This window comes from Luteimonas galliterrae (assembly GCF_023374055.1).
Taxonomy (GTDB): domain Bacteria; phylum Pseudomonadota; class Gammaproteobacteria; order Xanthomonadales; family Xanthomonadaceae; genus Luteimonas_C; species Luteimonas_C galliterrae.
In genome coordinates this window covers 57672-114659 of the sequence record NZ_JAMBEP010000004.1, presented here as the reverse complement: position 1 = coordinate 114659, position 56988 = coordinate 57672, and the positions used below count along the sequence as shown (strand labels likewise).

Sequence of the window (56988 nt, the reverse complement as noted above, 5' to 3'; positions counted from 1 at the left end):
CTGTTCGACGGCGGCCTGCGCACGCGCGCGGCGCACGTACGCGGCAGCGTGAAGCCCGCGTTGTTGCTGGCCACGGTGGGCGTAGTCGCCACCGCCGCGCTGACCTCGTTCGCCGCGATGAAGCTGCTGGACCTGCCGCCGCTGGAAGCTTTCCTGCTCGGCACGATCCTGGCGTCGACCGATGCGGCGGCCGTGTTCTTCCTGTTGCGCGCGGGCGGCCTGCATCTGGAGCGCCGCACCGGCGCCACGCTGGAAGTCGAGTCGGGCGCCAACGATCCCGTCGCCGTATTCCTCACCATCGGCCTGACCCAATGGATCGCCGGCAAACACGACGGCGGCGTGGCGATGATCGCGCTCAGCATGGTCTGGGCGATGGCCGCGGGTTTGGCGATCGGCTATTTCGGCGGCCGTTGGCTGGTCGCCGCGCTCAACCGCTACAACCTGCCTTCGGGACTGCATCCGTGGCTGGCCCTGGCCGGCGCGGTGGCCTTGTTCTCCTTCGCCAACCTGATCGGCGGCAGCGGCTATCTGGCGGTGTACCTGGCCGGCATCGTCATGGCGAACCGGCCGGTGCGCGCGCGCGCGCAGGTGATGTCGGTGCAGGACGCCGCCACCTGGTTCGCGCAGCTGGCGATGTTCCTGTTGCTGGGCCTGCTGGCCGCGCCCAACAAGCTGTTCGATGTGCTGTGGCCGGCGCTGGGCGTCGCTGCCTTCCTGATGTTCGTGGCGCGGCCGATGACCGTCGCCGCCTGCCTGCTGCCGTTCCGCTACCGCATGGCCGAGATCGGCTTCATTTCCTGGGTGGGCCTGCGCGGCGCGGTCGGCATCTTCCTGGCGTCGATCCCGCTGCTGGCCGGCCTGCCCAATGCCTCGCTCTATTTCAACGTGGCCTTCGTGGTGGTGCTGGCCTCGCTGATCGTGCAGGGCTGGACGCTGGCGCGCGCCGCGCATCTGTTCGGCGTGGCGGTGCCGCGGCCGGATCCGAATACGCGGCGCATCCAGTTGGACCTGCCGGGCCAGTTGGACTACGACATGGTCGGCTACCGCATCGCCGACGGCAGCGCGATCCTGCGCGGCGCGCCTTTGCCCGGCCGCGTACGACTGGCCATGGTCGCGCGCGAGGGAAAATTGCTGTTGCCGGACGAAGCGGGCGAATTGATGGCTGCCGACTACGCTTATTACCTGGCGCCGAGCGGACGCGCATCGCGCCTGGACTGGCTGTTCGCCGAAGCCGCCGATGCGCGCATCGCCGAGGACGAAACCTTCGGCAGCTTCACCTTGCCCGGCGACGTGCCTCTCGGCGAACTCGCCAAGTTCTACGGTCTGGCGATCCCGCCGCGCTTCGCCGCCAGCACCGCCGCGCAATTGTTCGACGAACGTTTCGACGAACAGCCGCAAGTCGGCGACAGCGTCACGCTGGGCCGTGCCATGCTGGTGGTGCGCAGCCTGCGCGACGATCGCGTGGCCCAGGTCGGGCTGAAATTCACCGGCGTCGGCGAGCGCTTGCTCAGCGGCAAGTAGCCCTGCCTTCCGGCACTTCGTTTAACGCGTCACAAACGTTTGACTGGCCGCGTCCCTGTAAGTTCGCCGCTCCGCCACCCACCGCACCAAGGAGAGAACATGCAACGTCGCCTCATCCTGGCCTCGAGCCTGGCCTTGGCCCTGTCGGCCTGCACCGGCAAGGATCCATCCGCCGACGCCGCGGCGCCCGCCACCCCTGCGCCCGCTGCGCCAGCGGCCGAAGCCGAACTGATCTCCCGCGAAGCGCTGTTCGGCAACCCCGAGCGCGCGGCCGTGCAGATCAGCCCCGACGGCAAATACCTGAGCTGGGTGGCGCCGGTCGACGGCGTGATGAACATCTGGGTGGCGCCGGCCGACGATCCGGGCAAGGCCAAGTCGATCACCGACGACAAGGCCCGCGGCATCCGCCAGTATTTCTGGAGCTATCTGCCCGACACGCTGCTGTACTTGCGCGATACCGGCGGCGACGAGGACTTCCATCTCTACAGCGTCAACCTGACGTCCGGCGAAAAGCGCGACCTCACGCCGTTCCCCAAGACGCGCGCCATGGTCAGCGGCGTCAGCCATCTTCATCCGGAATCGATCCTGGTCGGCATGAACGACCGAGATCCGAAATGGCACGACCTGTACAGCGTCGACCTGGCCAGCGGCAAGCGCACCTTGGTCGAAAAGAACACACAGTCCTTCGCGGGCTACATGGCCGATGCCGATTACAAGGTGCGCATGGCGTTCAAGCCGCGTCCCGACGGCGGCCAGGACCTGCTCGCACCCGACGGCAAGGGCGGCTGGAAGAAGGTCGACGACATCCCGTTCGAGGATTCGCTGACCACCAGTCCCGCCGGCTACACCACCGACGGCAAGACGCTTTATTTCGTCGATTCGCGCGGCCGCAACACGGCGGCCTTGTTCGCCGTCGATACGGCTAGCGGCGAAAAGAAACTGGTGCTCGAAGACGCGCGCGCCGACGTCGGCGATACGCTCAGCGACCCCAAGACCGGCGTGGTGCAGGCGGTGGCGGTGGATTACCTGAAAGAAGAATGGAAGCCGCTCGATCAAAGCGTCGCCGCCGACCTGAAGAAACTCGAAGCCATCGGCCCCGGCGAAATCTCGATCAATGCGCGCACGCTCGACGACAAGACCTGGATCGTCGCCTACTCGGCCGCCGAAGCGTCCATCGTCTATTACCGTTACCCGCGCGGCGGCGAGCCGGTGAAGCTGTTCTCGGCGCGTCCGGCGCTGGACGGAAAACCGCTCGTGGCGATGTGGCCGCAGGAGATCGAATCGCGCGACGGCCGGAACCTGGTCAGCTACCTCACCCTTCCCAAAAACGCCGATGCCAACAACGACGGCAGGGCCGATAAACCGGTACCGATGGTGTTGCTGGTGCATGGCGGCCCGTGGGGCCGCGACGGTTACGGCTACAGCAGCATGACGCAGTGGCTCGCCAACCGCGGTTATGCGGTGCTGTCGGTGAACTTCCGCGGATCCACCGGCTTCGGCAAGGATTTCGTCACCGCCGGCGACCGCGAATGGGCCGCCAAGATGCACGACGACCTAATCGATGCCACCGAATGGGCGGTCAAGCAGAATGTCACGACCAAAGACCAGGTCGCGATCATGGGCGGCAGCTACGGCGGCTACGCCACGCTGGTCGGCATGACGTTCACGCCCGATGCGTTCAAGTGCGGCGTCGACATCGTCGGCCCGTCCAACCTCAACACCTTGCTCAGCACGATCCCGCCGTACTGGGCTTCGTTCTTCGAGCAGTTCGCCAAGCGAGTGGGCGATCCGCGCACCGAAGACGGCAAGAAGCTATTGGCCGAACGCTCGCCGCTGACCCATGTCGACAAGATCAGCAAGCCGCTGCTGATCGGCCAGGGCGCCAACGATCCGCGCGTCAAGCAGGACGAGAGCGACCAGATCGTCAAGGCGATGAAGGCCAAGAACATTCCCGTCACTTATGTGCTGTTCCCGGACGAAGGCCATGGTTTCGCGCGGCCGGAGAACAGCAAGGCCTTCAACGCGGTGACCGAGGGTTTCCTGAGCAAATGCCTGGGCGGCCGCGCCGAGCCGATCGGGCAGGACTTCGCCGGCTCCAGCATCACCGTGCCAGAAGGCGCCGATGGCGTGCCCGGATTGGCCGATGCGCTCAAGTCCCACAAGCAGGACATCCGCAAGTAGGTCGGGCCCACGCGCCCGACGCCTCGCGGACCCATGCGTCGGGGACGTGCCCCGACCTACGGCAGCTTGCGCAACGCCGCGCCCTTGTGCGCGGCGATGTGATCGGTCTTGTCGCTCTTGATCTCGTATTGCGGATCTTCGGCGCTGGCGTGGCGGGTGTGGCCCTTGTAGTCGAAATCGCGGGTATGGATCTTGACGATCCGCCCGCGCACGCGGCCGGCTTCCGAATTCCAGCTGACGTGATCGCCCACTTGATATCGGCGCATCGATCTCTCCTCCGCGAGGGCGGCCAGGGACGCAGTCTGCGATCGCGGCCGTCGAGGCGGCGTGGATGCGTCCGATGCGCCTGCCGTCCGGCATCAAACGGATTTGCGCGGCCAGACCTTGTTGTTGGGATCGAACTCGGATGTCGCCATGCGCTCGGCGCGCGCACCGAAGCCGCACACCGCCAGCGGGCCGTCGACGCAATTGATCAATCCGAAAGCCTGTTCGATATCGGTTTCGTTGATGGCTGCGGTGATGAAGGCGCCCAAGCCCAGTTCGGTGGCCGTGAGATACAAGGTCTGCGACAAATGGCCGACATCGAGAATGACCACGCGATAGGCCTTGGCATGGTTGCGGTACTTCCAGAAATTGCGCACGAAGCGCGGCGCCAGCACCACCAGCACCGGTGCATCGGAAAACCAGTGCTGTCCTGCTACCGCGAGGCGTGCGAATGCGGCCAGATCTTCGGGCGAAGGCAAGGCTTCCAGCGCATGATCGCCGGCGTGATAGTGGTACAGGCCCGGGGCGACGCCTTCGACGCGCTGCACGATCAGATAGGCCTCGGTCGGATGCAACGCGCCGCCGGATGGGCTGGTCTTCTTCAACACGTCGAAACTGTCGGCGGCGTGCACGTTGCCGCGCGCACCGAACGTGCGCGCCAGCACGGCTGCAAGCGCGGCTTGCGGCAGGAATGCCGAAGCATCGAAATTGCGGCAGGTGCTGCGCCGATCGAGCAGATCTTCCAGCGGGCTGGCATCGGGCGCAGGCAACGGCAGCCGTTGCGCGGCTTGCGCCCTGGCATGCAGCTCGCTTGGCGGCGCGCCGTAACGGGTACGCATGCCTTCGGCGGTATCCATGCCTTCTTCGGCGACTTCGCGCGCAGCGTCCAGACCGCACCAGCGCGAATCGGCGTGCAACAGCGCGGCCGGGCCGAACCAGTGCTGCTCGCGGAAACGCTCATCGGCCAGCCGCTGCGGATCCCAGGCTTTGCCGCGACCGATCACCAGGCCGGCTTTCATCAGATCGCGAAGGCGAGCGCCATGGCGTTCGCGCAACGGCGCGGCATCGACCCAATCGTTCGGGCTGAGCGAGCCGAGCAGTTCGACGTCGGCGGCTTCGATCGACAACGGCGCGTCCAGTTGCGGCGCATGCGCGAACCACCGCATGGCGCTGGCCACGCCGGTGCCGCCGGCCAGCAGGTTTTCGAGTTCGAAGCGCGCCGTTTCCTTCGGCTCCAGCCACAGGACCGCGCAACGCCTGACTCGCATGCCCCACTCCGGTCCTCGCTCGAGCCGATACGTTAGAGGCAGATCGACCGGCTTCCAAGAAAAAATATGTCCGCGGCCGTGCGAAACCAATAAAACGGCCTGACCGCTCTTCAAGGCTTCATGGCCCGACGGGAAACGTGCGGCGAGGCGCGGTAGCCGTCGCAACCGATCATCCATCGGCCCATCCGCGCCGAGAGCTTTCGCATCGATGGATCGGACCCCGCCCGCTTCGGGCTGGTTCGCGCCCTCGGAGTCGGCGGAAAAGCGGCTCGCCGCGCTTGCTACCGACGCACGACAAGGGTAGCGTCGCACCCTGTTGTGTGACTCATCACGAAGGGGAACGTGCATGGCAACGAAGAAAACGGGGAAGGGTCCGGGACCCGCGCCGCTGGATCCGAAGGTCGTCAAGAAGCTATTGGACCTGTTGTCCACCGACAACGAGTTCCGACGGCTGTTCAAGAAGGATGCGAATGCTGCATTGGTCCAGGCGGGCTACAAGCCGCCGGCGGCGACGAAGGCCCTGACCACAGGCCTCACGGCAACGGCCACGGCCGGCGCATGCCTGCAGATGGGTGCGGGCGACAGCATCGCCACCAAGGAAAGCATCGCCCGCGACCGCGCAAAACTCGAGGAAGCGATGTCGCTGCCCTTCAGCTTCCGCTGCCCGGCCGCGCTGCTCGCCAGCTAACCCTGCAATGCCGCCACCCGGGTACGCAGGTACCCGGGCAGGTTCGCCTCTTTCCATGCCGACAGGAACTTGTCCAGCGCCTGCTTGGATTCCTCGTCGCGGCCCAGCGCTTTCAGCAGCTCTGCCGCATCCAGGTCCGCTACGGTCGTGCTCGCCACGGCCAACGGATCGAGCAGGCTGCTCAGACCGCGTTCCACGAAGGCACGGCCGCGATGCGAAGCCACCCACCGCGCCTGCGCCAACGCGCCTTCGTTATCGCCGCTGTCCCGCAGCGCACGGCCGAACGCCGCATGCGCCAGCAGCAAGGCGTCGTCGCGTTTGACGATAGGCGCCAGCCGATCCGCGGCGGCGCGGGCGCGGCCGGACAACCGGTCCTTTTCCGCCAGCAGGACCTGATGCAACTGCGCGGTGGCCGGATGCTGCTCGACGATGCCCTCGTCGCCCGGCTTCGCAAGCGCCTGATCCAGCAGGGCGGCCTGGCCGCTCGCCGCCGCGAGATAGCCCAGCGACATCCGGTATTGGGCGCGGTAGATGGGATAGACCGCATCGAACTGCGCGGCGCGTTGATCGAACCAGCTCAGATGATCCCGCAGCACTGCGGGATCGGCGCGGCCGTCGCCGGCGGCGATCATCGCCGCCGCAGCCGACCAAACGCGCCAAGTAGGCTCCAGGAACATCGTGTCGTCCGCGCCGATCTTCGCCATGGCGCGATCGGCGCAGTCTTTCGAACGCGGCCAGTCCGACCTGTCGAGCGCGGTGATCAGGCAGTACTCGAAATCGTCGAACTCCTTGGGCACGAGTTGGCTGCCGCCGCGTTTGGAAAAAGCCCGGTCCGCTTCTTCGAACCGTCGCTGCGCCTCGTACGCGTACGCGTAGGCCAGGCCTCCGCCTTCGTAACCGCCGGTGCGGGAGGCTTCGAATGCCTTGATCGCCTGCGGATATTGCTCCATGCCCAGCAGCAGCATGCCTTCCAAGTATTGCGCGCTCGAGCGATCGACGAATTGCGCGGCATTCGCCGCGCGCGCATGCGGCAGCATGGGCGCGAACTGGTTGGCCAGCATCCATCCGTCCTGGGCCATGCCGAAGCGCGCGTTGTGCGCGTCGGGATAGGTTTCCACCAGTTGCTGCCATTTTCCGACCAGCGCGGGCACCGGACCGAATCGCGCCAACAAGGTTTCGAGCGTGAGCGCTTCGCGGGTGGACAAGTGGTCGCGCATTTCCGCTGCCGCTTCGAAATTCCGGCGGCCCTCGGCCATCTTGCCTTGCGCGGTGTAGACGCGGCCGATCGCCACCTTCGCCAAGGCGAACTGCGGATCCAGTTCGAAGGCGCGCGTGTAATAGCCCAGCGCGGCCACGGCATCCCCCGAGGCGTCCTTCTTCTCGCCCAGCGCGTAGGCTTTGAGCGCATCCAGGTTGGACGTGCTGACCTGCGGCAACGGCGCCGAATCGCGTTCGATGGATTTGATCGCTTCGCCCAGCTTGCTGCGCAGCTCGCCGGTCACCTTGTCGATGGATTGCAGGGCCGAAGCTGCGCCGGTGCCGTCGGCCGATTCGGCGTACACCGTGGTCTGCGTATGCGGGTCGACCACCTCCGCGCTGACCCGCACGCGGCCGCCGACTTCGGCGACGGTGGGCAGGATCACCGCGCGCGCGCCGTCGCGCAGCGCGACTTCCGATGCGGTGGCGCGATCCAGCGGTTCGCCCGGCTTGCGTTTCATCAGCGCCAGGGTGTCGCGTACTTTCAGGTCGCTCAGCACGTTGACGTAGCGCGACTGCTCCAGGCTGATGCGGAAGGCCTGTTCCAGCGATTCGTCCAGCACCGGCTGGCCAGTGAGGTTGCGCAGGTCGCCGACCACCACCCAGTCGCGTTCGTTGAAGGCGATCGCCGGCGGCGATCGGGTCAGGAACCAGCCGCCGACGCCGAGCACGGCCAGCAACGCCATTTCCGCCGCAAGCGCCACCGGCCGCCGCCACAACGGGATGTCGCGCCACGCCTTCGCCGTGTGCTTGGGCATGCGCAACGCCGCCAGGCCCGGCTCGCCGACTTCGAAAATCTCCTGGGCGTTCGGCACGCCCTTGAAGCGCCAGCGGCCGTAGGATTTCCACACCAGATGCTGGCCGCGCTCGCCCAGTTCGCTGGCGGCGCGGTGGCTCATCGGTTCGGCCACCGCCGACAGCAGGATCTGCCCGGGCCGCGCCAGCGACATCAATCTTCCCGCCAACGGCTTGGCCAGACCCTCGACCTCGAGCGACTTGGCGCCGGCGCGCACCGCTTCGTCGCTGTTCTGCCAGGTCAGCACCTCGCCCACGTGCAGGCCGGCGCGCGCCTGCAACCGCAGCTTGCGCGCCTGCCCCAGCTCGTGCAGCCCGCGCATGTAGTCCAGGGCGAAACCCAGGCCGTCGATCGGCCTTTCGAACAGCAGCAGCAGGCCGTCGGAACGATCGATCAGGCGTCCGCGCCAACGCTGCTGCAGCTCCAGCACCAGCCGGTCGTGCTCACGGAACAGCGCCGCGGCCAGCGCATCGCCCAGGCGCTCGACCAACGTGGTCGATTCGCACAGATCGGTCAGCAGCAACGTGCGGACTTGCGGCGTGGTGGTGGCGCCAGCCGCGGGCTGATCATTCATGGCTGGCTGCATCCTTGAGTCCGTCGCCCCCGGTCATCCTTGCGCGTCGCCGTCCTGCCATTCGACGCGATTGCCGCCCAGCCGTTTGGCGCGGTACAGGGCCGCATCGGCCTGGGCGTACCAGGCGTTCCAATCGCTGTCCGGATCGATCAGGCAGGCGCCGACGCTGACCGGGCAGACGTGCGGCGGCGATTGCGGCATCTGCAGCAGCCCTTGCGTGGTGCTGACGATGAAGTCGGCGTAGCGCATCACCTTCTCGGGATGCTCGGCGGTGATCAGCAGGCAGAACTCGTCGCCGCCGAGGCGGCACGGGATGTCGTCGGGTCCGGCCACCGAACGCAGGATGTTGGCTACGCTCTGCAGCACCCGGTCGCCGACCAGGTGGCCGTGCTCGTCGTTGACCTGCTTGAAGCGGTCGCAATCGACCAGCAGCAGACCCATGCTGCCCGGCATGCCGATGGCGCGGCTTTCCTGCAGGTGCAGGGTCAGGCCGCGGCGGTTGTACAGGCCGGTCAGGTCGTCGGTGCGGATCAGCTCTTCGGTCTGGTTGAGCTGGTGGGTGGTGGCATGCAGGTGGTCCAGCGCGTTCTGCAGTTCTTCGTTGCGCAGGCGCAGGCGGCGGATCAGGCTCTGCTCGTTGAGCACCACGCGCATGATCGTGCGACGCAGGAACTGCGCCAGCATGCGCGGATTGCGCTCGACCATCTTTTCGAATTCGGGTTGCTGCAACACCAACAGGACTCCTGCCTCGGCCATCACGGCGCCGGCGCTGCGGGCGTGGTCGCCGATCAGCAGGGCCAGTTCGCCGAAGAATTCGCCCGGACCGAGCGACTTGGCGGTCAGGTCGTCGCCGAAGTCCAACTCCACCCTGCCTTGCGCGACCACGAACATCGTGGACCCGTGATCGCCGCGGTGGAACAGGCGTTCCCCGGCCTTGACATGGCGCGGCGTGGCGAACTCGGCGAACAAGGCGTATTCGTCGGACGTAAGCGAAGCCGTACCCATCTCGCCCGGGTGCGCGGCTTCCAATGCGTTCGATGCGCGGGCCGACGACGGCGCCGCGGACTGACGATTCATCCTTGTCTCCCCCGGATTCGTCGCGGCCTTCAGGATACCACTCGTTCCGGTTATCTGAATGCGACGCAAGAAGCGGGAGAGACCGGCCATTGCGGGAAATGCCGGAGCCCTGAAAGGCCAGAATGGCGAAGATGCGCTTTTCGTAGGAGCGGCTTCAGCCGCGAGCTCTTCGAGATCGCGGCGGTCCGGCAAAGCTCGCGGCTGAAGCCGCTCCTACGAAATGCAGGGCTCGCGCCCTCCCATGTAGGGGCGCGCCCGGGCCGTTACGCGGCCTTCTCGGCCTGGAACTGCTCTTCCTCGGTGGAACCTTTAAGTGCCGTCGTCGAGGACTGCCCGCCCTGGATGGTCTGGGTGACGGTATCGAAATAGCCGGTGCCCACCTCGCGCTGGTGCTTGACCGCGGTGAAGCCGCGCTCGGCGGCGGCGAACTCGGCCTCCTGCAGTTCGACGAAGGCGCTCATCTGCCGGCGCGCGTAGCCGTGCGCCAGGTTGAACATCGAATAGTTCAGCGCATGGAAGCCGGCCAGGGTGATGAACTGGAACTTGTAGCCCATCGCCGACAGCTCTTTCTGGAACTTGGCGATGGTGGCGTCGTCCAGGTTCTTCTTCCAGTTGAACGACGGCGAGCAGTTGTAGGCCAACAGCTTGCCGGGGTATTTGGCGTGCACGGCCTCGGCGAACTTGCGGGCGAATTCCAGGTCCGGCTTGCCGGTCTCGCACCACACCAGGTCGGCATAGGGCGCATAAGCGACGCCGCGCGAGATCGCCTGGTCCAGGCCGTTGCGGGTCTTGTAGAAGCCTTCGACGGTGCGCTCGCCGGTCATGAACGGCTTGTCGTTGTCGTCGATGTCGCTGGTCAGCAGATCCGCGGCCTCGGCGTCGGTGCGCGCCACGATCAGCGTCGGCACGCCCATCACGTCGCTGGCCAGGCGCGCGGCGGTCAGCTTGTCGATCGCCTCGCGGGTGGGCACCAGCACCTTGCCGCCCATGTGGCCGCACTTCTTGACGCTGGCCAGCTGGTCTTCGAAATGCACGCCGGCCGCGCCCGCCTCGATCATCGCTTTCATCAGCTCGAAGGCGTTGAGCACGCCGCCGAAGCCGGCTTCGGCGTCGGCCACGATCGGTTGCAGGAAGTCGATGCTGTCGCCGCGGTCATCCTCATTTTTTTCGGCATGTTGCAGCTGATCCGCGCGCAGCAGCGTGTTGTTGATGCGCTTGACCACTTGCGGCACCGAGTTGGCGGGATACAGCGACTGGTCCGGATACATCTCGCCTGCGACGTTGGCGTCGGCCGCCACCTGCCAGCCGCTCAAGTAGATCGCCTTCAAGCCGGCCTTGACCTGCTGCATCGCCTGGTTGCCGGTCAGCGCGCCGAGCGCGTTGACGAAATCTTCGGTGTGCAGGTAGCGCCACAGTTTTTCGGCGCCGATCTTGGCCAGCGAATGCTCCACCGGCACGGTGCCGCGCAGCCGCACGACGTCTTCGGCCGCGTAAGCGCGCGTCACGCCCTTCCAGCGCGGGTTGTTGGTCCAGTCCAGCTTGATCTGTTCGGCGGTGGGGAGGGAGGTTTTCATGGTGGCGTCCTTGTTGGATCGAGAAATGGGCCGTACGGGTTTTCGTGTTGCGGCTCTCGTAGGTGCGAATTTATTCGCACGCTCTTGATGGCAAAAAAGCGTGCGAATAAATTCGCACCTACGAAAAGCGGCTACTGCAGACTTTCGTAGGCTGGCAAGGTGAGGAAATCCTCGAGCTCGTCGCGATGGGTCAGCTCGTCGAGCATGGCGATGGCTTCGGGCACTTTCTCGGCGCCGATCACTTTCTCGCCGGCCAGTTTCGACGGCAGGTTCAACAACGCGCGCTGCAGCAGCGCGAAATCGACCGGCGTGCCGTCGTCCAGATGCAAAGCGCCGTGGTGCAGCCACTGCCACAACTGCGCGCGCGCGATCTCGGCGGTGGCCGCATCCTCCATCAGCCAGTGGATCGGCACGCAGCCGTTGCCGGCCAGCCAGGCGGCGAGATAGCGCACGCAGACTTCGACGTTGCCGTCGAACCCGGCGCGGGTGATGCTGCCGATCGGCGCCGCGATCAGCGCGTCGCGCGAAGCGATCACGTCGTCGCGGCCCACGCTCTGCTGGTGCTTGCACGGCATGCCGTCGTTGAAGATGGCGCGCGCGATCGGGATCAGCGCCGGATGCGCGACCCAGGTGCCGTCGTGGCCGGCGCTTACTTCGCGCAGCTTGTCGGCGTGCACGCGCGACATCGCCGCGGCATTGGCTTCGACATCGTTGGCGATCGGGATCTGCGCCGCCATGCCGCCCATCGCATGCGCGCCGCGTCGGTGGCAGGTCTGGATCAGCAGCTCCGAATAGGCCTTCAGGAACGGCTGCGCCATCGTCACCTGGCCGCGCTCGGGCAGCACGCGGTCGCGGTGCGCGCGGAAAGTCTTGATATAGGAAAAGATGTAATCCCAGCGCCCGCAGTTGAGGCCGACGATGCGCTCGCGCAGCGCGTGCAGGATCTCGTGCATCTGGAATGCCGCAGGCAGCGTCTCGATCAGCACGGTGACTTTGATCCGTCCCTGCGGCAGGCCGAGCGCGTTCTCGATGTGCGACAGCGCGTCCTGCCATAGCGCGGCTTCCTCCATCGACTGCAGCTTGGGCAGGTAGAAGTAGGGCCCGCGATCCTTCGCGGCGAGCGCCTGCGCGTTATGGAAAGCGAACAGGCCCAGATCGAACAGGCTGGCGCCGATGCGTTCGCCGTCGATCAGCACGTGCTTCTCGTCCAGATGCCAGCCTCGCGGGCGCACGATCAGCACGGCTTGTTCTTCGAACGGCTTCAAGGCGTAACGTTTGCCGTTCTCGTTGACGAAATCGAGCGTATCCGCGACCGCATCGCGCAGCGCGCGCTGGCCGGCGATCAGGTTGTCCCAAACCGGCGCGGTCGAATCCTCGAAATCGGCCATATAGCAATTGGCGCCGGAGTTGAGCGCGTTGATCACCATCTTCGGGTCGACCGGGCCGGTGATCTCCACGCGGCGGTCGAGCAGCGCGGCCGGGATGTCGGCGACGCGCCAGTCGCCGTCGCGGATCGCGCGGGTGTCGGCGCGGAAATCCGGCAGCTCGCCGGCATCGAACTCGGCCTGCCGGCGGCGGCGGGCGGCGAGCCGGGCCTGGCGCTGAGGCTCGAAGCGCCGGTGCAGGTCGGTCAGGAAGTCGAGCGCGGCCGAGGTCAGGATCTCGGCCTGCCCCGGCGTTTGCGCCGTCACTTCGACGACGGCGGGATCCCTCGGTTTCATCACTGCCGACATGGGCGGCTCCGGTGTTCGTGTCCGAACCCACCGTGCGCCCGAGTACTGTATTTGACAATACAGTTTTTTCAATGCTAAGTATTAGCTGTACTTATACACGTTTGAGATCAATGGTTTCCCCAGGCTCAGACAGCCCCCGTTTTGCTTACAAAGGCGACCGCCTTAAGCCTTTACGGGCCTTCTGCCAGACCGCACGCCTGGGTTCGGTATCGCGGGCGGCCGAGGCGCTATACGTGAGCCAACCGGCCATCACCCTGCAATTGCAGGCACTGGAGCGGGACATGGGGGTGCGCCTGCTGGAGCGCTCGGGCCGGCGGCTGACCCCTACCCGGGAGGGCCAAATCCTTTACGAACTGGCCCGGCCGCTGGTGGAAGGCATCGACGGCCTGGACGCCGCGTTCCGCGACGAGGTCGGCGGCCTCGACGCCGGCGAACTGCACGTGGCGGCGGGCAGTTCGACCATCCTCTACCTGCTGCCCAAGATCGTGGCCGCCTTCCGCGAGCAGCACGCGGACGTGCGCTTGGCGCTGCACAACGTGACCGGCGCGGGCGGCCTGGACCTGCTGCGTTCGGATGCGGTCGACCTCGCCGTGGGATCCATGCTCGACGTCCCCAGCGACCTCAGCTACGCACCGGTCTACCGCTTCGACCCGATGCTGATCGTGCCGCGCGACCATCCGCTGGCGAAGAAGACCGACCTGAAACTGGAAGACCTGTCGCCCTACGGCCTGATCCTGCCGCCGAAACGGCTGACCACCTATCGCCTGGTCGATCTGATCTTCCAGCAGAACCGCGTGCCCTACACCGTGGCGTTGGAAGTGGGCGGCTGGGAAGTGATCAAGCAATACGTGGCCATGGGCCAGGGCATCAGCATCGTCACCTCGATCTGCCTGACCGATGCCGACCGCGAGCGCCTGGCCGCCCGGTCGTTGGCGAAATATTTCCCGGCGCGCAGCTACGGCGTGGTGATGCGCAAGGGCAAGTTCCTGTCGCCGCAGGCGCGCGCGTTCGTCGATCTGATCCAGCCGGATTTGTTCGTGCGGGGCGGTTACGACGAGACCGGGCATTCGGAGCGTTAGCGCTTTCGCCCCCTTTGAAAAAGGGGGCCATCGGCGAAGGCCGATGGGGGATTTGCTCTTGATCTTGCCTTGGCTTTTGTAGGAGCGGCTTCAGCCGCGAGCTCTTGATCTTGCTGGTGGGCTAGAAAAGCTCGCGCCTGAAGCCGTTCCTACAAAAGCAGGATCAAAAGCAAATCCCCCTTAACCCCCTTTTTCAAAGGGGGAAACAGCAGGGCTCATGCCGGAGCAGCAGGGCTCATGCCGAAGGCTGCACCACGTTGCGGTTTTTGCCCCGCCACGGCGCATACCAGCGCTGGATGCGCGCGATGTCGGCGGCCATGTTGTCGCCCAGTTCGAACGGCGGCCCGATGCCGATGATCTTTTCCGGGTAATGGAAATACGCCGGCAGCACCGGCACGTCGGCGGCCTTGGCGATCTTCCAGAAACCGGTCTTCCAACGCTCGACGTATTTGCGCGTGCCTTCCGGCGCCAGGCCGTACCAGAACTTGTCGCGGCTGTGGATCAGCGCCGCGGCCTGTTCCACCACGCCCTGCGGGGCGTTGCGGTCGACCGCGATCACGCCCATGCGGCGCAGGATCGGTCCGAGCGGCCACCAGAACAGCTGGTGCTTGCCGAGGATCTTGATGTCCAGCCCCAGCGCGAGTTTGGCCGCGAACCCCCAGATGCCGTCCCAGTTGGACGAATGCGGCGCGCCGATCAGCACTAGTTTAGGGATGTCCGGAAACGCACCGGCCATGCGCCAGCCGCCCAGGCGCAGGATGCTGCGGCCCAGCCAGCGCCCGAACGCGTTCGGCTTGACCCGCGGGGCGTTCGGCGGCAGCGGCAGTACCACGTCGGTGTCGGTCATCCGTCCCTTCTTCAATCCCAGTCGCGTTGCGAACGCCCCTTCTTGATCGTACTGCGTTCGCGCTTGGCGTCCAGCCGCCGCGCTTTCGCGGCGCGGCTGGGCTTGGTGGCGATGCGCGGCTTGGGGGCGGCGCGGCCGGACTCGACGAACGCGGCCAGGCGCTCGCGCGCGTCCTGTCGGTTGCGATCCTGGGTGCGGAAACGTTGCGCGTTGATGACCAGCACGCCCTCGGCGGTGACGCGCCGGTCGCGCTTGGCCAACAGGCGCGCGCGCACGGCTTCGGGGAGCGAGGGCGATTGAGCGATGTCGAACCGCAACTCCACCGCCGTGGCTACCTTGTTGACGTTTTGCCCGCCGGGCCCCGCCGCGCGCACGAAGCGCTCGCTGAGTTCCTGCTCGGGGATGTCGATGCGGCCGCTCATGGGCGGATTGTAGTGCGGTGCGGCCGCAACGAAGGCGGATTGACGGACGGCGCCGGCCTGCCCGACGATGGCGGCCTCGCTCAGGGGGTGCCTATGAAGAAGCTATCCGCCGCGCTGCTCGCCGCCGCGCTCTGCTTGGCCGCGCCGTTCGCGATGGCGGCCCAGCCCAGCGATGCCCAGGTCGACAAACTCCTGGAAGTCATGCGCGCCCGGCAGACCATCGACGCGATGATGCCCCAGGTGGCCGCATCGCAACGGCAGATGGTCGCGCAGATGACCGCCAACCAGAAGCTGTCGCCGGAGCAGCAGGCCAAGCTCGATCGCTTGCTGGACAAGTCGATGGCCAGCATCGCCCGCGCGATGAGCTGGGACAAGCTGGAACCGGTCTACCGCGACATCTATCGCCAGACTTTCACCGGCGAGGACATGGACGCGATGATCGGCTTCTACGGCAGCCCTGCCGGGCAGAAGCTGCTCGACAAGATGCCGCAGCTGATGCAGAACACGATGGCCGGCGTGCAGAAACTGCTGGTGCCGATGCTCGAAGAGATGCAGCGCGATATCGAAGCCGAGATCAAGGCCGCCGAGACCGACCGCGCGCCGTAACCGGCCGCGCCGAGGCATTCTGAACGGCGGCGTTGACGTTCATCACACCTCCGCACAGCGTTGTCGCCGTCGTCATATGGGCAGGCGTATGAAGACGGCAACCCCGCTCGCTGGAGGTGGTTATGCAAGCTGCCGCGATCCTGTTCGGCCTAGCCGCCGTGGGCGGCGTGATCATGGCTCTCATCCGCTGGAGCGGCGCGCCGCGGCCGCCGGACTGGCTGGCGATGGGCCACGGCTTGCTCGCTGCGGCCGGTTTGACGTTGTTGATCCACGCGGCCGTCACGATCGGCCTGCCGGTGCTGGCCCAGGCTTCGCTCGGGTTGTTCGTGCTCGCCGCATTGGGCGGCGCCTTCGTCAACCTGCGCTATCACGCGCGCCAGTTGCCGTTGCCCAAGGCGTGGATCGTGATCCACGCATCGCTTGCGGTGATCGCATTCGCGCTGCTGCTGGCTGCGCTGTTCGGTTACTGAGCGCTCATCGGCGCTTCGAACAATGCCAGGGCGCGCTCGAATTCCGCGTCGACAGGCGCGCTCGCCACGATGCGTTCGCCACTGATCGGATGCAAGAACGCAAGTCGTTGCGCATGCAGCAGCATGCGGTGGATGCCGAGCATGCGGAACACGCGGTTATGGCGGCCGTCGCCGTGGCTGGTGTCGCCGATCAAATGATGCGACATATGCTTCAGATGACGCCGAATCTGGCGGAAACGGCCCGTTTCCGGCGATGCGCGCAGCAACGCATAACGCGAGGTTTCGAATCCGGCCGACGGCATGTCCAGCTCGGCGGTCGCGAGCCGCACGAATCGCGTCACCGCGGGTTTCTTGAGCGGCTTGCCCGGACCGCCGTCCAGCGGATAATCGACCGTGAAGGCTTGTTCGGGCCAACCGCGGCAAACAGTCAGGTAATCCTTTTCGACTTCGCGCGACATCAGCGTCTTGCCCAGCGCCGAAGCGGTATCGCGGTCGAAGGCCAGCAGCAGGCAGCCGCTGGTGGCGCGGTCGAGGCGGTGCACGAGAAAGATCGGCTTGCCGAACTGCTCGCGCAGGCGGTCCGCGGCGAAGTCGGTCTCGCCGCGCGCCAGCTTGCTGTCGTGGACCATCAGGCCCGCGGGCTTGTCGACGACGGCGAGCCTGTCGTCGCGATACAAAACCGGAAATCCGACGAACCGCTGTTCCTCCCCCTTTGAAAAAGGGGGATCGAGGGGGATTTGCTTTTGCTCTTGAGGGTTCATCGGTAAAGCGCAAATCCCCCCTGCCCCCCCCTTTTTCAAAGGGGGGAACAGCGGTCGCGTCGTTTCCTGTCTTCACCGGGGGAACGGCATTCAGCGGCGCGGCCAGGCGGCGAGCAGGCCCCACAAGCCGCCAAGCCCGGCCACCCACACCGCGGCGGATACGCCGAACAGCTGCGGGCCGCCGGCTTCGAGCGCGAACAGCACCGCAGCGGCGATCAACAGGCCGGTGCCGAGGATCGCCGACACGATCCGGCGTTGCATGCCCTTCATCGTCTGCGCCAGATCGGTGAGGTCGCGCGAACGCAGCGCGAGCTGGTGCTTGCCTTCCACCTGCTGGGTCAGCCAGGCGTGCAGCAGGCGCGGCATGTCCGGTGCGTGCGTGATCATTTCCGGCAGCCGCTTGCGGAATTCGCCGGCCAGCCGCTGCGGGCTGTAGCGTTCCACCAGGATCCGCTCCAGCACCGGGCGCGCCACCGCCCAGATGTCCAGTTGCGGATCGAGCAGGCGGCCGACGCCTTCGATGTTGAGCAGGGTCTTCTGCAGCAGGATCAACTGCGGCTGCAAAGTCAGCTCGTAGCGCTGCGCGGTGCGGAACAGCTTGACCAGCACTTCGGCCAGCGATATCTCCGACAGCGGCCGGGTGAAATAGGGCTCGCACACCGAGCGCGCGGCGGCTTCGAGCTCGTCGATGCGGATGTGCGACGGCATCCAGCCGGCCTGCACGTGCAGCTCGGCGATGCGGCGGTAGTCGCGGTTGAAGATCGCCATGAAATTTTCGGCGAGGTAGTACTGGTCCTCGCTGGAGAGCTGGCCCATGATGCCGAAATCCAGCGCGATGAAACGCGGGTCGAGCTTGCGTTCCGGATCGCTGTCCACCCAGATGTTGCCGGCGTGCGCATCGGCGTGGAAGAAATTGTCGCGGAACACCTGGGTGTAGAACACGCGCACGCCCTTGGCCGCCAGCGCCTTGCGGTCGATGCCGGCAGCGTCGAGGCGGGCGATGTCGTCGCTGGGGATGCCGTGCACGCGCTCCATCGTCAGCACGCGCTCGGCGGTGTGCGACCAGATCGGTTCGGGCACGTACATGTCCGGCGAATCGGTCCAGAAGCGGCGCAGCACGCTGGCGTTGGCGCCTTCGCGCTGCAGGTCGAGCTCGGCGGCCAGCGTGCTTTCGATCTCGGCGACGATTTCGCGCGGCCGGATCTTGTCGGCGCTGGGATGGGTGCGGTCGACCAGGCCGGCGATGTTCTTCAGCAGCGCGATGTCGGCGGCGATCTGGCGCTCGATGTCCGGGCGCAGCACTTTGACGACCACTTCGCGGCCGCCGGCCAGGGTGGCGGCATGGACCTGGGCGATGGAGGCGGAGGCCAGCGGCTCGGTATCGAAACTTTCGAAGGCTTCGCGCACGTCGCGGCCCAGCGCCCGTTCGACGATCGCGCGCGCGGCCTCGCCGTCGAACGGCGCCACCCGGTCCTGCAGCAGCGACAGCTCCACCGCGACGTCCGGCGGCACCAGATCGCGGCGCGTGGACAGGATCTGGCCGAACTTGACGAAGATCGGCCCCAATTCCTGCAGCGCCATGCGCAGGCGCGCGCCGCGCGACATCGCCGCGATCTGCGCCGAGGCGCGCGGCACGAACGGGCGCATCAGGCGCAACCAGCGTTCGGCGGGCGTGTTGTCGAGCAGATCGTCCAGGCGGTAGCGCAGCAGCACCCGCCCGATCTTGATCGCGCGCAGCAGAGAAGAGCCCATCAGCGCGCCTTCGCCTGCAAGCGGGCGATGCGCGCGGCGATGCGTTCGGCGTCGTCGCGCAAACGGTCGACGTCGTCGTGGAAAGCGTTCAACTCGGGCTTGGGCACCACGTCGCGCGACTCCTCGGTGACGAATTCGGCGGCGTCCTCCGCGAGTTTCGTCGCCGCGTTGCGCGCCTGCTTCAAGGCGCCGGCGACGGCGTTGGCGATCTGCACGCCCAGCACGTCGCCGAACACGGCCGCGAAAGGTTGTTGCCAGTCGGGATCGAAGCGCTCGGCGAGCCGCTGCAGGCGCCGCGCCAGGTCGGCATCGCCGGAGACATGCAGCTTGCCCACCGGCGGCGCGTCGTCGCGCTTCAGGAACGGCAGCTGCGCCAGCAGCGCGCCCAGCGTGCTGCGCACGGCCAAATCGGGCTCGCTGTCGTCGTCGACCGGGCCCACGGTCAGGCGTTCGCCGTCGACGCCGATCTGCAGCGCCAGCGGCGGCGAGGCCAGGCTCACCGTCACGCGTTTACCGGCGAGCGGGGCCAGGCTGGCGCGCGTTTCCGGATCCAGCGCCAGGGCGCGGTTCAGGGCGGCTTCGAGCGTGCGGCCGGCGAGCGGCTTGAGCGCATCGAAGGGGTGCTGGGAAGCGGCATCGTCCATGCCCGCATTGTAGCGGCAGCGCGCTGGCCGAGCCCTGGGAAGAGAAGAGAGATTGGCGGGAGGAGCGGGCAAGGAGGAACGAGCGGATCGGCCGCTCGTTCCTCATGCCTGCGCGTTCGTCTCCTGCGCTAGACGCGCCGGCCGCGGAAGAACGCGACCGCAGCGAGCACCAGGAATACGACGAACAGGATCTTGGCGATGCCGGCAGCGGCGCCGGCGATGCCGCCGAAACCGAGCACGGCGGCGATGATCGCGATGACGAGGAAGACCACGGCGTAATGCAGCATGGGAATCTCCGATGAAAGGCGGGACTGCAACGTCCGCGCCCATCATCGCGAGCGGCGGATCATCATCCGGTGACGGCTGCGTCCTTGTTGTATGAATCCTTCAGCCGCATGATGCCGTCGTGAAAAGACACGCGCGGCACGTAGCCGAAATCGCGCGTGGCCGGCGCCATGTCGTACCAATGGGTGGTGCTGAGCTGCTCGGCCAGGAAACGCGTCATCGGAGGTTCGCCGCGCAAAGGCAAGGCCGACCATAGTTTTTCGCAGACCACGCCGGCCGCATAAGCGACGCGGAACGGTATGGCCTTGTCGACTTGCGGCGCGCCGGCCGCGCCCAGCAATGCGTTGACGACTTCGCGCACCGATTTGGGTTCGCCGTTGCTGATGAAGTAGGCGCGCCCGGCGCAAGCCGCGCCCGGCGCCAGATGCTCGAAGGCGTCGAAATGCGCTTGCGCGGCGTTGTCGATGTACGTGGTGTCGATCAGGTTGTCGCCGCCGCCGACGAAGCGCAGCCGCCCTGCCTTGGCGCGCTCGACCAGGCGCGGCAACAACTGGTTGTCGCCGGGCCCCCAGATCAGGCGCGGACGCAGCGCGACCGTCGACAGCGATTCGTCGTTGGCTGCCAGCACGATCTTCTCCGCGATCAGTTTGGTGCTGGCGTAGGGCGCCTTGAGATCGTCGCCATAAGGCACGTTGTCGGCGGTGCCGCCTTCTACAGGATTCGTCGCGCGATGGGTGACGCTGGGCGTGGACGTGTAGACCAGCCGCGCCACGCCATGCTCGCGGCAACCGGCCAGCACGTTGCCGGTGCCCATCACATTGGCGCGGTGGTAGCTGTCGTAGCTGCCCCACGCGCCTGCTTTGGCGGCGTTGTGGAAAACGGCGCCGGCGCCTTCGCAGGCGGCGATCACGGCCTTGCGGTCGGCCAGATCGCCCTGCAATTGCTGCACGCCCAGCGCTTCGAGCGACGGGTACAGGCCGCGGTTGAAGCTGACGACTCGATGGCCGCGCTCGACCAGGCCGCGGCATAAGGCCTGGCCCAGGAAACCGCCGCCGCCTGTCACCAAAATCTTCACGACACTTCATCTCCGTCTTTCCGCTTTTTGTAGGAGCGGCTTTAGCCGTGAGCGCTTTCCCGCAGCTCTCTCGAACCGTGAAAAGCTCGCGGCTAAAGCCGCTCTTACGAAGAGCTTAACTTCTTCGCAGCCCACGCGGCGAGCTTCTCGCGGCCGATTTTCGCATTGTGGCGGATGTCGACCGGAAATTGCGGATGGAACAGGAAGGTCTCGACTTTCGCCGTATGCACGAAACCTTCGCCGATGTGGCGCAGTTCGCCGACGATGCGTTCGTGCTCGCCGCGCGGAACGCCCTTGCGCAATTCCACGCACAACACCGGCGTTTGCGCACCGCGTTCGCCGATGCCGACCAGCGCGGTGCGGCGCACGTCGGGGTGCGTGTTGAACACCGGCTCGACCTGCTCGGTGCACAAGGTCTCGCGCGCGGTGACCACGCGCTGCGATTTGCGCCCGCAGAACCAGAGCCGGCCGTCGCGGTCGTAATAACCCAGGTCCCCCATGCGGTGCACGATGCGCTCGCTGCCGTCCGCCAGGATTTCGCGGATCTTGGCCAGGCGCGTCTGCGCATCGCGGTTGAAATAGGCGTCGGTCGCGGTCGGGCCGGCGACGGTGATCTCGCCGACCAGCCCGCCCTGCACGAGGAGATCGTCGGACCAATCGGGAATGGCCTCGTCGCTGACGCGGATCAGCCGCACCTCGTTGGGCGCCACCGCGCGGCCGACGCAGGTGCCCGCGCCCTGTTCGGTGCGTTCGCGCAGCGTGACCAGTTCGCCGCCTTCGATCGCCGCCACCGGCAGGCATTCGGTGGCGCCGTACGGCGTCCAGAATTGCGCGCCCGCGGGCAGCAGCTCGCGCAGTTTGGCCACCACTTCGGCCGGCACCGGCGCGCCGGCGGAGGTGACGCGCTTGAGCGAAGGCAGTTTCGCGCCGTGCTCGGCCAGCACCCGCATCAGCGCGGGCGAACCGAACAGCTGATCCACGCCGAAGCGTTCGATCGCCGCGATGAGTTTGCGCGGATCCGCGTGCGCCGGCCGCGTCGGATCCATCTCCGGAATGATCGAAGTCAGGCCCAGCGCAGGATCGAACAGCGCGAACGGCGGGAATGTGGGCAGGTCGACGCCGCCGGCCCGAATGCCGAAAGCGTCGCGTAGCATGCCGATCTGCGCGACGAAGTGGCGATGGCGGTAGACCACGCCTTTGGGTACGCCGGTCGAGCCGCTGGTGAACAGGATCGCGGCCGTCTCATCGGGCAGGGTGTCCGCGAGTTGGGCGCCCGCGCCGGCGCCGGCGCGCTCGACCTCGGCCAAAGTCGCGTCCGCGAGCCAGGCGCGCGCGCCGGTGGTGATGCGCACGCGCGCCGAACGCGCCCAGCCGAGCAGCGCGCGCGCGGCGTGCGCGAGCGGAATGCCGATGAAAGCTTCGGGCTTCGCCTCGTTCAGGCATTGCTTCAGGGCGCGCTTGTCGATGCCCGGGTCGACCAGCACCGGCACCGCGCCGGCCTTGAACAGGGCGAACATCAGCAGGAAGAATTCCAGCGTCGGCCGCACCATCAGCACGGTGCGGGTGCCGCGGACGATGCCGCGTTTGGCCAGGCCGGCGGCGATCGCGTCGCTGCGCGCGTCCAGCTGCGCATAGGTCAGCGAAAGGCGGTAACGGCCGCTACGGCCCGGGCAGCGCATCGCGATCTGATCGGGACGTTCGCGCGCCAGGCGCGGCAATGAGGCGGCGATATTGCAGGTTTCGTTCATGCCGCCATTGTCGCGTGACACCCGCCCTTGTGGGAGCGGCTTCAGCCGCGAGCTCTTTTGGCGGGATATGCGTGTTCTGGAAAAGCTCGCGGCTGAAGCCGCTCCCACAAGGGCAAGAGCGCTATCCGACGATGCGCAATACGCGCCGGTCCTTGCGCATCAGCCCCTTATCGTCAGAATGCCGCAGCCACCGTGATCCGGCGAACCAGATGCCCCACCCCTGCCAATCCTGCGGCGCCTGCTGCGCGGCCTTCCGCGTCAGCTTCCATTGGCTGGGGCTGGCCAGCGCCGGCGGCGCGATTCCGGACGCGCTGGCAGAGCCGGTCGACAAACATCGGATGGCGATGAAAGGCACCGATGCCCGCAACCCGCACTGCGTCGCACTGCAAGGCGCCGTCGGCACGCAAGTGAGTTGCAGCATCTACGGCACGCGCCCCGACCCGTGCCGCGATCTGCTGCCGGCGTGGGAAAACGGCCAGGCCAGTCCGCAGTGCGATCGCGCACGGCAGCGTTACGGACTGCCGCCGTTGATGCCGGAGATCTGGTTCGAAAGCGTCTCTTTGTAGAGCGGAGCTTGCTCCGCTGCCTTCGCTTGCGGGTTCGTCGCGACCTGCCGGCCTTCCAGGCCGGGGTTTCGTCCGCTAAAACCGCGGCCGAGTGACTTTCTTTTTGTGGGGCCCAAAAAGAGAAGTCACCAAAGAAAAAGGGCCTTTGGAAGGGATCCCGGCGAGGGGCTACTCCATGTTCTTGGCCACCGCTCGCTAGCCTTCGGGATTCCTCCGTCGCTTCGACATTCAGATGCGAAGCGATCGACCGAACGTCTCCTTAGCGCAAATCCGCAAAAGCCACGTCACCCATAGGCTGCGAATCAAAATCTAGTACCTGCGTAAGAAGGTCACCTGCGACGAAAGCCAAGTCGCTGGCGGACTTTCAGGTGCGACGCATCGCACCGCAGTTCAGGCCCTTTCTTGGGTTACTTTCTTTGGGCCAACAAAGAAAGTGACCCGGGCGCAGCCCGGAAGCCTTTTCCATGGCGCGAGTCGCAGCGCCACCCGCCAGGACGCGGGTCTGGATGACATGCCGCGCCTGCGGCATGCCCTTCGGGCCATCCGCTGCGCGGATGTTCGCTCCGGATCCTGCCTGCGCAGTCCGGCCTTCGCCGGGATGACGGCTTACGGGCAACAGCAAAAGCAAGATGGGTCCCAGCGTTCGCTGGGATGACGGCTTTAAGAGCGAACGGCCTAAGAGCAAGGGTAGCGGAGCAAGCCCCGCTCTACAAAGACGGAGCAAGGGCAGTGGAGCAAGTTTCGCTCTATAGAGCCGGGACAAGGAGCGGCGGGGGAGCCCCGCTCTACAACGTCAGGGCAAGACAAGGACGATGGAGTGAAGTCCGCTTTACAAGAAGCGGAAGGCAGGGGTCGGCAGCATTTCATTGAACCTCTACTTCGCGCCGACTAGCCTTGGCTGGGTTACTCCGGAGACACACCATGAAGATCCTTCCGTTCGCCCTCGCGTCTCTGTCCGCCGCGCTCGTTGCAAGCTGCGCCAGCACGCCACCCTCTTCGACATCGGCCCCGGCATCGCCTGCGCCCCAAAGCACGGCGCAATCGGCGGTCGTCAATCTCGCCTCCGCCTCTGGCAGCCTGGTCAGCGGCAAGCTGGCGGTGATGCCTATGGGCGACGGCGTGCACGTCACCGGCGAGATCGGCGGGTTGCCACCCAACAGCGTGCACGGGTTCCACATCCACGAGAAAGGCGATTGCAGCGCGGTCGACGCCTCCAGCGCCGGCGGCCATTTCAATCCGGCCGGCAGTCCGCACGGCAAGGCCGAAGCAGGCGCGCACCACGCCGGCGATGCCGACAACCTCGTCGCCGATGCGCAAGGCGTAGCCAAGGTCGACCGCCACTTCGGCGGCGTCACGCTCGGTGGCGGCGCAGCGAACGACGTCGCCGGCAAGGCGGTGATCGTGCACGCCTCGCCCGACGATTACAAAAGCCAGCCCGCGGGCAATGCCGGCGCGCGACTGGCCTGCGGCGTCATCAAGATCGCGCAGTAGCGGCGCAACGACGCCAAACCGATTTCGGCACGCAGGATCATTGGCTCCGGCGCGAGCGCACGCGGCGGGTCCGTGCGCTCGCGCTAACATGCGCCATGACCGATCACTTCACGATCCGCCCCGCAGAAACTTCCGACGTCGATTGGCTGGTCGCCTGCGCGATCGCCATGGCCTGGGAAACCGAGCGCAAGCGCCTGGATCCTGCCACGCTGCGCGCCGGCATCGCCGCGGGCCTGGCCGACGCCGCCAAGGCGCGCTACTTCGTCGCCATGCTGGATACCTCGGTGGCGGACGCCGAAACCGTGGCGGTGCCGGTCGGTACGCTGATGCTGACCAGCGAGTGGAGCGATTGGCGCAATGGCGACTGGTGGTGGATCCAAAGCGTGTACGTGCCGCCGCAGCATCGCCGCAAGGGCGTGTACCGCGCGTTGTATCGCCATGTCGAGGCGTTGGCGCGCGCCAGCGAGGGCGTGATCGGCCTGCGGTTGTATGTGGAGAAGGAAAACGCCGTCGCTCAACGGACGTACGAATCGTTGGGCATGAGCGATTCGGGGTATCTGCTGTACCAGGATTGGTTCGCCGAACGCAGTTCGTAGCTCAGCTTTTCGCAGGAGCGGCTTCAGCCGCGAGCTCTTGACTACAAGTTCGCGCGGGCGTGAGGGAAAGAGCTCGCGGCTGAAGCCGCTCCTACGAAGAGCGGTCTACAGCTCTTCGGCAGCCTGGCCGGCGCAATGCACGAACGTCACCGGCACGCCATGCGCCCGCAGCACGGCGGCCAGCTGCCGTTGGCGCGCTTCGAAATGCGCGTAACGACGCGCCAGCGCATCGGCCTGGATGGCGTCGTCGCCCAGGTAGCGTTCGCGCCACGCATCCGGCGAGAACAGCGCGATGTTCGCTTCGCCGTTCGCGTAGCGCAGCAGCGGTTCGGGCGGCGCGTCCAGCCAGGCCTCGTCCTGCGGCGCCAGCAGCGCGGTTTCGATCACCGGCCACAACGCTTCCAGGCCCATGTTGCCGTACTGCAACGCGGTCATCGCGGCCAGGTCGTGCAAGGTCAGATAGCGCGCGTGCTCGATGCGCGTGCCGAAGCTTTCCTGCGCGCACAGCGCGGTGTCGGCCTGGGCCATACCCCGATCCAGCAAGATGTCTTCGAACCGTCCGGCGACCTCCGCCGCGACCGCTGCATCCCCCACCAACAGGAACGGCAGCACCCGCAGGCTGCCGCCCTGCAGATCGGCCTCGGCCTGCAGCGGAAGCGGCGCATCGCCTTGCGCATCGGCGCCGAAGGCGATTACGCGCGGCCCGTCGTGACGCCCGGGCGCGCGTTGGCGCAATTCGTCCAGGCGACGGTGCAGCGGCCAGCCGGGACGCAGCGCTTCGGCCGGATCGAAATGCGACGCGGCGAAGGCCAGTTCCAGTTCGCGCGCTTCCGGCACCAGGGCGGCGAGGTCGCGGCCCAGCAGGCCGGCAAGGCGGCCCGCATCGGCCTGCGGCAGCGCTTGGCGACCGGGCTGCGTGCCCGGTGCGAGCTCCAGCGCCATCACGCCGAACACGCGCATGGCATCGCTATCGGAATCGGTGACGGTCATCGACTAAATCGTGATTGGCCGTGCACGGGCACGGCGTTAGACTTGCGCACATTATGACCCGTCGCCGCAGGCGGGTCCCCCAGCGAGGTAAGCCGATGTTGCAAGGCCGCCCCGTCGCCGTGCTCGGCGGCGTCCGCATTCCCTTCTGCCGCCAGAACACGGCCTATGCCGATGTCGGCAACCTCGGCATGTCGGTGCGCACGCTCGGCGCGCTGGTCGAGAAATTCGGCCTGCACGGGCAGCAACTCGGCGAAGTGGCGATGGGTGCGGTGATCAAGCACTCCAGCGACTGGAACCTGGGCCGCGAAGCGGCGTTGTCGTCCGGCCTGTCGCCGCTGACGCCGGGCATCACCCTGCAGCGCGCCTGCGGCACGTCGCTGGACAGCATCATCACCATCGGCAACAAGATCGCCGTCGGCCAGATCGAGGTCGGCGTCGGCGGCGGCAGCGACACCACTTCCGATGTGCCCATCGTCTACGGCCAGAAGCTGCGCCGCCGTCTGCTGGCCGCCGCTGCGGCCAAGACCGCCAAGGACAAGATCGCGCAGTTCAAGGGCTTCCATTGGCGCGAACTGAAGCCGGATTTCCCGGGCGTGGCCGAACCGCGCACCGGCAAATCGATGGGCGATCACTGCGAAGACATGGCCAAGCAGTGGAACATATCGCGCGATTCGCAGGACGAGCTGGCGGTCGCGTCGCACCACAAGCTGGCCGCCGCGTACGAACGCGGTTTCTTCGACGACCTGGTGGTGAGTTTCCGCGGCGTGTCGCGGGACAACATCCTGCGGCCGGACACGTCGCTGGAAAAACTGGCCACGCTCAAGCCCGCATTCGACAAGACTTCCGGACGCGGCACGCTGACCGCCGGCAATTCCACGCCGCTGACCGACGGCGCTTCGGCCTGCCTGCTGTCGACCGACGAGTGGGCGCAGGCCCACGGCCACGAGGTGTTGTGCCACATCCGCGACGCGCAGGTCGCGGCGGTCGATTTCGTGCACGGCGAGGGCCTGCTGATGGCGCCGACCGTGGCGGTGGCCGAGATGCTCAAGCGCAACCGCCTCACGCTGCAGGATTTCGACATCTACGAAATCCACGAAGCCTTCGCCGCGCAGGTGCTGTGCACGCTGCGCGCCTGGGAGAGCGAGGAGTACTGCAAGAACCGGCTCGGCCTGGACGCGCCGATGGGCCGCATCGACCCGGCCAAGATCAACCCCAACGGTTCGTCGCTGGCCGCGGGCCATCCTTTCGCCGCCACCGGCGCGCGCATCGTCGCCACCGCCGCGAAGGAGCTCAAGCAGCGCGGCGGCGGACGCTGCCTGGTGTCGATCTGCACCGCCGGCGGCATGGGCGTGGTCGCTATTCTCGAACGCTGAGCGTTTCGCTCTTGTAGGAGCGGCTTTAGCCGCGAGCTTTTCCTTCCGGTTCGTGCGGACGTGGGGAAGAGCTCGCGGCTGAAGCCGCTCCTACAAAAAGCCGCGCCCGCAAAGCCGCGACCATCCGCAACCCCGTTCCTCGCGCCGGCGCGTTTGCGTTAGCTCCTTCCATCGCACAAGGGCGACGTATGCACCGGAACTCGAGGACTGGCCTAGCGCTGGCCGTAGCCATCGCATTGGCTTTGGCGGCCTGCAGCCGCAACGCCCCGCAGGCCGAGTCGGCGGCGGATGCCGATGCGATGGTCGCCGCGCAAGCGACCGCTGCCGCCCCCGCGCCTGCACCTGCGCTCGACGCCGCGGCCCGCGGCGGCGTGGCCGCCGAAGAAACGCAGTCCGGCATAGACGAGTCCAAGCCGAACCCGCAGCAATTGATCTCCGCCGCGAGCACGTACACCGACGCCCAACGCAAATTCATCCGCACGGCACAGGCCGAATTCAAGGTTGCCGATGTGTACCGGTCCGCGCTGGCGATCGAGGACGCGGTGGCGGCGCAAGGCGGATTCGTGGTCAAGAACGCGATCTCCGCCCAGACCGGCGACGTCCGCCGCCGGCCGATGGGCGAAGGCAAGCTGCTCGAGCTGACCGAATACACGATGCGCGGCCAACTGACCGTGCGCGTGCCCAGCGACAAGACCCAGGCGTTCCTGCGCGCCATCGTCGGCCAGATGGAGTTCCTCGACCGGCGCGAGTTCGACGCGATGGACGCGCAGTTCCAACTGCTGCGCCAGCAGCTGGCCCATCAGCGCGGGCAGGAAACGCAGCGCGACCTGGGCGCGGCGACGGAGCAGGGCGGCAAGCTCGGACACAAGGCCGAAGCGATCGCCGCCAGGAGCGACGCCAAACTCGCGCGCGACGAAGCGCTGGTGGCGCAGAAGGAGTTCGAGGACCGGATCGCATTCAGCACGATCGATCTCTCGCTTTACCAGTCGCCGAAAATCCGCCGCGCCGAACTCACCGACGTGGAAGCGGTGTTCGATCAGAACAGCCCGGGCTTCTTCGCCAGGATCGGAAGTTCGCTGCGCGTCGGTTGGCATGGCGCGCTGAATCTGCTGGTCGAGTTGGCGAAGTTGTGGCCGCTGTGGCTGGCGGCGATCGCCGCGACCCTGGCGTATCGCAGATACTCAAAGGGCCGGCGTGTTTCGGCAGGCCAGGAAAAGAAGTAAATCGTCTCGCCCCTCTCCCGCCGGGGCGAGACTGCACCGCTTGCGCGCCGCTGGCGCGGGCCGGGGCGCGAAGGGGAGTTGGGGTGAGGGTGCGGCGAAGCGATATCGGTCCGATCCGGGATCGACATCCAACGCTTGTCGCAATCGTGGCGATGATGGCGCCCCGTACCCTCATCCGCCCTTCGGGCACCTTCTCCCGATGGGAGAGGGAAAAGCGAACGCGTCGTTATTCGCGCAGCCGTGGCATGCCGTGCTCGTTGCGTTCTTCGACCGCAGCCTGGTCGAAGATCTTCTGCCGCAGGTCGCGGCCGCTGAGCTCCTGCACCGGTTCGTTGCGGATGGCGCGCAAGGCGTTGGCGTAGCTGAACCGTGCGCGCTGCTCGTCGCCGGCGGCAGCGAAACCGTGGCCGAGTTCTTCCCAGGCTTCGTTGCCGGCGCCCTGCGCGAGCGCGCGATGCAGGTATTCCTCGGCCTGCGGCCATTGGCCTTGCGCGCGCGACAACCGCGCCAGCGTCACCAGCAACGCCGGGCTGGAAGGATGCGTCTGCAGCCAGCGTTCGGCGTTGGCGCGGCGCGCTTCGGCGCGGCCGATCGCCAGGCGGCCGTAGAGATCGGCCAGCGATTCGGACCAACGCGCGTCCAGCGCCTGTTCGAGGCTTTTCGCGGCGGCTTCGTCCCAACGCAAGGCGGCGGCGCGTTCGGCGTAGGCGGCCACGACGGCCGGTTCGCTTTTCGCCGATTTGGGCAAGGTTTCCCAACGTTCGGCGAGCACATTGGCATCGCCGGCCTGGCGCAGCGAGGCTTCGGCCCATTGCGCCTGCAATTCGTCGAGGCGCTGGCCGGGCAGCGCGTTCTGCTGGCGCATCGGACCGAGCAGGCCGTAGGCCATGCCCGCCTGGCCGGACGCGGCCAGCGCCTGCGCGCGCAGCGCCAAGCCGCGCGGCGGCAGCGGTTGCGCGGCGGGGGCGTCGAGCGCCGCCAGCGCATCGAGCGGGCGTTGCTGCGTCAACGCGCGTTCGGCGACGGCGATCGCGAGCGATGCGGGGTGGCGTTCGCCGAGCGCGTCCAGTTGCCGCTGCGCGGCGGCATCGTCGCCGCGCGCGTCGGCCGCGCGCGCGGCGGCGATCCGCGCGACGGCTTCGGTCTGGCGGTCGTCGGCCGCCTGCGCCAGCAGCTTTTCCGAACGCGCCCAATGGCCCTGATGCAAGGCGTTGAGGCCTTCGCTCAAGCGCGCGCGGGATTGCCGGTGGCGCATGCCGCGCCAGGCGCGGAACGGCAGCGCCAACAGCGTCCACAACACCCATAGGCCGAACAGCGCCGCCAGCAGGATCAACACGCCGGACGTCACCGTGGTGGTGTAGTCCTGGCCGCGATAGCGGACGAGCACGTAACCCGGATCCTGCAACAGCAACTGCGCGGCCAGCGCGCCGATCACGGCCAGCGCCAGCCAGAACAAAATATTGCGGAACAGATTCATCGCAGGCTCCTTGCGGTGTTCAGCGCGCGCCGCGCAAGGCGCGCAGCTGTTGCAGGCTGCTGCCGAGCACCGGCAAGCGCAGCGTCAGCGGCAGCGCTTTCAGCGCACGCAGCTTTTCGCGGCGCGCGCGCCGTTCCGCTGAGTCTGGCCAGAGCCGCGTGAGCCAGGCGTCGACACGCGCCAGCGCGGCGCGGTAGGCGTCCGCATCGCGGCGTTCCAGCGCCGCGCGCGCCAAGGTGAACTCCAGCTGCATGGCGGCCAGGCCTGCGGCGCGATCGGCCGGCTCGACGATCACCGCGCCTTGCGTCGGCCGCACGTCGACGATGCGGCCGAAAGCGCGCTGCCACCACGGCCGGCTTTCGGGCGCGACTGCGGCCGTGCGCTCGGGCAAGGCGTGCAAGGTCGCCGCGAACGCCTCCAGTCTAACCGCCGCCACGTTGCGCGGATCGGCGCCGACCGCATCCAGCGCGGTGCGTTCCTGCGCCAACGTCTGGCGCAGGCTGAGATAGGCGGGGTCGTCGATGCCGTTGAGCAGGCCGGCGGCCAGCGCGTAGCTGCGGCGTGCGCCGTCGAGATCCGAAGCCAGGTCGAGCCGCTGCGCGGCGGCGGTCAGCAGCATCTCGACTTCGTCGACACGCAGCGCCTGCGCGCCATGGCGATCCGGATCGGCGAGTTTGGAAACGTTGTCCTCCAACAGCGCGGCGCGCTGGCCGATGCCGAGCAGTTCGTCGCGCAACACGCGGTTGGTGGCGTCGGCTTGCTGCTGGCGCTGCGCCTGCGAGCGCTGGTCGCGGCGCAGCGCCTCCAGGCTCTCTTCGAGCAGGGCCATGCGCTGTTCGGCGCCGACGATCTGCGCCCGGGCATCGGCCTGGCGCGTTTGCCACGCCAGCCAGCCGCGCCAGCCGGCGAACGCGAGCAGCAGCAACAGGAGCAGCCACCACCAGCCGAGGCTGCGGCGGCGCGGGGAAACCATCGTTTCGGAATCGGTCACGGCAAAAGATCTTCGCGGGGCCCGCTCATGCTAACGGAAGCCGCGCCACGGCACGCGCCGCCGCGGCGACCAGGTCCGCCGGTTGCGGGCTGTCGGCGACGATCACGTCGGTGAAACCAGCCGCGCGTGCGACCGCGGCCAGGCGCGGGCTGGCCGCGACTGCGCGCGCGCCGCGCAGTTTGTCCGCCAGCTCGGGCGGCAGGCCGTTCAGGCTGAGTCGCAAGGCTTCGGCGCTGCTCACGGCCAGCGCGTAAGGCTCCGACAGCGCGCGCAGCCGGGCCAGGGTCGCGGCGGTCCAGGCGATCGGTTCGCGTTCGTACGCATCGCAACGCAGGATCCGCGCGCCGCGCGCGGCCAGCGCCGGTGCGATCGCGCCGCGGCCGCCGGGTGCGGTGACCAGCCCGATGCTCAAGCCGCGCACGCGCTGCAGATCGGGCAAGGCCAGCAGGCCTTCGCTGTCCATGCGCGCGGGCGCCACGACGCGCGCCACACCGGCGCGACGCAACGCGCGCGCCGTGCCTTCGCCGACCGCCAGCCAGACCTGTTCCCTGCCCGCGCGCAAACGGCGCATCGCCGCGGCCGCCTTCACCGCCGCCGGGCTGGTGAACACCACCCGTTGCGCCTGCAACGCGGCGCGCAACGCGGCGCGCGTGGCCGGATCGTCGCGCAGCCGCAGCCGCCACGGCGACAAGGCCAGCACGCGCGCGCCTCGCGCGGCGGCGGCGCGGCGCAACGGCGCGTGTTCGCCGGCCGGGCGCAGCGAAATCAGCTGCCAACCGGCCAGGCGCTTGTCGGTGGCGTTCGCGCGCGGCATCGCCACAGCTTGGCATAGCGCGCGGCGCATGGCATCGAGCGGTGGTCGCTTGCCGTCCGCGCCACGTATCCTGGCGGCTTGCCCCGATACGTGGATGCGATGGATACCGAACGCGCGCTGGAAAAACTCGACGCCTACTACCAGGCCATGCCGCCGGTGGCGGCGATGCACCTGCGCATCGACCGTTACGACGGCGAGCGGCTGCGCCTGCACGCGCCGCTGGCGCACCACGTCAACGACAAGGGCTGCGCGTTCGGCGGCAGCCTGAATTCATTGATGACATTGGCGGCGTGGGGCCTGGTATCGATGCGGCTGGAAGCGGCCGGCCTGCGTTCGGACGTCTATGTGGCCGACAACAAGGTGCGCTACCTGGCGCCATTGTTCGCCGATCTGGAGGCCGAAGCGCAACTCTCGCCCGAAGCGTCCTGGGACGACTTCGTCGCCGGCTTGCGCGCCAAGGGCCGCGCCCGCACCCACGTCAACGCGCAAGTGCGCCTGCCCGACGGCGGCGTAGCGGCCGACTTCAAGGCGCGCTTCGTCGCCTTCGCCAAGGGTTAGGATGTGGGTCGGTCGGTCGGAGTGGGGGCGATGATGCGCAAGGCGATGTGGGTGTTGGCCGCGGGATTCGCGCTGGCGATGGCCGCATGCGGCGGCGGCGGGCAGAAGAACGCGCTGATGGCGGCGCAGAATGCGTACGGCAGCGCGATGCGCTGGGGCGAATTCGAAAGCGCCTGGGCCCGGGTGGATCCCGAATACCGCGACAAGCACCCGCTCAGCGAGCTCGACCTGGAGCGCTACAAGCAGGTCCAGATCTCGTCTTACCGCGAGCTCGACGCCACCGTCCTGGCGGACGGCAGCCCGGCCCGGATGATCGAAATCGGCGTGATCAACAAGCACACCCAGGCCGAGCGGACCGTGCGTTACCGCGAGGAATGGCGCTGGGACGCGGAGAAGAAGACGTGGTGGGTGCGCCAAGGCCTGCCGGACCTGTGGACGGGCGGCTGAGCGGTCCGATACCGCTTTACTTTGCGCCGTAACCGGGCCTGGGCGACAATCGCGGCCCGTTTCGCGCGATGACCCCATTTTGAATTTCCAAGAACTGCTGGCTTTCGCCGAGGGCAGCCCGATCCTTTCGCTGGCCTTCGTCGGCCTGACCCTGGCCATCGTCTACACCGAGATCGCCCGCCTGTTCCGCCCGTACAAGGCCCTGCGTCCGGCCGAGCTGACCGGCCTGATCAACCGCGAAAACGCCCTGGTGGTGGACCTTTCCGCGACCGCCGACTTCGAAAAAGGCCACATCGCCGGCAGCCGCAACGTGGCGCCGAGCCAGTTCGACCCCGAAAACAAGCTGCTGGCCAATGCCCGCGCCTTGCCGGTGGTGGCGGTCTGCCGCAACGGCCAGGCTTCGGCGGGTGCGGCCAAGCGGCTGAAGAAGGCCGGCTTCGAGAAGGTGTACTGGCTCGACGGCGGCATCGCCGCCTGGCAGCAGGCCGACCTGCCGTTGGTCAAGGGTCGCTGAGCGCCGCTTTTCGTAGCGGCCTTTGTGGGAGCGGCTTCAGCCGCGAGCTTTCGACCGGCTACCGGCGGCTTGGAAGAGCTCGCGGCTGAAGCCGCTCCCACAAAGGCCGCTCCCACCCAAAGCCCTACATCCGGGCATGCGATAATCGCCCTCTTTCCGCACGAATTAACGATTGGAGTAACGCAATGTCCGACGAAACCAGCAACGGCGCGGCCGCACCGGCCGAACAAGCTGCCGGCGCCACTTTCGTGGTCGAGAAGCTGTACCTGAAGGACGTGTCCTTCGAGGCGCCCAACACCCCGATGGTGTTCAACGAGCCCGGCCAGCCGGACCTGCAGATGAACCTCACCCAGCGCGTGCAGCGTCTCAACGAGAACGTGTACGAAGTGGTGCTGGGCATCACCCTCACCTGCACCGTCAACGGCAAGACCGCCTATCTGGCCGAAGTGCAGCAGGCCGGCGTGTTCGGCCTGAGCGGTTTCGCCGACCAGGGCCTGGACGCCATGCTCGGCACCCAATGCCCGAACGTGCTGTATCCGTACGCGCGCCAGGCGATCGGCGATCTGATCCAGGGCGGCGGCTTCCCGCCGTTCTACCTGCAGCCGATCAATTTCGATGCGGTCTATGCCGAGGGCCTGCGCCAGCGCGCCGAAGCGCAGCAGAACGGCGATCTCTCCTCCGGCACGGAGACGGCCGGCAACGCCTGAGCGATGACGACCGCGCCCTCCGTCGCGGTGTTGGGCGCGGGCTCCTGGGGCACCGCGCTGGCCGCGTTGATCGCCCGGCACGGCCACCCAGTCGTGCTCTGGGGCCGCGATGCCGACAGCATTGCGGCCATCGACCAGCGCCACGAGAACCCGCGCTACCTGCCCGGCATCGCCCTGCCGGACGAACTGCGCGCCACCACCGACCTGGCTGCGGCTTTGCGCGATGCCGATCTGGTGCTGGTGGTCGTGCCTTCGCATGCGTTCGCCGAAACTTTGCACGCGCTGGCGCCGCATCGTCCGCAGCGCGCGGGCGTGGCCTGGGCGACCAAGGGTTTCGAACCCGGTTCGGGACGTTTTCTGCATGAAGTCGCCGCGGAGACGCTCGGCGCAGACGTGCCGCTGGCCGTCGTCACCGGACCGTCTTTCGCCAAGGAAGTCGCGATCGGTTTGCCCACGGCGCTGACCGTGCATTCGGACACGCCGCAATTCGCCCAATCGGTCGCCGACGTGCTGCACGGGCCGGCCTTCCGCGCCTACACCGGCAACGACATGGTCGGCGCCGAACTCGGCGGCGCGATGAAGAACGTGCTGGCGGTGGCCACCGGCGTCGCCGACGGCATGAACCTGGGCCTGAACGCGCGCGCCGGCCTGATCACGCGCGGTCTCAACGAAATGCTGCGCCTGTCCGCGGCGATCGGCGCGCAGCCGGAAACGCTGATGGGCCTGGCCGGGCTCGGCGATCTGGTGCTGACCTGCACCGGCGACCTTTCCCGCAACCGCCGCCTGGGCTTGGCGCTGGGCCGCGGGCAATCCATCGCCGATGCGGTGCGCGAAATCGGCCAGGTGGTCGAATCGGTGCAGACCGCCGACGAAGTGATGCGCCAGGCGCAGCGCCATGGCGTGGAGCTGCCGATCTCGCGCGCGGTGCAGGCGGTGCTGCATGGCGAGATGACGCCGGCCGACGGCTTGCGGCAATTGCTGGCGCGCGACCAGAAGCCGGAATATCCCGAAACCCTGTTCCGCTGAGCCGCTTTGTAGGAGCGCTTTTGTGGGAGCGGCTTCAGCCGCGAGCTTTTCAGCAAGAGCATGAGCAAGAGCTCGCGGCTGAAGCCGCTCCCACGAGAGCAAAAAAAGCCCGGCGCGAGCCGGGCTTTTTGGTCTCCTGCGCGATGCGATCAGAAGCTCGCGCGCACGCCGATCAGGTACTTGGTCGCATCCAGGCCGTCGTCCATCTCGCCGGCTTCGATCTCGCCGACCAGGCCCCAGGTCTGGTTGAACTTGACCTGCGCGCCGATCAGGCCGGAGAAGCCGTCGAAGTCGCCACCGTTGTAGCTACCCTTCACATAGCCTTCGAAATGGTCGTTGAACGCGCTGCGGAAGCCGACGCTGGCGCGGTAGCCGTCGGCATCGGCGTCGCCGACCGTTTCGGCGTCGATTTCCTGCTTGATGTAGCCCACTTCGGCCAGCAGGTCGGTGCTGTCGCTGAGCGGATAGTGGTAACCGACGCCGACCTGCAGTTCGTCGAAGTCGACGTCGATGCCGGCGTCGTCGTTGCTGGTGGAGCCGTAGCTGCCGAAGAAATGGAAGTCTTTGCCGGCTTCGACCGAGCCGCGCACCTGGAAGCCGTCGAAGTCGACGTCGCCGACGCCGTCGAGGTCCAGGTTGAGGCGGGCGAAGCCGCCCTCGACATAGGTGTAGTTCGGTTCGGCCGCGAACGCGGCGAACGGCAGCGTAGCCAGCGCGAGCGCCAGCGCGAATTGCTTCTTCATGAAATCCCCGTCCTTGAAATCAAAGTGATGAAAAAAGCCGCCGGAAGGCAGCAGGCAAATGATAAGGAATCGTTAATCGGGCCGGCAACCCTGTCTTTTGGCCTAGCGCGACCATGGCGTTGCCGCTCTGTAGAACGGAGCTCGCTCCTCTGCCTTTGCTCCGCCTTTGTAGAGCGGGGCTTGCCCCGCTGCTCTTGTTCCGGCTCTGTAGAGCGGAGCTTGCTCCGCTGCTCTTGCCCTTAATCCGTTTGCTCTTAAGCCGTTCGCTCTTGAGCCGTCATCCCAGCGAACGCTGGGACCCATGTTGCTCTTGCTCTTGCCCCTAAGCCGTCATCCCGGCGAAGGCCGGGATCCAGGCCCGCGTCCTCGCCAGCTGCGCTGCGACTCGCGCCATGGACAAAGGCTTCCGGCTGCGCCCGGGTCACTTTCTTTGCTGGCCCAAAGAAAGTAACCCAAGAAAGGGCCTGAACTGCGGTGCGATGCGTCGCGCCTGAAAGTTGGCCAGCGGACCTGCTTTCGTCGTGGGTGACCTTCTTACGCAGGTACTAGATTTTGATTCGCAGCCTATGGGTGACGTGGCTTTTGCGGAGTTGCGCTAAGGAGGCGTTCGGTCGATCGCTTCGAATCCAAATATCGAAGCGACGGAGGAATCCCGAGGGCCGGCGATAAGGGGCCAAGAACACGGGGGAGCCCCTTGCCGCAATACCTTCCAAAGGCCCCTTTTCTTTGGTTACTTCTCTTTTTGGGCCCCACAAAAAGAAAGTAACTCGGCCGCGGTTTTAGCGGACGAAACCCCGGCCTGAAAGGCCGGCAGGTCGCGAGAACCTCCAAGCCATGGCAGCGGAGCAAGCTCCGCTCTACAGAGCCAAAGCAAATCTCCCTCGGTCCCTCTTTTCAATGAGGGGAGACAAGCCAAGACGCTGGGTTACTCGCTTCGCTCGCCCTTCGGGCCATCTGCTGATGCAGATGTTCGCTACGGCCTTCGGCTTCCGCAGTCCCGCTTTCGCAGGATGACGGCTTGGGCAAGGCGGCGTGCAAGCCCCGCTCTACAGGGCGAGGCAGGGCGCAGGTGATGCCTCGCTGCAAAAAAACGAAGCCCGGCAAGGCCGGGCTTCGCATCGCGACGGCAGGGGGAGAGAGCCGTCAGTCGCGATAACGCGGTATCACCAGGTCAGGCGCGGGCCGACGAACCATTGGGTGTCGCCGTCGGCGAACTTGACGTCGCCACTCAGGCCCCAGTTCTGGTTGAACTTCACCTGCGCGCCGAGGCGGCCGTAGAAGTCGCCGTCGGTCTTCACCAGGTCGGTGTCTTCGTAGTCTTCGTAGCCGGCCATCGCATAGCCTTCGAAGTTGGAGGTCAGCGCCGCGCGGGCGCCGACTTCCGCGCTCCAGCCGTCGAAATCGGCGTCGCGGCCGGCATCGAATTTCTCGTAAGCGACGCGGGTGACCAGGTCGACCTTCGGCGCGATTTCGTGGTTGTAGCCCACGCCGGCGCGCCACTGGTCGAAATCGATGCTGGTGCCGTCGATTTCCTGGTTGCTGAAAGCGCCGAAGAGATGGAAATTGGGATGGATGGCGACCGAGCCGTCCAAACCCCAGCCGTCGGCGTCGGCGTCGTTTTCGCCATTGGTGGCGGTATAGCCGCCCTGGACGTAGTTGTAGGACACGCCTTCGGCGGCCGAAGCGGCGAACGGCAGCGCGGCGAGCAGGGTCAGCGCAAGCAAGGACTTCTTCATGGGGCAGAACCTTATGTGTGGTTATTTTTAGACCGGCGCTGAGGCGTCGGAAAAACGACGCCGTTCGCAGCCGGTTTGCGCAGTATCCGAATGCCGAAATAACGGAACCTGAATTCTAAACTCACGAGTTCTGAAACTTTTGGCCGCGATTCAGGTCGTGGCGCTATCGGCTGGGCAGTTTTGTAGGAGCGGCTTCAGCCGCGAGCTTGTACGAGAGGAATCGAAAGCAAGATCAAGAGCTCGCGGCTGAAGCCGCTCCTACAAAAGCAAAAAACGCCGTCATGGCGCAGCGCCTGCGAATTCGAGCTGGCGCCAAGCTTCGTATACGACCACGGCGACGGCGTTCGAAAGGTTCAAGCTGCGGTTGTCCGGGCGCATCGGCAGCCGCAATCGCTGCATCGGCGGAATCGCGGCCAATACGTCGTCGGGCAGTCCGCGCGTTTCCGGTCCGAACAAAAAAGCGTCGCCGGCGGCGTACCGAGGCTGGTCGTAACGCGTGCTGTTGCGCGTGCTTAGCGCAAACAGACGCGATGGCGATATTTTCGCCAATGCGGCGTCCAGCGTGTCGTGCACCTGCAGCGTGGCGTATTCGTGGTAATCCAGCCCCGCGCGCCGCAGTTGCTTGTCTTCCAGCGCGAAACCCAGCGGCGCGATCAGGTGCAGGTGCGCACCGGTGTTGGCGCACAGGCGGATCGCGTTGCCGGTGTTGGGCGGGATCTCGGGCTGGTAGAGGATGACGTCGAACATCCGCGCATTATCGCGCAGCGGCGACGCTCAGCCGGCGAATGCGTCGACGACCGGAAATTCGCTTTGGCAGGCTTCGGTGCGCAGGAAGTCCTGCTCGGGCTGCGGCGCGAAACGCACCGAGAAGAAACCGGCGGTGAGCAGGCACAGCATCGGCAGGGCGAGCAGACCACGGCGGAGTTGATGGCGGAACGACATGGGACACCTCCTGATGCCCCATGCAACGCAAGCGGCGTGCCAGCCGTTGGGGCCGCGATGGGCGGCCATAACCGCGGTTACGCATGTCCGCAGCGTCCGCATTGCGCGGACGGCGGACGCTCTTTATGGCTGTCATCCCGAGCGTAGCGAGGGATCTGCCATCAATGAAAGCAGACCCCTCGCTACGCTCGGGATGACAGGAAAGAGAGCGCGGGCTACCAGGGCAGCGTTTGGCCCTGCCAATCCAGGTACGAGCCGCTCTGTTTCGGCGTCAGCGCATCGATCACACGCAACAATCCCTGCACCGACTCGGCCACCGGCAAACTGGCGTTATCGCCGCCCATGTCGGTCTGCGCCCAGCCCGGATGCAGCATCGCCACGGCGATGCCGCGTTCGGCCAAAGCCTTGGCCAGCAGTGCGCCGGCCATGTTCAAGGCTGCCTTGCTGATGTTGTAACTGGGCGTGCCGAAGCGACCGAGCCCGGCGATGGAGCCCAGTTCGGAGGTGATGTTGGCGACCTTCGCACCGTCGGCCAATTTATCGGCCAAGGCCTGGGTCAGCAGGAACGGACCCATCGCATTGGTGCGGAAGCTGTCTTCCAGATGGGCGGCGCTCACCCGGCCGAAGCGTTCGCCCGAATGCAGCACGCCGGCGTTGTTGACCAGCAGGCCGAGGCGGTAGTGCTCGCCGTCGCCGAGCAGGTCCAGTTCCTTGGCCAGTTCGGCATGGGCCTTGGGATCGGCCACGTCCAGCGGCAGCACGTGCAACCGTCCAGGATGCTGGCCGGTCAGCTGGTTGAGCGCCGAGGCCTTGCCCGGGTGCCGGCAGGCGGCGACCACGCGGTCGCCGCGCGCCAGCAACTGGCGTACGAACTCCAGCCCCAGGCCGCGATTGGCGCCGGTGACCAGGCTGTGTCGGGTCGGCATGCCTACCTCCGAGCGGGGGTGACTAAGGGCTAGTGTAGGCAGGGCGGCGTCCCGGTAGCATGACGGGCCGCTTTATTTTCCGACCGCCTCGCCAAGGAGTGCCGCATGTCCCAGATCCATCGGCCGCGCGCCGTGTTGTACGCCACCGTCCTCGCCGCATTGATCGGCGGCTGCTCGCAGACGTCGGCGCCGGACCAGGCGCAGGGTTCGTCCGCGACGCCTGCGGCGGCCAAGGCCGCGGCCGAAGTCGACATCGCGTACGAAGAGTTCACCCTGCCCAACGGCCTGCGCGTGATCGTGCACACCGACCGCAAGGCGCCGATCGTGGCGGTGAACCTGTGGTACCACGTCGGCAGCAAGGACGAACCGGCCGGCCGCACCGGCTTCGCGCACTTGTTCGAGCACCTGATGTTCAACGGCTCGGAAAACCACAAGGGCGAATTCTTCGAACCCTTCGAACTGGTCGGCGCGACCAGCATGAACGGCACCACCTGGCTGGACCGCACGAATTATTTCGAGAACGTGCCGACCAGCGCGCTCGACATGGCGCTGTGGATGGAATCGGACCGCATGGGCCACCTGCTCGGCGCGATCGATCAGAAGACGCTCGATGAGCAGCGCGGCGTCGTCCAGAACGAGAAGCGCCAGGGCGAGAACCAGCCGTACGGCCAGGCCGACGACGAGATCTACAAGGCGCTGTATCCCAAGAGCCATCCCTACCACCACAGCACCATCGGCTCGATGGCCGACTTGAACGCGGCCTCGCTCGACGACGTGAAGCAGTGGTTCCGCACCTGGTACGGCCCGAACAACGCGGTGCTGGTGCTGGCCGGCGACATCGACGTGGCCACCGCCAAGGCCAAGGTCGCCAAGTATTTCGGCGACATCCCGGCCACCCCGACCATGAAGCGCCAGCCGGTGACCGAAGGCGCGCACGCCGAAGCCACGCGCGCGACGATGACCGACAAGGTGCCGCAGGCGCGCATCTACCGCGCCTGGAGCATCGCCAAGTACGGCGATCCGGACATGGAACGCCTGCAGTTGTTCGCGCAGGTGCTGGGCGGCAGCAAGAGCTCGCGCCTCAACAAGCGGCTGGTGTTCGACGACAAGCTGGTCGACGAGGTCAGCGCCTATGTCTACCCGTTCGAGCTGAGTTCGACGCTCTATATCCAGGCCGACGTCAAGGAAGGCGTGGATCCGGCGAAAGTGGAAGCGGTGATCGACGAAGAGCTGAAGAAGCTGCTCGCCGAAGGCCCCACCGACACCGAGCTCAAGCAGGCGCAGACGGTCTTCAAGGCCAGCTTCGTGCGCGGCGTCGAACGCATCGGCGGCTTCGGCGGCAAGGCCGACGCGCTGGCCGAATGCGCGGTCTACACCGGCAATCCGGGTTGCTTCCGCGACAGCCTGAAGGCCATCGCCGACGCCAAGGCCGCCGACCTGAAGGGCAGCGGCGAGAAATACCTGAGTCGCGGCGGCCACACGTTGGTGGTGCTGCCCGGCGCGCGCCAGGAAATCCCGGAAGACGTGGCGGCGACGCCCGAACCGATGACGCTGCCGCCGGTCGATCCGAAGTTCACCGTGACCGCCAGCGACGTCGACCGCAGCAAGGGAGTGCCGACCACGGCCACGTTCCCCGAGCTGAAATTCCCCGAACAGCAGCGCGCCACGCTGAAGAACGGCACCCGGCTGATCCTGGCCGAGCGCCACGACGTGCCGGTGGTGCAGATGACCTACCTGTTCAACGGCGGCTACAGCGCCGACCTGGGCCGCAAGCTGGGCACCTCCAGCTTCTCGATGTCGATGCTCGACGAAGGCGCCGGCGATCTGGACGCGCTGGCGTTCGGCGACCGCCGCGAATCGCTTGGCGCCAACGTCAGCGCCGGCGCCTCGCTCGACGGCGGCACCGCGTCGTTGTCCGCGCTGAAGGAGAACCTGGAGCCGTCGTTGCAACTGTTCGCCGACATGCTGCGCAAGCCGCGCTTCGACCAGAAGGAAATCGACCGCGTCCGCGCCACCTGGATCGCCGGCATCAAGCAGGAGAAGGCGCAGCCGCAAGGCGCCGCGCTGCGCGTGCTGCCGCCGCTGCTGTACGGCGACGGCCACCCTTACGGCATTCCGTTCAGCGGCAGCGGCAGCGAGGCTTCGATCGCTTCGTTGAACCGCGACGACATGGTCGCCTTCCATCGCGATTGGGTGCGGCCGGAGGGCGCCACCCTGATCGTGGTCGGCGATACCACGCTGGCCGAGATCGTGCCGTTGCTGGACAAGCACCTGGGCGACTGGAAGAGCGAAGGCGCCGCCTCCGCCGCCAAAGCCGTGGCCGCGGTCGAGCGGCCGGCCAAGCCGCGCGTCTATCTGATCGACCAGCCCGGCGCGGTGCAGGCGAATATCTTCGCCGGCGAAGTGGTGCCGTCCAGCGCCGATGCCGGCGCAGTCCGCTTCGATATCGCCAATTCGGTGCTCGGCGGCGAGTTCTCTTCGCGCCTGAACATGAACCTGCGCGAAGACAAGCATTGGGCTTACGGCGCTTATAGCTTCGCCCCGAACGCGCAGGGCCAGCGGCCGTGGCTGGCGTTCGCGCCGGTGCAGATCGACCGCACCGCGGACTCGCTGAAGGAAATGCAGCGCGAGATCAGCGAATACGCCAGCGGCACCGTGCCGCCCAAGCCCGAGGAAGTGGCCAAGATCCAGGCCACCGAGATCCGCGGCCTGCCCGGTTCCTACGAAACCGCCGCGGCCGTGCTGGGCACCATCGCCAGCAACGTGCGCTACGGACGTCCGGACGATTACGTATTCAAGCGTAAGGCCGAGATCGAAGCGCTGACGCCGGAGCAGGTGAAGGCCGCGGCGGCGACCATCGATCCGGCCAAATTGACTTGGGTGGTGGTCGGCGACCTGTCCAAGATCGAGAAGCCGGTGCGCGCGCTGAACCTGGGCGAGATTTCGATCGTCGACGCGGACGGCAAGCCGGCCGGCAAGAAGTAAGCCGTAGGGTGGGCTCCGGCCCACCATCGCGGTGTCGCAAAGCATCGCGCCGATGGCTACTCATCGGCGCGATGCTTTTTAGCCGTCATTCCCGCGAAGGCGGGAATGACGGCTTCAAGGACTGCATTGGAAGCATTCACTCGGTCCGCGCCACAATCATCGCGTCCTGACCCGGAGCACGCTATGCGCATCCTCATCATCGCAGCACTTGCCCTGACCGCCGCCGGCTGCACCTGGGTCCACATGGCGCCCGGCGCGCAGGCGGTGCGGGTTGTCGAAGGCCCGCCGGCCGGTTGCGACAAGCGCGGCGAGGTGGTCGTGTCGGTCCGCGACAGCGTGGCCTTCTACCAGCGCAACGATCTGAAGGTCCGCGACGAGCTGGAGACCCTGGCCCGCAACGAAGCCCCGGGTTTGGGCGCCGATACGGTCAGCCCGCTGGCCCCGCCCAGCAACGGCGAACAACGTTATGCGGCCTGGCGCTGCGGACCGAACGCTGCCGCGCCGTCCGCTCGTCCGGCCATGGCGCAAGGCCAGGCCCAGACCTATCCCGCCGGCGGCTGAAGCCTTCATGCGCTCGCGGGCGCTATCCGGTAGCATGGCCGGTCATTTTCGGCTGACCCGCAGGCCACGCCCATGCTGTTCCAACATGTCGCCATCGCCGGCCTCGCCCATGTCGATGCCCCGCGCCGGCTGTCCAGCGATGAAATCAACGCCCGCCTGAAGCCCACCCTCGACCGCCTCAACATCAAGGTCGACGTGCTGCAGGACATCGCCGGCATCCATGCCCGCCGCCTGTGGGACGGCGAAGTCCAGGCTTCCGACGCCGCCACCCTGGCCGGCGTCAAGGCGCTGGCCGATGCCGGCATCGAACCCAGCCGCGTCGGCCTGCTGGTCAACACGTCGGTCAGCCGCGACTTCCTGGAGCCGAGCACGGCCTCGATCGTCAGCGGCAACCTGGGCCTGGGCGACGAGTGCCAGAACTTCGACGTGGCCAACGCCTGTCTCGCGTTCCTCAACGGCATGGACATCGCCAGCCGCATGATCGAGCGCGGCGAGATCGAATACGCGCTGGTCGTGGATGGCGAAACCGCGAACCTGGCCTACGACAAGACCATGGAACGGCTGATGCACCCGGACGTCACCGAGGAGCAGTTCCGCAACGAACTGGCCACCCTGACCCTGGGCTGCGGCGCCGCCGCGATGGTGCTCGCCCGCGCCGAACTGGCGCCCGGCGCGCCGCGTTACCGCGGCGGCGTGACCCGCGCGGCGACGCAATGGAATGGCCTGTGCCGCGGCAACCTCGACCAGATGGTCACCGACACGCGCATGCTGCTGATCGAAGGCCTGAAGCTGGCGCAGAAAACCTTCATCGCCGCCAAGATCGCCTTGGGCTGGGTGGTGGAGGAGATGGACGAGTTCGTCATCCACCAGGTCAGCAAGGCGCATACGGCGGCCTTCATCAAGGCCTTCGGCATCGATCCGAAGAAGGTCATGACCATCTTCGGCGAGCACGGCAACATCGGCCCGGCCTCGGTGCCGATCGTGTTGAGCAAGCTGCGCGAGATGGGCCGCCTGAAGAAGGGCGACCGCGTCGCGCTGCTGGGCATCGGCTCGGGCCTGAACTGCTCGATGGCCGAAGTGGTCTGGTAACGCGGGTATCGCAATCGCATCAGGGGCCGGTTATTCCGGCCCTTTTTGTTTGAGTCATTCGAAGTACGACACCATGATCTATCCCGACTACTCCTTCACCCCGCGGCGCTTCGAAGTGCGGCCCGGCATCGCGATGAGCTATCTCGACGAAGGCCCGCGCGACGGCGAGGTGGTCGTGATGCTGCACGGCAATCCGTCGTGGAGCTATTACTGGCGGCATCTGACGATCGGCTTGCGCGACCGCTACCGCTGCATCGTGCCCGATCATGTCGGCATGGGCCTGTCGGACAAGCCTGGCGACGATCCCGCTTCGAATCCGAGCTATCGTTACACGCTGCAATCGCGCGTCGACGATCTCGCCGCTCTGCTCGCCCACTTGAAGATCGATGGTCCGGTGACGCTTGCCGTGCACGACTGGGGCGGCATGATCGGCTTCGGCTGGGCCTTGTCGCATGCCGGGCAGGTCGAGCGGCTGGTGATCACCAATACCGCGGCGTTTCCCTTGCCGGCCGCGAAAAAGATGCCGTGGCAGTTGTCGTTCGGCCGCGATTCCGCGCTGGGCGCGCTGGCGATCCGCGGCTTCAATGCGTTTTCGGGCATCGCGTCCCATGTCGGCGTCGAAAGGCGCATGCCGGCGGACGTGCGCCGCGCTTATGTCGCGCCTTACGACTCGTGGGCGAACCGGATCGCGACGCTGCGCTTCGTGCAGGACATCCCGCTGACCGAGCGCGATGCGGCATGGCCATTGGTGGCCGAGGCCGGCAAGCGTCTGCATGAATTCGCCGATCGTCCGGCGTTTATCGGCTGGGGCCTGCGCGATTTCGTGTTCGACCGGCATTGCCTGCAAGGCTTCACCGCTGCCTTGCCGCACGCCGAGGTGACGCTTTTCGACGATGCCGGGCACTACGTGCTCGAAGACAAGCATCGCGAATTGGTGCCGGCGATCCGCGCTTTCCTCGACCGCACCGCCCTGTAGAGCGGGGCTTGCCCCGCAGCCTTCGCCCCTGTTCTTTTTTTGCTCTGCCTTTGTAAAGCGGAGCTTGCTCCGCTGCTATTGCTCTTAAGCCCTTCGCTCTCATGCCGTCATCCCAGCGAACGCTGGGACCCATCTTGCTTGTGCCCTTGCCCCTAAGCCGTCATCCCGGCGAAGGCCGGACTGCGCAGGCAGGATGCCGGAGCGAACATCCGCGCAGCGGATGGCCCGAAGGGCATGCCGCAGGCGCGGCATGTCATCCAGGCCCGCGTCCTCGCCGTTGCGCTGCGGCTCGCGCCATGGACAAAGGCTTCCGGGCTGCGCCCGGGTCACTTTCTTTGTTGGCCCAAAGAAAGTAACCCAAGAAAGGGCCTGAACTGCGGTGCGATGCGTCGCGACTGAAAGACCGCCAGCAGACCTGCTTTCGTCGTGGGTGACCTTCTTACGCAGGTACTAGATTTTGATTCCCCGCGATTGTGGTGACGTGGCTTTTGCGGAGTTGCGCTAAGGAGGCGTTCGGATCGATCGCCTCGGATCTGAATGTCGAAGCGACGGAGGAATCCCGAGCGCTGGCGAGCGGTGGCCAAGAACACGGGGCAACCCCATCGCCGGGATACCTTCCAAAGGCCCTTTTTCTTTGGTTGCTGTTCTTTTTGGGCCCCACAAAAAGAAAGTAACTCGGCCGCGGTTTTAGCGGACGAAACCCCGGCCTCAAAGGCCGGCAGATCGCCACAAACCCACAAGCAGAGGCAGCGGGGCAAGCCCCGCCCTACAAAAGCAGCCTTCAGCGCCGTTTGCGGCCAGGGCCGAGTTTGCGGGTCAGCGTATTGCGGCCCAGGCCCAGCCGCGTGGCCGCTTCGCTGCGCCGGCCGCCGGTGTGCGCGAGCGCGGCCTCGAGCAGGGCGCGGTCGAATCGTTCGCGCGCTTCGGCGTGGATGCCTTCGTTGCCCTGCTGTAATTGCGCTCGCGCCCAGGCGGCGAGCGCGGATTCCCATGCCGCAGCGCCGTCGATCGCGGCCGGTGCCTTCGCGGCGATCGCTTCGTCCACGTCGGCGCGCGTGATCGCCTCGCCCGGCGCCAGCGCCGCCAAGCGCCAACACAGGTTTTCCAGTTCGCGCACGTTGCCGGGCCAGTCGTGCGCCTGCAATCGCTCCATCGCGCCTTTGGCGAACCGCTTGGCCGGCGCGCCGAGCTTGCGAGCGGCCGAATGCAGGAAGGCTTCGGCCAGTTCGGGCACGTCCTCGCGGCGCTCGCGCAGCGGCGGCAATTGCAGGCGCACCACGTCCAGGCGGTGCAGTAGGTCGGCGCGAAAGCGGCCGTCGGCGACCAGCATTTCCAAAGGTTGATGGGTGGCCGCGATCACGCGCACGTCGACGCGGATCAGTTCGCGGCCGCCGACGCGGAAGAACTCGCCCTCGGCCAGCACCCGCAGCAGCCGCGTCTGCAGCGGCAGCGGCATGTCGCCGATCTCGTCGAGGAACAGGCTGCCGCCGTCGGCCTGTTCGAAGCGGCCGACATGTCGCTTCTGCGCGCCGGTGAACGCCCCGGCTTCGTGGCCGAACAGTTCGCTCTCCAGCAGTTCGGCCGGGATCGCGGCCGTATTGAGCGCGACGAACGGCTTGCGCGCGCGCGGCGATTCGCGATGCAGGGCGCGCGCGACCAGTTCTTTGCCCGTGCCGGTCTCGCCGGTGATCAGCACCGATACCGGCGCCTGCGCCAGGCGGCCGATGCTGCGGAACAACGCGCGCATCGCCGGCGTGCTGCCGATCAGCGCTTCGGCCCGCGCCGTCTCGGCCGTTATCGTCATGGCGGCCGGAGCGGCGGGCGCGGCGCCTTTGGGCAACACGCGTTCGGCCAGCGCGACCGCATCGTCCAGATCGAAAGGCTTGGACAGGAATTCGTGCGCGCCGCCGCGGAAGGCGCCCGCGGTGCTGGCGATATCGGTATACGCCGACATCACGATCACCGGCAGCCGCGGATGCGCGGCCTTCAGCTTCTCGAGCAACGCCAGGCCGCCTTCGCCGGGCATGCGCACGTCGGTGAACAGCAGGTCCGGCGCCGGGCGCGCGTGCAAGGCGTCGAGCGCCGCCTGCGCCGAATCGAAGCCATCGACTTCGTAGCCGGCCTCGCGCAGCGCCGTCGCCAGTACGAAGCGCACGGCGCGGTCGTCGTCGACCACCCAGACGCGCGTGGTCTCAGCCATCGGCGCGTGCCTCGTCGGCCGGCATCGGCAATAGCAGCGTGAATACGGTGTGCCCCGGCCGCGAACGATAGGTCAGCGAACCGCGGTGCTCGCGCGCGATTTGCTGTGCGAGCGCGAGGCCAAGTCCGCTCCCATCGGCGCGGCCGCTGACCAGCGGCAGGAACAGTCGCTCGGTCAGGTCTTCGGGCACGCCGCGGCCGTCGTCGATGATTTCCATCCGCAACGCCAGCGCCTGCAACGCATCGCCGATGCGCACGCCGTGCTCGGCGCGGGTGCGCAGCGTGATGTTGGCGGCGCCGGCTTCGATCGCGTTGCGCACCAGGTTCCACGTCGCTTGGGTGAGGCGGTCGGCATCGCCGGACAGCTCCGGCAGGCTGGGGTCGTAATCGCGCACCAGACGCACCGCCCAACCGGCATCGGTTTCGGCCAGGCGCAGCACGCGCTCGAGCGTGGCGTGGATGTTGAGCGGCGCATGCGGAGCGGCCGGCATCGGCGACAGCAGGCGGTCGAGCAACTGCGTCAGGCGCTCGACTTCCGATTCGATCAGCCCGGTCAGCTCACGCGAATTGTCGTCGAAATGGCCGGCCGCATCCTGGCTGCGCCGCGCCAGCAGTTGCGCCGCGCCCTTCAAGCCCGCCAGCGGATTGCGCAATTCGTGGGCGAGCCCCTTCAGCGCCGCCGACAGCGCTCCCGGCAGCGCGATCGCCGGATCGTCGCCCGGAAATTCGTCCACCGGATGCGCTTCCAGCAGCCAGCCGCCGTCCTCGCCGCGCGTCAGCCAGGCGTCGGCGAAGCGCGGCTCGCCGCCCAGATAGGCCAGTTCGATGCGGCGCAGGCGCAACGGCTCGGCATCGGCCGACGTTGCCGCGGACAAGGCGCGGCGCAGCGCATCGCCGTCCAGTTCCAGCGCGGCCAGCGGCTGATCGACCAGGCGCCGCACGCTGATGCCGAGCCAACGCGCGAATGCCGCGTTGCTGCCGCCGATGCGGCCGGACGCATCGGCCCAGACCAGCGGGGTAGTCAGGCGATCAAGAGAGGGAGGGACGGACGCGTCGGACGGCATTGCACCAATATAGTGCATATGACATAGGTCGCGCGCGGCTAACCTCTGCTTTGGGCCGACTGGGCAAAACACCGAAGTTTGTAGCGAAAAACAAACTTCGGTGTTTTTGCGAGCAGCGCAAATCTTTTTTATTAATCAGCCGCTTACCGTGGCTAGTGATGGTGGTGCTTAGGAATGTCGCAAATGCCCTGCTGGCGAACGACTGTTGTTTCCGACCCTAAGGGAACGCGGGCACCGGAAGGGGGCGGCGATCACTGGACATCAACGTCCAGTACAGCGTTATCCGGATTAGTCCGTTTGCGATTGTCCTATTCGGCGGCATAGGTATTTCAGGAGGCACTGGCGTCCAGAGCTGAGAGGTCTTATGTCCAGTCGACATGGACATGAAGGTCCATAGGCAGGGGCTGTGTAGTCTTGAGCAGGCGAGATAGAGTCTTCCCATGCTCGCTGGACTCCAATCGGGAGTATATCCAGGCGCTGCAGCCAAACTCCAAGACGGTTCCTCCCGCCATCATCATCGAGGTGCATCTAGAGGGCGGCGGCGAAGCCGAGATTCTGCGTGGCACCAACAACAACGGGACGCTGCTGAAGGTCAGGGCGATGATCCGGGAACGGAATCTCTCACTGGAGCAAATAGTCGAGCCCATGATGCTCTAGGTATTGACCGAGTTCATCCTTCGACCTCAAGCCAAGTTTGCGCAGTGCGTTGTACTTGTGGGTGGTAACAGTCTTGTAACTGCGATCGCTGTCGATGGCGATAGCCTGCAGGTTCTCTCCCCGCGCTAATGCGATCACGACCGCACGCTCACCAGAAGTCAGCTGATGCCATGGATGATTCTTGGCCGCCTCAAGATCAATGACCGGATCCACGTACGCATCTCCAGCAACTACGTTGCTGATTGCCTCGATCGCGACTTGCGGGCCGCTTGACTTAGATACGAAGGCGCGAGCACCCATGTCAAGCAGGGTCTGGGCGAGACATGGGTGCCTCACCCCTGTGTAAATCACTACGCACAGGCGGGGCTGCATGGTCAGAATTGCCTGCAGTAACGGAACACTCTTCAGGCGGCCTGGCATGTGCAGGTCCAGCACCAAATAGTCCCAGGCCTCGGCTTGAAGGCGAAAAATTAGGCTGTCGCTATCCGTAACAGAATCGACCAAGATCCTATCTTGGCCCAGCGCGGATTTCAGCATCTCGGCGAGCGCGACGACGATGATCGGATGGTCGTCAGCGATCAGGAATCTTGCAGGCGTTTGGACTTTACTCACTCGTCACCCGCCTCATCCTTGGTTAACGGCTCGGCTAGCGCGCAGCCTAGGGCTCGACAAGTGGTCCTTTCCTATGCCGCCAGTCGTGAATCGCGTAGGCCGTGTCGATGCTGGATCTGGACCCGATCGCAGATTTTGATGGACATCGTCGATATCCCCCGGAATCGACCGGGCCAAAAGCCCGAAGTCTGTCCATATGCAATCCGTGATGAGTATCACGCTCCCCATCTCTTTACATTCGTATCTGCTAGCCTTCTAGAACAACCCGCTGTGATTGTCTAGGGGAATCTCAATCTGTGCCTAGCTCGCTATACCCGGTCGGATTGAGAGTTCTGGTCGTCGATGACGACCCGATGATGGTGGGCATCATCTCGACATTACTCGGCGATGTCGGTTTTCGGTCCTTGGAGACCGCGGACAATGGCGCAGCCGCCCTCGATCGACTGGCGGCCCATCCCATCGAACTGCTGATATGCGATCTCAACATGCCCGGCATGGACGGGATTCGCTTGATGAGCCATGTCGCGGCACTGCCGAATAGGCCGGCCATCATCCTGCTCAGTGGCGAGGACTCTCGGGTCCTGGAGGTAAGCCGGCAGTTCGCCGAAGCAAAGGGGCTGACGATTCTCGGGGTGCTGCGCAAACCCGTGAACTTCGAGCCCCTCTCAGAAGCGTTGCAGCGATACCACCCCGTTGGCCAAGCATCGCCTCGGGATTCGCATGAAATAAGGCTCAGCAGCGATAGGGTCCTTGCCGGCTTAGGCGCCGGTTCCCTGCGCCTGGTCTATCAGCCCAAGGTGGATATGCAGGACGGCTCACTCGTCGGCGCCGAAGCCCTGCTGCGGTGGCAAGATGCGGAGCATGGCTATGTTCCGGCTCCCGAGGTGATCCGGGCCGCCGAAAGCGCGAACCTCATCGACGCACTCACGCTGTCCGTCCTTGAACGTACCGTCCATGACCGCGCGGCATTCTTGCGGGCAGGCATCGATATCAACATTGCCTTCAATGTGTCGATGCACAATCTGCACAACCTGGCGATCATCGACCAAATGTCGGAGATCGTCGCTGCCGCACGCGATCAGCCGGAATGCTTCACTCTGGAAGTGACCGAGACGCATCTGATGGAAGATCGGGCACACGTGCTCGAAGCATTGATCCGTTCTCGCCTTCATGGCTTCAAGGTCGCTATAGACGACTACGGCACGGGCGCGGCGACGATGCAGTTCCTCATGCAGCTGCCTAGCACGGAACTGAAGATCGACCGTAGCTTCGTCGCTGCCGCGCCGCGCAGTGAGCAAGGACGCGTCCTGTTCCAGTCGGCCATCGAGTTGGGTATTCGGCTCGGCCAGACCGTCATTGCCGAAGGCGTGGAAACGGAAGTCGAAGCCCGGCTAGCGCGTGAGCTGGGTTGTCATCTTGGTCAAGGCTATTTTTACGGCCGACCGATGGAGCTCGATGAATTGATCGCTTGGACCCCGACGCATCCGGTCGAGTGATCAGGAATCGGCCCATAGGACCTGTAGGGTACCAGCGACGCTAAGGAATGGTTCGCGGTCACCGCGGTCGCTCGGACGGAATCGCTTCCGTCCGAGCTTTAACCGTAGTGAAGCGCGTCACGTCTTACCACCGGATCCTTACGCCCATGTTCGCTTGCCGCTGCTCGGCATCGGTGCCCTCGATGCTCTTGTCGTACGAGAGCACACCGAACAGGCTGACGGACTCGTTGAACTCGGCTTCCACGCCCAAGTCCAGCGTGGCTGTCAGACCCAGCTCGTGATTCGGGAAGGCCGCAGCGTCCGCGCCCAGCCCCGGCGATGCGACGACGAGCGCGTTTTCGCTCTCGCCTATCGTGTCCTGCATCCCCAGCGTCGCCCATGGGCGGATCCGCGCGCCGCCCTCGGTTTCGAAGACCTTCTCCGCACGTACTGCCACACGTGCCTTGCCCAGCAGGCCGTCGTCTATGGCCAGTTGCTTGCCGCTGGCATCGGTCTTGTTCTGCCAGTGCACCGCGCTTGCGCTCAGTTGCGCTTGCGGCTCCAGGGTCCAGCCATTATCCAGGCGGAAACGACGGCCCACCTGCGTGCTGAGGGTCAGGCTGTTGCCGAGAATCTCTTCCTTGAAACCGCCGGCCACGGCGATGGTCGCTTCCGGGATCTGCGCCACCAAGGTCGTGTCGAGATAGCTGCCCTCGCGCCAGTTGACGCTGCCGTACATGCCGAACGTCGGCGTGTCGGTGCGCACATTGGCTTGGCCGATGCCCTGCAGGCCGGTCGAATTGGCACCGGTGGCCCAATAGTTGCCGCGTTGGAATCCGGCGTACAGACCGCCGCGGAACGTCCGGGTTTCGCGATCCTGCAACAGGACGTCCGCCCCCACATACACGCCAACGCTGTCGCCGCTGAATGCGAAGCCCGGATCGGCGCCCATCTCCAGCTCGCTGGCCGTGGCCGCCATCCAGAAGCCATGGCAATCGCCGGCCAGCTTCCAATACGCGCGCGTGTCGTCTTCGTTCTGATCGCATCGCGGCTGATCGCCGCGGATGCCCGACAGGCGCTGCGACAACAGGCGGTTGTTTTCCAGGATGCCGGCTTGCCCGATGCTCGGCAGCAACGCATAGCCGCCGATTTCCGGCAGGACGACATCGGTTTCGGCGTTCAAATACCAGCCGTCCGCCTGCTGCCCGAACGACCAGGGGAACACGCTGCCGCTCAAGCGCACCGTGCCATCTGCGGAGTCCGCCGGCGTGAAGCCGCCAGCGGTGGCCGGATCGTCGTTGGGACTGGAAATCACCAGGATGGAGGCCGATTGCGGCGGCGCTTGCGTGCCATCGCTGTCGAACGCGATGGCGGTAGTGCCCACCACATCGCCCGAGATGTCCAGCCCGCCCGACGTCAATCCGGCCGGCGATACCGTCAACGCCAACGCGCCGCCGCCGGTGTAATTGCCGTTCACGCCGAAGCGGGCGCTGCCTACCGCGATCAGGCCCGAGTTGGCCAGATTGCCGGTCAGGCTCGCACCTGCGCTGGCGATCAATTCCGATGTCGCGTCGATCGACAGCAGGCCGCCGGACAAATTCAGCGGGGCGTTCAAAGCCAGTTCGCTGCCTTCGAGTAGATCCACCCGCTCCCATCCGGTCGCAGGGGTCAGGACGTCGTTGTCCAGGCTCATGCCGTGGAAGCTCAAACGATCGCCACCACCTGCACCGCCGTCCAGGCCGGCGAGTCCGCTTAAGTCGCCGCCCAGGAAATCCACGCTGTCGTCGCCCCCGCCGAAGGCAAGCGCGCCGCGCACGGTGCCCGTCGAAGTGAAGCGGTCGTTGCCTTCGGTACCGGTGAAGCGACCCTGCACATCGAGAGTGGCGCCGGCGGCGACCGTGGTGGTTTGCGCCATGACGCTGCCGCCCGCAGTCACGTTCAGGGCGCCGCCGAGCACGTTGACGGTGGCGAAGTCAGAACTCATCGGACCGTTGATGTTGAGCACGCCGACACCGGTCTTGCTCAGGGTCTCGAAGTCCTGCACCGCACCCAAGTCGGCCTGGGTGGCGATGTCGGCGTTGAACGTGTCGTTGCCCGCCCCGGCCACCACCGTGCCAACGATGTTGGTGTTGTCGTGGATGGTCAGGGTGTCGTCGCCGTCGCCCAGGACGAACGTTCCGCCCGCGGTATCCAGCGTGCCCGCCACGTCCAGCACATCGTTGCCGTCGCCCAGGTCGCCCGTCGCCAGCAGCGTACCGCCCTCGCTCACCGTCACGGTGTTAGCACCGGCGCTGCCGGAGATGCCCGTCGCAGCACCGCCGATCGCCTGCAGCGCGCCGTCGATGTTGAGCACGGTGTCGTCGGCCAGCGCCACGGTCGGTGTTTCCAGCGTGCCGTCCACGGTCAGGACGCCGCCGTTGACCGTGGCGCCGCCGACGAAGCTCTGCGTTCCGGTCAGGATCGCTTCGCCGGTGTTGTCCTTCTGCAGGAATTCGAAGTTGATGGTGTTGCCGGCGTCGAAGCTCAGCGCATCGGCGTTGTTCAGCACCACCGTATCGCCGGTGCCGTGGCCGCCGCCGCTGATGACGTTGTTCAGCGCCGCGCCGTCGTTGAGCGTCAGCACGTCCTCGCCACCGCACAGATCGATGGTGCCGCTGCCCGACACGGTGCCCGACACCGCCATCGTGTCGTTGCCGTCACCGCAGCCGTAGCTGCCCTCGACGTTCAAGGTCGCCCCCGTGGCGACCAGGGTGTTCAGGGCGCTGCCGGCGGTGGCGACCACGCTGCCGCCCGGACCGACGTTCAGCGTGCCGCCGAGCACGCTGACTTCCTGCAAGTCGGTCGCGCCCGGCCCGTTGATGTTGAGCACGCCGGTGCCGGTCTTGGTGACGGCCTCGAAGTTCGCCAGCGCACCCAGATCGGCAACGGTGTTGATGTCGTAGGCACGCGTGTCCAGACCGGCGCCACCGTCGACGGTGCCGAGCACGACGGTACCGTCGTGCACCACGAAATTGTCGTCGCCGTCGCCGAGCAGGAACGCGCCGCCGCCCATGTCGAGCGTGCCCGCCACGTCGAGAAAATCGTCACCTGTCGTGCCCGAGTAACTGCCGCCGACCAGCAACGTGCTGCCTGCGGCGACCGTGGTGGTCTGCGCCGTTACGCTGCCGCCCGCGGCCACATTCAAAGTGCCCGCCAGCACATTGACCGTGTTGAAATCAGAACTCGTCGGGCCGTTGACATTGAGCACGCCGACACCGGTCTTGCTCAGGGTCTCGAAGGCCTGGACCGCGCCCAGGTCTGCGCTGGTCGCGATATCGGCGTTGAAGGTGTCGTTGCCCGCCCCCGCCGTCACCGTGCCGATGATGGCGGTGCCGTCGTGGATGGTCAGGGTGTCGTCGCCATCGCCCAGCGCGAACGTGCCGCCCATCGTGTCGAGCGTGCCGGCCACATCGAGGACATCGTTGCCGTCGCCCAGATCGCCGGTCGCCAGCAGCGTGCCGGTGACCGATATCGTGTTGGTACCGGCGCTGCCGGTGATCGCCGCCGCCGTACCGCCGGCCGCTTGTACGGTGCCATCGACATTGAGCACGGCGTCGTCGGCCAGCGCCACGGTCGGCGTTTCCAGCGTACCGTCCACATCCAGGACGCCGCCGTTGACGGTAGTGCCGCCCACGAAGCTTAGCGTTCCGGTGAGGGCGGCGATACCGGTGTTGTCCTTCTGCAGGATCTCGAAGTCGGTCGTGCTGCTGGCGTCGAAAGCCAGCGCGCCAGCGTTGTTGAGCAGCACGGTGTCGCTGCTGCCCGCGCCGCCGCTGACCGCGGTGGCGAGTGCGGCGCCATCGTTGAGCGTCAGCGTGTCGTCGCCATCGCACAGGTCGATCGTGCCGCTGCCCGACACCGTTCCCGATACCGTCATCGAGTCATTGCCGGCACCGCAGCCGAAGCTGCCGTCGACGTTCAGGGTGGCGCCGCCGGCGACCACGGCGTCCAGGGTGCTGCCGGCGGTTGCGACCACGCTGCCGCCCGCACCGATGTTCAGCGTACCGCCAAGCACTTCGACTTCCTGCAGGTCGGTGGCGCCCGGACCGGCGATGTTGAGCACGCCGGCACCGGTCTTGGTCACGCCCTCGAAGTTCATCAGCGCGCCGAGGTCGGCGCTGGTGTTGATGTCGTAGGTGCGCGTGTCCAGGCCGGCGCCGCCGTCGACCGTGCCCAGCACCACGCTGCCGTCATGGACCACGAAGTTGTCGTCGCCGTCGCCCAGCGCGAACACGCCGCCGCCGGTGTTTAGTGTGCCAATCACATCGAGGGTGTCGTTGCCGGTGCCCAGGTCGCCGGTCGCCAGCAGCGCGCCGGTGGCTCCCACCGTCACCGTGTTGACGCCGGTGCTGCCGGTGATCATCGCCGGAGTCGGACCGGCCGCATGCACAGTGCCGTCGACATTCAGTTCGGTGCCGTCGGCCAAGACAATCGTCGGCGTTTCCAGCGTACCGTCCACATCCAGCGTGCCGCCGGCGATCGTCGTGCCGCCGATGAAGTTCTGGCTCCCGGTCAAGGTCGCGGTGCCGGCGTTGTCTTTCCGCAGCAACTCGAAGCCGGAGGTGTTGCCGGCATCGAAAGCAAACGCACCGGCGTTGTCGATCACCAGCGTGTCGCCTGCGCCCAGACCGCCGCCGATGGCGTTGTCCAGCACCGCGCCGTCCTGCAGCGTCAGGGTGTCGTCGCCGCCGCACAGGTCGATGGTGCCGGTGCCCGACACGGTGCCGGCTACGGTCATCGCGTCGTTGCCGGCGCCGCAACCGTAGCTGCCGTCGACGTTCAGGGCGGCGCCGCTCGCCACGGTGGTATCCAGCGTGCCGCCGGGCGCGGGAACGACGTCGCCGGCGGCAGTCACGTTCAAAATGCCTTCGGACACTTCGACCGCGGTGAAGTCCGAACTCATCGGTCCGTTGATGTTCAACACGCCGGTACCGGTCTTGCTCAGCGTCTCGAAACCCTGCACCGCGCCGAGATCGGCGACGGTGTCGATATGGGTATCGAAGGTGTCGTTGCCGGCGCCGGCCGACACGGTACCGATGATGTTGGTGTTCTCGTGGATGGTCAGGGTGTCGTCGCCATCGCCCAGCGCGAATACGCCGGCGCCGGTATCGAGCGTGCCCGCCACATCCAGCAGGTCGTTGCCCGTGCCCAGATCGCCGTTGGCCAGCAGCGTGCCACCCACGCCCACCGCGATCATATTGTCGCCGGCGCTACCGGCGATCGCGGCCGTGGTGCCGGCGCCGCCGTCGACCGTGCCGTCCACGTTCAGTGTGGTGCCGTCGGCCAGCGCGACGGTCGGCGTTTGCAGCGTGCCGTCCACGTCCAGCGTGCCACCGTCGATTGCCGTGCCGCCGCTGAAGCTCTGGCTGCCGATCATGCTGGCGGTGCCGGTGTTTTGCTTGAGCAGCGTCTCGAAGCCGGCGGTCTGGCCGCCGTCGAAGACCATCGCCAGCGCGTTGTCCAACACCAGTCGGTCGTTGCTGCCGGCGCCGGCGTCCACGCCGCCGCCTTCGATGAACGATCCATCCTGCAGCGTCAGCACGTCATCGCCGGCGCCCAGGCCCAGCGTACCGGCGCCGGTGCTGAGAG

At 66.6% G+C, this 56988-nt stretch carries 47 protein-coding genes and 1 pseudogene (2 of these 48 running past the window's edge); 21 read left to right on the top strand and 27 right to left on the bottom strand.

The features are described from left to right. Positions 1–1521, top strand: the 3' portion of a protein-coding gene (locus M2650_RS14770; protein WP_345779869.1) for a potassium/proton antiporter. It extends 237 nt beyond the left edge of the window; the window shows 1521 of its 1758 coding nt (coding positions 238–1758); its start codon lies off the left edge, out of view; its stop codon occupies positions 1519–1521. A 99-nt stretch (positions 1522–1620) separates the two neighbouring features. Continuing rightward, positions 1621–3702: a S9 family peptidase gene (locus M2650_RS14765; protein WP_249475858.1), complete on the top strand. Its 2082-nt coding sequence runs from the start codon at positions 1621–1623 to the stop codon at positions 3700–3702. 56 nt (positions 3703–3758) lie between these two features. On the opposite strand, the gene M2650_RS14760 is transcribed toward M2650_RS14765, so the two are convergent. Together M2650_RS14760 and M2650_RS14755 are read right to left on the bottom strand one after the other, a co-directional pair. Then, entirely contained in the window at positions 3759–3968 is a 210-nt protein-coding gene (locus M2650_RS14760; protein ID WP_249475857.1) for a hypervirulence associated TUDOR domain-containing protein, read from the bottom strand. Positions 3969–4061: 93 nt separating this feature from the next. Then, positions 4062–5234: a putative peptide maturation dehydrogenase gene (locus tag M2650_RS14755; RefSeq protein ID WP_249475855.1), complete on the bottom strand. Its 1173-nt coding sequence runs from the start codon at positions 5232–5234 to the stop codon at positions 4062–4064. 346 nt (positions 5235–5580) lie between these two features. Here M2650_RS14755 and M2650_RS14750 point away from each other — a divergent pair, with 346 nt between their 5' ends. Then, positions 5581–5922, top strand: a complete 342-nt coding sequence (locus tag M2650_RS14750) for an NHLP-related RiPP peptide (protein ID WP_249475852.1) — start codon at positions 5581–5583, stop codon at positions 5920–5922. On the opposite strand, the gene M2650_RS14745 is transcribed toward M2650_RS14750, so the two are convergent. The 4 genes from M2650_RS14745 to aceB form a co-directional block, all read right to left on the bottom strand. Then, positions 5919–8549 (bottom strand): putative peptide modification system cyclase, encoded by a 2631-nt coding sequence (locus tag M2650_RS14745; RefSeq protein ID WP_249475850.1) that lies wholly within the window; start codon positions 8547–8549, stop codon positions 5919–5921. The genes M2650_RS14750 and M2650_RS14745 overlap by 4 nt on opposite strands. A gap of 33 nt (positions 8550–8582) precedes the next feature. Next, positions 8583–9626: a GGDEF domain-containing protein gene (locus tag M2650_RS14740; RefSeq protein ID WP_249475848.1), complete on the bottom strand. Its 1044-nt coding sequence runs from the start codon at positions 9624–9626 to the stop codon at positions 8583–8585. Positions 9627–9889: 263 nt separating this feature from the next. Then, the gene (gene aceA / locus M2650_RS14735; protein WP_249475846.1) at positions 9890–11200 is read right to left on the bottom strand and encodes an isocitrate lyase; all 1311 of its coding nucleotides are present in this window, start codon (positions 11198–11200) and stop codon (positions 9890–9892) included. A 131-nt stretch (positions 11201–11331) separates the two neighbouring features. Continuing rightward, on the bottom strand, positions 11332–12933 hold the full coding sequence (aceB, locus tag M2650_RS14730; RefSeq protein WP_249475844.1) for a malate synthase A: 1602 nt from the start codon (positions 12931–12933) through the stop codon (positions 11332–11334). A 110-nt stretch (positions 12934–13043) separates the two neighbouring features. On the opposite strand from aceB, the gene M2650_RS14725 reads away from it, so the two are divergent. Beyond that, a complete protein-coding gene (locus M2650_RS14725; protein ID WP_249475842.1) occupies positions 13044–14012 on the top strand; it encodes a LysR family transcriptional regulator in 969 nt (322 codons plus the stop codon). Between the two features lie 235 nt (positions 14013–14247). Here the strand turns inward: M2650_RS14725 and M2650_RS14720 are convergent, their stop codons facing one another. Both M2650_RS14720 and arfB read right to left on the bottom strand, forming a co-directional pair. After that, positions 14248–14859, bottom strand: a complete 612-nt coding sequence (locus M2650_RS14720) for a lysophospholipid acyltransferase family protein (RefSeq protein WP_249475840.1) — start codon at positions 14857–14859, stop codon at positions 14248–14250. A gap of 11 nt (positions 14860–14870) precedes the next feature. Continuing rightward, positions 14871–15281: an alternative ribosome rescue aminoacyl-tRNA hydrolase ArfB gene (arfB, locus tag M2650_RS14715; RefSeq protein ID WP_249475838.1), complete on the bottom strand. Its 411-nt coding sequence runs from the start codon at positions 15279–15281 to the stop codon at positions 14871–14873. Between the two features lie 93 nt (positions 15282–15374). On the opposite strand from arfB, the gene M2650_RS14710 reads away from it, so the two are divergent. Together M2650_RS14710 and M2650_RS14705 are read left to right on the top strand one after the other, a co-directional pair. Beyond that, a complete protein-coding gene (locus M2650_RS14710; protein ID WP_249475836.1) occupies positions 15375–15887 on the top strand; it encodes a DUF2059 domain-containing protein in 513 nt (170 codons plus the stop codon). Positions 15888–16009: 122 nt separating this feature from the next. Next, on the top strand, positions 16010–16357 hold the full coding sequence (locus tag M2650_RS14705; RefSeq protein WP_249475834.1) for a hypothetical protein: 348 nt from the start codon (positions 16010–16012) through the stop codon (positions 16355–16357). Here M2650_RS14705 and M2650_RS14700 read toward each other — a convergent pair. The 6 genes from M2650_RS14700 to oleC form a co-directional block, all read right to left on the bottom strand. Then, positions 16351–17094 (bottom strand): pseudouridine synthase, encoded by a 744-nt coding sequence (locus M2650_RS14700; protein WP_345779868.1) that lies wholly within the window; start codon positions 17092–17094, stop codon positions 16351–16353. The two genes, M2650_RS14705 and M2650_RS14700, sit on opposite strands and share 7 nt — an antisense overlap. Before the next feature lie 114 nt (positions 17095–17208). Further along, a complete protein-coding gene (gene ubiB / locus M2650_RS14695; protein ID WP_249475832.1) occupies positions 17209–18870 on the bottom strand; it encodes a ubiquinone biosynthesis regulatory protein kinase UbiB in 1662 nt (553 codons plus the stop codon). Beyond that, the gene (locus M2650_RS14690; RefSeq protein WP_249475830.1) at positions 18870–19514 is read right to left on the bottom strand and encodes a ubiquinone biosynthesis accessory factor UbiJ; all 645 of its coding nucleotides are present in this window, start codon (positions 19512–19514) and stop codon (positions 18870–18872) included. Before M2650_RS14690 ends, ubiB begins: the two co-directional genes overlap by 1 nt. Before the next feature lie 128 nt (positions 19515–19642). Further along, positions 19643–19801: a DUF1328 domain-containing protein gene (locus M2650_RS14685; RefSeq protein WP_249475828.1), complete on the bottom strand. Its 159-nt coding sequence runs from the start codon at positions 19799–19801 to the stop codon at positions 19643–19645. Between the two features lie 62 nt (positions 19802–19863). Beyond that, positions 19864–20874, bottom strand: coding sequence for a 2-alkyl-3-oxoalkanoate reductase (gene oleD, locus M2650_RS14680; RefSeq protein WP_249475826.1), 1011 nt, complete (start codon positions 20872–20874; stop codon positions 19864–19866). A gap of 104 nt (positions 20875–20978) precedes the next feature. Further along, positions 20979–22622: an olefin beta-lactone synthetase gene (gene oleC, locus M2650_RS14675; protein ID WP_249475824.1), complete on the bottom strand. Its 1644-nt coding sequence runs from the start codon at positions 22620–22622 to the stop codon at positions 20979–20981. A gap of 209 nt (positions 22623–22831) precedes the next feature. Here oleC and M2650_RS14670 point away from each other — a divergent pair, with 209 nt between their 5' ends. The 3 genes from M2650_RS14670 to M2650_RS14660 all read left to right on the top strand — a co-directional run bounded on the left by M2650_RS14670 (position 22832) and on the right by M2650_RS14660 (position 25275). Next, the gene (locus tag M2650_RS14670; RefSeq protein WP_249475822.1) at positions 22832–23188 is read left to right on the top strand and encodes a YkgJ family cysteine cluster protein; all 357 of its coding nucleotides are present in this window, start codon (positions 22832–22834) and stop codon (positions 23186–23188) included. A gap of 921 nt (positions 23189–24109) precedes the next feature. Further along, positions 24110–24679 (top strand): superoxide dismutase family protein, encoded by a 570-nt coding sequence (locus M2650_RS14665; protein ID WP_249475820.1) that lies wholly within the window; start codon positions 24110–24112, stop codon positions 24677–24679. Between the two features lie 95 nt (positions 24680–24774). Next, the gene (locus M2650_RS14660; protein ID WP_249475818.1) at positions 24775–25275 is read left to right on the top strand and encodes a GNAT family N-acetyltransferase; all 501 of its coding nucleotides are present in this window, start codon (positions 24775–24777) and stop codon (positions 25273–25275) included. Between the two features lie 105 nt (positions 25276–25380). On the opposite strand, the gene M2650_RS14655 is transcribed toward M2650_RS14660, so the two are convergent. Further along, positions 25381–26265 carry a hypothetical protein gene (locus tag M2650_RS14655; protein WP_249475816.1) on the bottom strand — a complete coding sequence of 295 codons (885 nt, stop codon included), beginning with the start codon at positions 26263–26265 and terminating at the stop codon, positions 25381–25383. A 95-nt stretch (positions 26266–26360) separates the two neighbouring features. Between M2650_RS14655 and M2650_RS14650 the strand changes: the two genes are divergently transcribed. Together M2650_RS14650 and M2650_RS14645 are read left to right on the top strand one after the other, a co-directional pair. Continuing rightward, entirely contained in the window at positions 26361–27638 is a 1278-nt protein-coding gene (locus M2650_RS14650; RefSeq protein WP_249475814.1) for an acetyl-CoA C-acetyltransferase, read from the top strand. 188 nt (positions 27639–27826) lie between these two features. Further along, complete coding sequence (locus tag M2650_RS14645; protein WP_249475812.1) at positions 27827–28861, top strand: DUF4349 domain-containing protein; 1035 nt, start codon at positions 27827–27829, stop codon at positions 28859–28861. A gap of 226 nt (positions 28862–29087) precedes the next feature. Here M2650_RS14645 and M2650_RS14640 read toward each other — a convergent pair whose 3' ends face one another. The 3 genes from M2650_RS14640 to M2650_RS14630 are packed head-to-tail and all read right to left on the bottom strand — an operon-like array spanning position 29088 to position 32143. Further along, positions 29088–30338, bottom strand: a complete 1251-nt coding sequence (locus M2650_RS14640) for a heme biosynthesis HemY N-terminal domain-containing protein (protein WP_249475810.1) — start codon at positions 30336–30338, stop codon at positions 29088–29090. 19 nt (positions 30339–30357) lie between these two features. Continuing rightward, positions 30358–31311 carry a uroporphyrinogen-III C-methyltransferase gene (locus M2650_RS14635; RefSeq protein ID WP_249475906.1) on the bottom strand — a complete coding sequence of 318 codons (954 nt, stop codon included), beginning with the start codon at positions 31309–31311 and terminating at the stop codon, positions 30358–30360. 43 nt (positions 31312–31354) lie between these two features. After that, positions 31355–32143, bottom strand: a complete 789-nt coding sequence (locus tag M2650_RS14630) for a uroporphyrinogen-III synthase (protein ID WP_249475808.1) — start codon at positions 32141–32143, stop codon at positions 31355–31357. Positions 32144–32242: 99 nt separating this feature from the next. On the opposite strand from M2650_RS14630, the gene M2650_RS14625 reads away from it, so the two are divergent. The 5 genes from M2650_RS14625 (at position 32243) to M2650_RS14605 (ending at position 35395) form a co-directional block, all read left to right on the top strand. Further along, positions 32243–32701, top strand: coding sequence for a YiiD C-terminal domain-containing protein (locus tag M2650_RS14625; protein WP_249475806.1), 459 nt, complete (start codon positions 32243–32245; stop codon positions 32699–32701). A 30-nt stretch (positions 32702–32731) separates the two neighbouring features. Further along, a complete protein-coding gene (locus tag M2650_RS14620) occupies positions 32732–33148 on the top strand; it encodes a hypothetical protein (protein ID WP_249475804.1) in 417 nt (138 codons plus the stop codon). A gap of 79 nt (positions 33149–33227) precedes the next feature. Continuing rightward, positions 33228–33662 (top strand): rhodanese-like domain-containing protein, encoded by a 435-nt coding sequence (locus tag M2650_RS14615; RefSeq protein ID WP_249475802.1) that lies wholly within the window; start codon positions 33228–33230, stop codon positions 33660–33662. 185 nt (positions 33663–33847) lie between these two features. Next, the gene (gene secB / locus M2650_RS14610) at positions 33848–34369 is read left to right on the top strand and encodes a protein-export chaperone SecB (RefSeq protein WP_249475800.1); all 522 of its coding nucleotides are present in this window, start codon (positions 33848–33850) and stop codon (positions 34367–34369) included. A gap of 3 nt (positions 34370–34372) precedes the next feature. Next, on the top strand, positions 34373–35395 hold the full coding sequence (locus M2650_RS14605; protein ID WP_249475799.1) for an NAD(P)H-dependent glycerol-3-phosphate dehydrogenase: 1023 nt from the start codon (positions 34373–34375) through the stop codon (positions 35393–35395). 149 nt (positions 35396–35544) lie between these two features. Here M2650_RS14605 and M2650_RS14600 read toward each other — a convergent pair whose 3' ends face one another. From M2650_RS14600 to M2650_RS14580, 5 genes are all read right to left on the bottom strand, one after another. Next, positions 35545–36138, bottom strand: coding sequence for an outer membrane beta-barrel protein (locus M2650_RS14600; RefSeq protein WP_249475797.1), 594 nt, complete (start codon positions 36136–36138; stop codon positions 35545–35547). A gap of 1163 nt (positions 36139–37301) precedes the next feature. After that, a complete protein-coding gene (locus M2650_RS14595) occupies positions 37302–37874 on the bottom strand; it encodes an OmpO family porin (RefSeq protein ID WP_249475795.1) in 573 nt (190 codons plus the stop codon). A gap of 279 nt (positions 37875–38153) precedes the next feature. Beyond that, a complete protein-coding gene (locus tag M2650_RS14590) occupies positions 38154–38621 on the bottom strand; it encodes a tRNA (cytidine(34)-2'-O)-methyltransferase (protein ID WP_249475793.1) in 468 nt (155 codons plus the stop codon). Between the two features lie 27 nt (positions 38622–38648). Next, positions 38649–38816, bottom strand: coding sequence for a hypothetical protein (locus M2650_RS14585; protein ID WP_249475791.1), 168 nt, complete (start codon positions 38814–38816; stop codon positions 38649–38651). A 215-nt stretch (positions 38817–39031) separates the two neighbouring features. Then, positions 39032–39742 (bottom strand): SDR family oxidoreductase, encoded by a 711-nt coding sequence (locus tag M2650_RS14580; RefSeq protein WP_249475789.1) that lies wholly within the window; start codon positions 39740–39742, stop codon positions 39032–39034. A 105-nt stretch (positions 39743–39847) separates the two neighbouring features. Here M2650_RS14580 and M2650_RS14575 point away from each other — a divergent pair, with 105 nt between their 5' ends. The 4 genes and pseudogenes from M2650_RS14575 (at position 39848) to M2650_RS14560 (ending at position 45353) form a co-directional block, all read left to right on the top strand. Beyond that, the gene (locus M2650_RS14575; RefSeq protein WP_249475787.1) at positions 39848–42727 is read left to right on the top strand and encodes a M16 family metallopeptidase; all 2880 of its coding nucleotides are present in this window, start codon (positions 39848–39850) and stop codon (positions 42725–42727) included. A gap of 183 nt (positions 42728–42910) precedes the next feature. Then, positions 42911–43216, top strand: a pseudogene (locus tag M2650_RS14570) (DUF4156 domain-containing protein); the annotation flags it as partial. Between the two features lie 144 nt (positions 43217–43360). Next, the gene (locus M2650_RS14565) at positions 43361–44377 is read left to right on the top strand and encodes a 3-oxoacyl-ACP synthase III (RefSeq protein WP_249475785.1); all 1017 of its coding nucleotides are present in this window, start codon (positions 43361–43363) and stop codon (positions 44375–44377) included. 73 nt (positions 44378–44450) lie between these two features. Further along, the gene (locus tag M2650_RS14560) at positions 44451–45353 is read left to right on the top strand and encodes an alpha/beta fold hydrolase (protein WP_249475783.1); all 903 of its coding nucleotides are present in this window, start codon (positions 44451–44453) and stop codon (positions 45351–45353) included. 781 nt (positions 45354–46134) lie between these two features. On the opposite strand, the gene ntrC is transcribed toward M2650_RS14560, so the two are convergent. The 3 genes from ntrC to M2650_RS14545 all read right to left on the bottom strand — a co-directional run bounded on the left by ntrC (position 46135) and on the right by M2650_RS14545 (position 49885). Further along, entirely contained in the window at positions 46135–47553 is a 1419-nt protein-coding gene (gene ntrC / locus M2650_RS14555; protein WP_249475781.1) for a nitrogen regulation protein NR(I), read from the bottom strand. Continuing rightward, entirely contained in the window at positions 47546–48634 is a 1089-nt protein-coding gene (locus M2650_RS14550) for a two-component system sensor histidine kinase NtrB (RefSeq protein ID WP_249475779.1), read from the bottom strand. Before M2650_RS14550 ends, ntrC begins: the two co-directional genes overlap by 8 nt. A 603-nt stretch (positions 48635–49237) precedes the next feature. After that, on the bottom strand, positions 49238–49885 hold the full coding sequence (locus M2650_RS14545) for a response regulator (RefSeq protein ID WP_249475777.1): 648 nt from the start codon (positions 49883–49885) through the stop codon (positions 49238–49240). Positions 49886–50181: 296 nt separating this feature from the next. On the opposite strand from M2650_RS14545, the gene M2650_RS14540 reads away from it, so the two are divergent. Continuing rightward, positions 50182–51381, top strand: coding sequence for an EAL domain-containing response regulator (locus M2650_RS14540; RefSeq protein ID WP_345779867.1), 1200 nt, complete (start codon positions 50182–50184; stop codon positions 51379–51381). Positions 51382–51505: 124 nt separating this feature from the next. Here M2650_RS14540 and M2650_RS14535 read toward each other — a convergent pair whose 3' ends face one another. Then, positions 51506–56988 carry the end of an autotransporter-associated beta strand repeat-containing protein gene (locus M2650_RS14535; RefSeq protein WP_249475773.1) on the bottom strand. The gene runs 6088 nt beyond the window's last position, so 5483 of the gene's 11571 nt are visible here — the last part of the coding sequence; its start codon lies beyond the right edge, outside the window — the gene reads right to left on this strand; it ends in the stop codon at positions 51506–51508.

What these genes read in the sequence shown, in the direction of transcription:
- M2650_RS14575 (WP_249475787.1), top strand. Translation starts at nt 39,848, where the DNA reads ATGTCCCAGATCCATCGGCCGCGCGCCGTGTTGTACGCCACCGTCCTC.
- M2650_RS14685 (WP_249475828.1), bottom strand. Translation starts at nt 19,801, where the DNA reads ATGCTGCATTACGCCGTGGTCTTCCTCGTCATCGCGATCATCGCCGCC.
- secB (WP_249475800.1), top strand. Translation starts at nt 33,848, where the DNA reads ATGTCCGACGAAACCAGCAACGGCGCGGCCGCACCGGCCGAACAAGCT.
- M2650_RS14645 (WP_249475812.1), top strand. Translation starts at nt 27,827, where the DNA reads ATGCACCGGAACTCGAGGACTGGCCTAGCGCTGGCCGTAGCCATCGCA.
- M2650_RS14650 (WP_249475814.1), top strand. Translation starts at nt 26,361, where the DNA reads ATGTTGCAAGGCCGCCCCGTCGCCGTGCTCGGCGGCGTCCGCATTCCC.
- M2650_RS14605 (WP_249475799.1), top strand. Translation starts at nt 34,373, where the DNA reads ATGACGACCGCGCCCTCCGTCGCGGTGTTGGGCGCGGGCTCCTGGGGC.
- M2650_RS14720 (WP_249475840.1), bottom strand. Translation starts at nt 14,859, where the DNA reads ATGACCGACACCGACGTGGTACTGCCGCTGCCGCCGAACGCCCCGCGG.
- M2650_RS14725 (WP_249475842.1), top strand. Translation starts at nt 13,044, where the DNA reads ATGGTTTCCCCAGGCTCAGACAGCCCCCGTTTTGCTTACAAAGGCGAC.
- M2650_RS14745 (WP_249475850.1), bottom strand. Translation starts at nt 8,549, where the DNA reads ATGAATGATCAGCCCGCGGCTGGCGCCACCACCACGCCGCAAGTCCGC.
- aceB (WP_249475844.1), bottom strand. Translation starts at nt 12,933, where the DNA reads ATGTCGGCAGTGATGAAACCGAGGGATCCCGCCGTCGTCGAAGTGACG.
- M2650_RS14580 (WP_249475789.1), bottom strand. Translation starts at nt 39,742, where the DNA reads ATGCCGACCCGACACAGCCTGGTCACCGGCGCCAATCGCGGCCTGGGG.
- M2650_RS14740 (WP_249475848.1), bottom strand. Translation starts at nt 9,626, where the DNA reads ATGAATCGTCAGTCCGCGGCGCCGTCGTCGGCCCGCGCATCGAACGCA.
- M2650_RS14750 (WP_249475852.1), top strand. Translation starts at nt 5,581, where the DNA reads ATGGCAACGAAGAAAACGGGGAAGGGTCCGGGACCCGCGCCGCTGGAT.
- M2650_RS14665 (WP_249475820.1), top strand. Translation starts at nt 24,110, where the DNA reads ATGAAGATCCTTCCGTTCGCCCTCGCGTCTCTGTCCGCCGCGCTCGTT.
- M2650_RS14670 (WP_249475822.1), top strand. Translation starts at nt 22,832, where the DNA reads ATGCCCCACCCCTGCCAATCCTGCGGCGCCTGCTGCGCGGCCTTCCGC.
- M2650_RS14625 (WP_249475806.1), top strand. Translation starts at nt 32,243, where the DNA reads ATGGATACCGAACGCGCGCTGGAAAAACTCGACGCCTACTACCAGGCC.
- M2650_RS14620 (WP_249475804.1), top strand. Translation starts at nt 32,732, where the DNA reads ATGATGCGCAAGGCGATGTGGGTGTTGGCCGCGGGATTCGCGCTGGCG.
- aceA (WP_249475846.1), bottom strand. Translation starts at nt 11,200, where the DNA reads ATGAAAACCTCCCTCCCCACCGCCGAACAGATCAAGCTGGACTGGACC.
- M2650_RS14690 (WP_249475830.1), bottom strand. Translation starts at nt 19,514, where the DNA reads ATGGACGATGCCGCTTCCCAGCACCCCTTCGATGCGCTCAAGCCGCTC.
- ubiB (WP_249475832.1), bottom strand. Translation starts at nt 18,870, where the DNA reads ATGGGCTCTTCTCTGCTGCGCGCGATCAAGATCGGGCGGGTGCTGCTG.
- oleC (WP_249475824.1), bottom strand. Translation starts at nt 22,622, where the DNA reads ATGAACGAAACCTGCAATATCGCCGCCTCATTGCCGCGCCTGGCGCGC.
- ntrC (WP_249475781.1), bottom strand. Translation starts at nt 47,553, where the DNA reads ATGGCTGAGACCACGCGCGTCTGGGTGGTCGACGACGACCGCGCCGTG.
- M2650_RS14635 (WP_249475906.1), bottom strand. Translation starts at nt 31,311, where the DNA reads ATGGTTTCCCCGCGCCGCCGCAGCCTCGGCTGGTGGTGGCTGCTCCTG.
- M2650_RS14755 (WP_249475855.1), bottom strand. Translation starts at nt 5,234, where the DNA reads ATGCGAGTCAGGCGTTGCGCGGTCCTGTGGCTGGAGCCGAAGGAAACG.
- M2650_RS14705 (WP_249475834.1), top strand. Translation starts at nt 16,010, where the DNA reads ATGCAAGCTGCCGCGATCCTGTTCGGCCTAGCCGCCGTGGGCGGCGTG.
- M2650_RS14640 (WP_249475810.1), bottom strand. Translation starts at nt 30,338, where the DNA reads ATGAATCTGTTCCGCAATATTTTGTTCTGGCTGGCGCTGGCCGTGATC.
- M2650_RS14600 (WP_249475797.1), bottom strand. Translation starts at nt 36,138, where the DNA reads ATGAAGAAGCAATTCGCGCTGGCGCTCGCGCTGGCTACGCTGCCGTTC.
- M2650_RS14565 (WP_249475785.1), top strand. Translation starts at nt 43,361, where the DNA reads ATGCTGTTCCAACATGTCGCCATCGCCGGCCTCGCCCATGTCGATGCC.
- M2650_RS14550 (WP_249475779.1), bottom strand. Translation starts at nt 48,634, where the DNA reads ATGCACTATATTGGTGCAATGCCGTCCGACGCGTCCGTCCCTCCCTCT.
- M2650_RS14560 (WP_249475783.1), top strand. Translation starts at nt 44,451, where the DNA reads ATGATCTATCCCGACTACTCCTTCACCCCGCGGCGCTTCGAAGTGCGG.
- M2650_RS14655 (WP_249475816.1), bottom strand. Translation starts at nt 26,265, where the DNA reads ATGACCGTCACCGATTCCGATAGCGATGCCATGCGCGTGTTCGGCGTG.
- arfB (WP_249475838.1), bottom strand. Translation starts at nt 15,281, where the DNA reads ATGAGCGGCCGCATCGACATCCCCGAGCAGGAACTCAGCGAGCGCTTC.
- M2650_RS14760 (WP_249475857.1), bottom strand. Translation starts at nt 3,968, where the DNA reads ATGCGCCGATATCAAGTGGGCGATCACGTCAGCTGGAATTCGGAAGCC.
- M2650_RS14595 (WP_249475795.1), bottom strand. Translation starts at nt 37,874, where the DNA reads ATGAAGAAGTCCTTGCTTGCGCTGACCCTGCTCGCCGCGCTGCCGTTC.
- M2650_RS14590 (WP_249475793.1), bottom strand. Translation starts at nt 38,621, where the DNA reads ATGTTCGACGTCATCCTCTACCAGCCCGAGATCCCGCCCAACACCGGC.
- M2650_RS14585 (WP_249475791.1), bottom strand. Translation starts at nt 38,816, where the DNA reads ATGTCGTTCCGCCATCAACTCCGCCGTGGTCTGCTCGCCCTGCCGATG.
- M2650_RS14660 (WP_249475818.1), top strand. Translation starts at nt 24,775, where the DNA reads ATGACCGATCACTTCACGATCCGCCCCGCAGAAACTTCCGACGTCGAT.
- M2650_RS14630 (WP_249475808.1), bottom strand. Translation starts at nt 32,143, where the DNA reads ATGCCGCGCGCGAACGCCACCGACAAGCGCCTGGCCGGTTGGCAGCTG.
- M2650_RS14765 (WP_249475858.1), top strand. Translation starts at nt 1,621, where the DNA reads ATGCAACGTCGCCTCATCCTGGCCTCGAGCCTGGCCTTGGCCCTGTCG.
- M2650_RS14710 (WP_249475836.1), top strand. Translation starts at nt 15,375, where the DNA reads ATGAAGAAGCTATCCGCCGCGCTGCTCGCCGCCGCGCTCTGCTTGGCC.